This is a genomic window from Pseudomonas sp. 5P_3.1_Bac2 (genome assembly GCF_025465995.1).
Lineage (GTDB): Bacteria > Pseudomonadota > Gammaproteobacteria > Pseudomonadales > Pseudomonadaceae > Aquipseudomonas.
The window spans coordinates 115,143-171,618 of record NZ_JANLNY010000004.1; the positions used below are offsets into that span (position 1 = coordinate 115,143).

Below are 56,476 nucleotides of genomic sequence, written 5' to 3' on the forward strand. Positions count from 1 at the left end.
CGGCTGCTCCGGGATCGTCGCCTCAGTAGGCTACTCCGAGCCGTTTTATAGTTTCCGCAACGAAACCTTTGTGCACAACTCCCGTGAGTTGAAGATCCACAACAAGATTCACGTGCTCTCCTTGTGCCACGATCTCACTGGCAACAGCTTGCTGGTGAGCTTCTATGTGGAGCCCGGCTTGGTCGACAGTGTCTGGGCCGAGCTGAATTCCCGCGCCCGCCTGCTGTTTATGGCCAGCCACCCGCAACGCTTCGCCGATGCGGTGGTGGTGGAGATCGTCGGCCACAGTGATGAGGCCGGCAACTCGCCGTTTTGGGATGCGGTCGGGCGGCACTTCTTTGCCATGACCTACACCGAAGCGGAGCGTTTGAGCGGGCTGAAGAGCCGTACCTTTCTCGCTGAGTTGATGCCCCATTACCCGATCTATGTGCCCTTGCTGCCGGATGAGGCGCAAGAGGTGATGGGCCAGGTGCATCCACGGGCGCAAGTCAGTTTCGACATCCTCACCCGCGAAGGCTTTGAGACTGATCACTACATCGACATCTTTGATGGCGGGCCGACCCTGCATGCGCGCACGTCGGGCATACGCTCGATTGCCCATAGCCAGCAGGTGGCGGTGAGCGTGGTCAGCGCGGCCAGCGCAGTGGTTAAAGGCACGCGGCAGTACGTGGTGAGCAATGGCGGTCTGCAGGATTTTCGCGCCATTGTCTTGACCCTGGACTGGCTGCCGGGGCAGCCCGTGGCGCTAAGCCAGGCGGCAGCGCAGCTGTTGGGTGTGGTTGACGGTGCCAGCGTGCGCCTGATTGCGGTTTAAGGAGTAGGGCATGATCGTTCGTCCTGTACGCAGCAGCGACCTGCCAGCGTTGTTTGAGTTAGCCCGCAGTGGCACCGGGCTAACCAGCTTGCCGGCCAATGAAGAGCATCTGGCCTGGCGCGTTGGTTGGTCGGAAAAAGCCTTTCGCGGCGAAGCCTCGCGCGCCGATGCCGACTATTTATTTGCCTTGGAAGACGATGCCGGCACGGTCTTGGGGATCTCGGCGGTGGCGGCCGGGGTGGGCCTGCGTGCGCCTTGGTACAACTACCGGGTTGGCCTGACCGTATGCGCCTCGCAGGAGCTGGAGATCCACCGGCAAATCCCCACGCTGTTTTTGGCCAACGACATGACCGGCAACTCCGAGCTGTGTTCGTTGTTCCTCCATCCCGAACATCGCCATGGCATCAAGGGCCGCTTGCTGTCCAAGGCGCGCCTGCTGTTTATCGCCGAATTCGCCGAGCATTTTGCTCCGCAGGTGATGGCGGAGATGCGCGGCATCTGCGATGAGGCCGGGCGTTCGCCGTTTTGGGAAAGCTTGGGCCGGCACTTCTTTAAGATGGAATTCAGCCAGGCCGACTACCTCACCGGAGTGGGCAACAAGGCCTTTGTCGCCGAGCTGATGCCGAAGTTTCCGCTGTACACCTGCTTCCTCTCGGAGGAAGCGCGGGCAGTGATTGGCCGTGTCCACCCGGATACCGAGCCGGCGCTGGCCATGCTTGAGGCTGAGGGATTCAGCTACAAGGGCTATGTCGATATTTTCGACGCGGGTCCGGTGATCGAAGCACCCACCGAGAAGATCCGGGCCATCGCGCAAAGCCAGGTGCTGGTGCTGGCGGTGGGGACGCCGGGGGACGATGCCGAGGATTATCTGATTCACAACCGCCAACGCGAAAGTTGCCGGATTACCGCCGCACCCGCGCGGGTCGCTGCGGGTTCCTTGGTGGTGGCCGCGCAAACTGCGCGCCGCTTGGGCCTGACTGCCGGCGATCAAGTGCGGGCAGTGGCACTGGCTGCGCCGAGCTAAGGCGTAGTCGAGGTGGCCAGGGAGCGTCAGCTGCTGAGCAGCGCCTGCGAGGTGAACTTCGACGGCTTGGTCGGCCCTACCCACAACTATGGTGGGCTGTCGGCCGGCAATGTGGCTTCGCAGTGCAACAGTCAGCTGTGCTCCAATCCCCGTCAGGCCGCGCAACAAGGCCTGGCCAAGATGAAGTTGCTGATGGATTTGGGCCTGCCCCAAGGCGTCATCGCCCCGCAGGAACGCCCGGATCTCGCCAGCTTGCGCCGCTTGGGTTTCAGCGGCAGTGACGCTCAGGTGATTGCTCAGGCCGCAGAGCAGGCCATGCCCTTATTGGTGGCGTGCAGCTCGGCGTCGAGCATGTGGACGGCCAATGCCGCCACCGTCAGCCCCAGCGCCGATACCTTGGATGGTCGCGTGCATTTCACCGCGGCCAACCTCAACTGCAAATTCCACCGCAGCATCGAGCATCCCACCACCAGCCGGCTGCTGGCGGCGATGTTTGCCGATCCGACCTATTTTGCCCATCACCCGGCGTTGCCGGCCGAGGCGCAGTTTGGTGATGAGGGCGCGGCCAATCATTCGCGCTTTTGTCGCGACTATGGCGCGCCCGGGGTCGAGCTGTTTGTGTATGGGCGCAGCGCCCTCGACGCACGCTACAGCGCGCCGCAGCGCTATCCGGCGCGGCAAACGTTGGAGGCTTCGCAAGCCGTGGCGCGTTTGCATGGTCTGAGTGACGACGCGCTGGTGTTTGCCCAGCAGTCGCCGCTGGTGATCGATCAGGGCGTGTTCCACAACGATGTAATTGCCGTGGGCAATGGCGAATTGCTGCTCTATCACCAAGATGCCTTTGTCCATAGCAGCAAGGTGCTGGATGAGCTGCGTGACAAGCTGGCTGCCCGCGGCGGGGAGTTGCAGGCCATCTGCGTGCCGCGCGAGGCGATCAGCGTGGCCGATGCGGTGCGCTCGTATCTGTTCAATAGCCAGCTGCTCAGCCTGCCGGATGGCGATGGGTTGCTGCTGGTGCCACAGGAGTGCCAGGAGCAGGAAAAGGTCTGGCGCTATGTGCAGCACTTGGCCGACGCAGGCGGTCCAATTAATCGCGTACAGGCGGTAGATCTTAAGCAAAGTATGCAAAACGGTGGTGGTCCGGCTTGTCTGCGTTTGCGCGTGGCGCTTAAATCCGACGAGCTGGCAGCGGTCAATCCGGGGGTGTTGCTGACCCCGCTGTTGTATCAGCAGCTCAGCGCCTGGGTGGCTAAGCACTACCGTGATCGTTTGTGTGAAGAGGATTTAGCCGACCCGCAATTGTTAATCGAGTGCCGGACGGCCTTGGATGAACTGACGCAGATCCTTAAACTGGGCGCGGTTTATCCTTTTCAACTTGCTGAGTAGGGTGGATGGCGTTGGCTTGCTCCGCCCTTAAGGCTTAAAGCGTGCGCAACATTCACCCCGGCAGCCCCACTGTGGAGTATTTATGAGCGACGCCCTGCAACTCATTCTGGAAGACACCGACGGCACCCAACTGGAAACTTCCTGCACGCGTTTTGCGGTGCTCTGGCAAGGCCAGGAAATCTGGTTCCAACAAGTGGGTAACAACCAGCTGATGATCGGCGTTGACGTGGAAGAGGGCGCTAGCGAATACGCCAACTTGCTGCTGCGTCCACTGGCGACCAACCTGGTCAGCCTGGAGCTGGAAATGGAAGCCGCCGATCTGGCTGACGAAGACGGCCATGTCCACGGCCCGGATTGCCAACACGATTGAGGTAGCGCCATGCTCGCCCTCGGTAAATTGCTGGACCTGACCCTCGCCGACCATGAGCCGGCAGCGAAGATTCAACTGACCGCCGAGGGTGCGCGCTTGCGCTGGCTAGCCGCTGGCGTGCTGGAAATCAGCCCGCCAGCCGGCTGTGACAGCGGCCTGGATCTGCTCCTTTCCGCCGGCTTGCACGGCAACGAAACCGCCCCCATCGAATTACTCGACCGCTTGCTGCAAGCCATTGCTCGTGGCCATCTAAAGCCTCAGGCGCGGGTGCTGTTTGTGTTCGGCAACCCCGAGGCTATGCGCCGCGGCGAGCGTTTTATCGAGCAAGACCTGAACGCCTTGTTCAGTGGCGAACATGAACGCCATAGCGGCCCTGAGGCGTTACGTGCCGGCGATCTTGAACAACTGGCGCGGACCTTCTTCAAGCAGGCGCAGCGCCGGCGCTTGCATTACGATCTGCATACGACCATTCGCCCCTCGTTGATCGAGCCTTTTGCCCTGTATCCGCTGCCTGAGGGCCAAGCCGGCAGTCGCGCTGAGTTGGCGCAATTGCGCGCGGCCGGGATTAGCGCCGTGCTGCTGTACAACAAGAGCTCGGCCACCTTTAGCGCTTACACCGCGCAGCAACTGCAGGCCCAAGCCTTTACCCTAAAACTCGGTACGGCGCGGCCCTTTGGCCAAAATCAGCATATCGACCTCAGTGCCTTGGAGCAGCAAATTGCCGCGCTGATCGCCGGTAGTCCCACCCACGCCAATGAACTCGGTGATCTGCAACTGTTCAGCCTATCCCGGGAAGTGATTAAGCACAGTGAAGGCTTTCGTCTGCACTTACCGACCGGAGTGGCCAATTTCACCGAGCTGGGCCACGGCTCTTTGCTGGCGGAGGACCTCAGCGACACGCGCTGGCTGGTGAGTGAGCCGCACAGCCGTATCCTCTTCGCCAACCCACGGGTGCCGGTCGGCGCGCGAGCGGGTTTGGTCATTGTTCCGGCGCATAACCTGCAACTGGTCTGAGGCTTGAGGTCGATCTACTGTAATTGCCAGCTGTTGCTTGTTTTCGCGCAGACGCCCCCTTAGAGTCAGGCTAATTGCCTCAGTGTGCTCTCAAGGACTGTCTGTTATGCCTGTTATCGATCTGCGCAGTGACACTGTCACCCAACCGACTCCGGCTATGCGCCAAGCCATGCAGGCTGCGCCGCTGGGCGACGATGTATATGGCGAAGACCCCAGCGTTAATCAGTTGCAAGAGTACTTGGCCGCTGAACTGGGCTTTGCCAGCGCGCTGTTTGTGCCCACCGGCACCATGAGCAACTTGCTCGGGCTGATGGCCCACTGTGAACGTGGCGATGAGTACATCGTCGGTCAGCAAGCGCACACCTATAAATATGAAGGCGGCGGCGCCGCCGTGCTGGGCTCGATTCAGCCGCAGCCGATTGACGGCGAAGCCGATGGCTCGCTGGATTTAGCCAAGGTCGCGGCGGCGATCAAGCAGGATGACTTCCACTTCGCCCGCACCCGCTTGCTGGCGCTGGAAAACACCATGCAAGGCAAGGTGCTGCCCCTGAGTTATTTACAGGCGGCGCGGGCGTTCACCCGTGAGCGTGGGTTGGGGCTGCATCTGGATGGCGCACGCTTATATAACGCGGCGGTTAAGTTGGCGGTGCCGGCGCGGGAGATCACCCAGCACTTTGACTCGGTGTCGGTGTGTCTGTCCAAGGGCTTGGGGGCGCCCATCGGCTCGGTGCTGTGCGGCAGCGCTGAGCTGATCGACAAGGCCCGACGCCTGCGCAAGATGGTGGGTGGCGGTATGCGCCAGGCCGGTGGCTTGGCGGCGGCAGGCCTGTATGCGCTCAAACATCAGGTCGAGCGCTTGGCCGAGGACCATGCCAATGCCGAGCGCTTGGCCGCCGGCTTAACTGAGCTGGGCTACAGCGTCGAGCCTGTGCAAACCAATATGGTCTATGTGCAGATTGGTGACCAAGCGCAGGCCTTGAAAGCTTTTGCCGCTGCCCGCGGCATCGTTCTTTCGGCTGCGCCGCGACTGCGCATGGTGACGCATTTGGACGTTAGTTCGGCTGAGATTGATCAGGTAGTGGCGGCTTTTGCCGAATTTCGGCAGAATTGATGGCATCTGCGCGGCCCTATAGTCGCGCTCTATCAATAAAGGCACTAGCCCCTAAGCGTAGGGCCGATATAATGCGGCCCTTTGCCGGCTTTATCGTGGCCGCTGGTTTTTGGAAGATTCCTATGAAAAGCGCAGAAATCCGTGAAGCCTTCCTCAGCTTCTTTGAACAGAAGGGGCACACCCGAGTTGCCTCTAGCTCGCTGATTCCGGGCAACGACCCGACCCTGTTGTTCACCAACGCGGGGATGAACCAGTTCAAGGACTGTTTCCTCGGTCTGGAAAAACGCGCCTACACCCGCGCGGCCACGAGTCAGAAATGCGTGCGCGCCGGCGGCAAGCACAACGACCTGGAAAACGTCGGTTACACCGCCCGTCACCACACCTTCTTCGAAATGCTGGGTAACTTCAGCTTCGGTGACTACTTCAAGCGTGATGCCATTCACTTCGCCTGGGAGTTCTTAACCGGCGACAACTGGCTGAAACTGCCGAAGGAAAAGCTCTGGGTTACGGTCTACGCCACCGACGATGAAGCCTACGACATCTGGAACAAAGAAATCGGCGTGCCGGCCGAGCGCATGATCCGTATTGGCGACAATAAAGGTGCGCCATACGCCTCGGATAACTTCTGGACCATGGGCGACACCGGTCCGTGCGGCCCGTGCACCGAGATTTTCTTCGACCACGGCGAACACATCTGGGGTGGCCCACCCGGCTCGCCAGAAGAAGACGGCGACCGCTACATCGAAATCTGGAACAACGTGTTTATGCAATTCAACCGCACCGCTGATGGTGTCCTGCATCCGCTGCCGGCGCCTAGCGTCGACACCGGTATGGGCCTGGAGCGCATCAGCGCCGTGCTGCAACACGTTAACTCCAACTACGAGATTGACCTGTTCCAAAACCTGCTCAGCGCAGCGGCCAAGGCTATTGGTTGTGCCAACGAGGGCCAGGCTTCGCTGAAAGTGGTGGCTGACCATATCCGTTCGTGCAGCTTCCTGATTGCCGATGGCGTGACGCCGTCCAATGAAGGTCGCGGCTATGTGCTGCGCCGCATCATCCGGCGCGCTTGCCGTCACGGGAACAAACTGGGCGCTAAGGGCAGCTTCTTCTATCAAATCGTCGCGGCATTGGTTGCCGAGATGGGCGAGGCGTTCTCTGAACTGGTGCAACAGCAAGCGCACATCGAGCGCGTGCTGAAAACCGAAGAAGAGCAGTTCGCCAAGACCCTGGAGCAGGGCTTGAAGATCCTTGAGCAGGATCTGAGCGAACTCAAAGGCACGGTGATTCCCGGTGAAGTCATCTTCAAGCTGTACGACACCTACGGCTTCCCGATGGACCTCACCGGCGACATCGCCCGTGAGCGTGAGCTGACGCTCGACGAAGAAGGCTTCGAGCGCGAGATGCAGGCTCAGCGTGAGCGTGCTCGTTCGGCCAGTGCCTTCGGCATGGATTACAACGCGTTGGTTAAAGTCGACAGCGACACCCATTTCCTCGGCTACAGCGGCACCAGTGGCAGCGGCAAAATCATTGCCCTGTTCAAGGATGGCGCTGCGGTAGACAGCCTCAAAGAAGGCGAGGAGGGCGTGGTGGTCCTCGACCAGACTCCGTTCTATGCCGAGTCCGGTGGTCAAGCCGGTGACTGCGGCTACCTCGAGGGCGCCGGCGTGCGCTTCGATGTACGCGACACCACTAAAGCCGGCGGCGCCTTCCTGCACCACGGTGTAGCGGTTAAAGGTGGCCTGAGCGTGGGCACTTCGCTGAAAGCAGAAGTCGATGCCACTGTGCGTCAGGCTACGGCGTTGAACCACTCGGCCACGCACTTGCTGCATGCGGCGCTGCGCCAAGTGTTGGGTGAGCACGTCACGCAGAAGGGCTCCTTGGTCAATAGTCAGCGCCTGCGCTTTGACTTCAGCCACTTCGAAGCCATTACGCCTGCGCAGATCAAAACCCTGGAAGACCTCGTTAACCGCGAAGTGCGGGCTAACAGTGAAGTCGAAACCCTGGAAACCGATATCGAAACCGCCAAGGCCAAAGGCGCCATGGCGTTGTTTGGTGAGAAGTACGGCGACCAGGTTCGCGTGCTGAGCATGGGTGGCGATTTCTCCGTAGAGCTTTGCGGTGGTACGCACGTTAAGCGCACCGGTGATATCGGCCTGTTCAAGATTGTCAGCGAAGGCGGTGTCGCCGCTGGCGTGCGCCGTATTGAAGCCGTCACCGGCAGCGCGGCTTTGGCTTACCTCAATGGTGCCGAAGAGCAGCTCAAAGAAGCCGCTAACCTGGTTAAGGGCAGCCGCGACAACGTGCTGGATAAACTCAGCGCGTTGCTGGAACGCAACCGTCAGTTGGAAAAAGAGCTGGAGCAGCTCAAGGCCAAAGCCGCCAGCGCGGCTGGTGATGATCTGGCCAGTTCTGCCGTGGCAGTTAAAGGCAGCAAGGTTCTCAGTGCCCGTCTCGATGGTTTGGATGGCAAAGCTTTACTGGCACTGGTCGATCAGCTGAAAAACAAACTGGGCAGCGCAGTGATTTTGCTCGGCGGCGTACAGGACGACAAAGTCGTGCTGGTGGCCGGTGTCACCCAAGACCTGACCAGCAAACTGAAAGCCGGCGAGCTGATGAAGCAAGCCGCTGCGGCAGTCGGTGGTAAAGGTGGCGGCCGTCCGGACATGGCCCAAGGCGGCGGCACTGATGCTGCAGCCCTGGACAGCGCGTTGGCACTGGCCCTGAGTTTTGCCGAGCAGGGCCTGTAAGCGCCTGCGGCAAGGTCGACCTAAACCCGCTTTACGCCCACGGGTTTTGGTCGGCAGTTGAGTTGTATGTTTAATGGGCGCCCTTCAAGGGCTGAGGCGGCTTTGAAATGGCTTTGATCGTACAGAAATTTGGCGGCACCTCCGTCGGCACTGTTGAGCGCATTCAGCAAGTGGCGCAGAAGGTGAAGAAGTTCCGCGAAAACGGCGATGACATTGTGGTTGTGGTTTCCGCCATGAGCGGTGAAACCAATCGCCTGATCGATCTGGCCAAACAGGTCAGTGATGGTCAGCCGGTACCCCGAGAGCTCGACGTAATGGTCTCCACCGGCGAGCAGGTCACCATTGCCCTGCTGGCCATGGCGCTGGAAAAGATTGGTGTGCCGGCGGTGTCGTACACCGGCAGCCAAGTGCGCATTCTTACTGACAGCGCGTTCAACAAGGCGCGCATCCTGCACATCGACGATCAAAACCTGCGTGCCGAGCTCAAGGCTGGCCGGGTAGTGGTGGTCGCTGGTTTCCAAGGCGTGGATGAGCAGGGCAACATTACCACCCTCGGCCGTGGTGGCTCCGACACCACTGGCGTGGCCTTGGCGGCCGCGCTGAAAGCTGACGAGTGCCAGATCTATACCGATGTCGACGGTGTTTACACCACTGACCCGCGTGTCGTGCCCCAGGCCCAGCGTCTGGAGAAAATCACCTTTGAAGAAATGCTGGAAATGGCCAGCCTGGGCTCCAAGGTGCTGCAGATTCGCTCGGTAGAATTCGCCGGCAAGTACAACGTTCCGCTGCGCGTACTGCACAGCTTTAAGGAGGGGCCGGGCACCCTCATCACCTTAGACGAAGAGGAATCCATGGAACAGCCGATCATCTCTGGCATCGCTTTCAATCGCGACGAAGCCAAGCTGACCATCCGTGGCGTACCGGATCTGCCGGGCGTAGCATTTAAGATTCTCGGCCCGATCAGCGCGGCCAACATTGAAGTCGACATGATCGTGCAGAACGTAGCGCACGATAACACTACCGACTTCACCTTCACGGTGCACCGCAATGACTACAATGCGGCCCTGCAAGTGCTGGAAAACACCTCGCGCGAACTGGGTGCCCGTGAAGTCAGCGGCAACACGCAAATCGCCAAGGTCTCGATTGTCGGTGTCGGCATGCGCTCCCACGCGGGCGTGGCCAGCCGCATGTTCGAAGCCCTGGCTAAAGAAAACATCAATATCCAGATGATTTCGACCTCTGAAATCAAAGTATCAGTGGTCATTGAAGAGAAATATCTGGAGTTGGCGGTGCGTGCGCTGCACACTGCGTTCGAGTTGGACGCACCGGCCCGGCCGGCCGAATAAGGGAATATTCAAAAGGCGCGCATCTACGCGCCTTTTGTCTTTTTGCTTGGCCCGAATAGGAACTTTTACTCTGTTCGGACTGGTCAAAACTTGAACGCAGCCTCTGTTTGCTATGCTCGGAGTCGACGTTTTTTATTTTTTTGCAGACTGCTGTACTGAACTGAAATCCGTAAGGAGAAAGGAATGCTGATTCTGACTCGTAGGGTCGGAGAGACCCTGATGGTCGGTGACGAAGTCACTGTGACCGTGCTGGGCGTTAAAGGTAATCAGGTGCGAATTGGCGTGAATGCGCCTAAAGAAGTAGCTGTGCACCGTGAAGAAATCTACCAGCGCATCCAGAAAGAGAAGGTCGACGAACCAAGCCACTAATTTAATTGAAAATTTTGCTTTGCAAACGGGGAAAACATGGTTAACATGCGCCCCGTGTTGCGGAGAGGTGGCCGAGTGGCCGAAGGCGCTCCCCTGCTAAGGGAGTACACCTCAAAAGGGTGTCGGGGGTTCGAATCCCCCCTTCTCCGCCATTATTCAGCGTTGCAGAGCGCTGAAGCTAAGGCGAAAAGCTTCAAGCTAAAGTTTCTGTGATGCACCAAGTTAGTGGACTCATAGCTCAGCTGGATAGAGTACTCGGCTACGAACCGAGCGGTCGGAGGTTCGAATCCTCCTGAGTCCGCCATACACATGGCTTGCAGTGATGCAAGCCATTTTGTTTCAACCAGCGGTGATCTGGTCTAAAAGCGCCTACGGACTCATAGCTCAGCTGGATAGAGTACTCGGCTACGAACCGAGCGGTCGGAGGTTCGAATCCTCCTGAGTCCGCCATATTCATGGCAACGCAGCAATGCGCACCATGCAGCTGTAACCAGCGGTGATCTGGTCTAAAAGCGCCACACGGACTCATAGCTCAGCTGGATAGAGTACTCGGCTACGAACCGAGCGGTCGGAGGTTCGAATCCTCCTGAGTCCGCCATACCAAGCTTGCTTAGGTGCAAGCTAAGAGAAGGGCCTACAGCGATGTAGGCCCTTTTTTTATTGGCGCGATTTAGTTTTCCCTTTGCCCTTCACGCAGCCGGCTTCATCGAAGCTGACACTGCGACTGTGGCCTTTCTGGCCTTGATAGTTGTACTGCGTTTCGCCATTGCGTGAGCTGACGCGATCGGGGCGCCCGAGGCTGCTTTCTACTTCAGCGCGATTCATGCCTTGGCGTACCTGATTTTTGATAATGGCCACGCGCTTTTCGCTGCTGCTGAGTAGATCGCCGCAGTCATCGTGCTGACCACCGACTACAGTGATAGCAGTGTTCTGTTTATCTGCAGCTTTTTTCTTGTTCGGGCGTGGTGCAGCCATAGGGGTCGCCTTGCCGCTGCCGGGTGTGGGGTTATGCACCTGTTGGCGTTGCAGGTTGCTCGTGGTCGGGCAGCCCTGCTGGGCGTAAGTGATGTGACCGCGCTCATCTTCGCAGCGAAAAACTTCGGTTGCTGCACTGGGTAATGCTGTAAAGGGGAGGGCGCAGAAAGTCGCCCAGCACAATGCCCGCATGATTCGTCCTCCGTGACGACGTGCGGCAAGGCTAGCTGAGGATTTTGTCGACGCCAGGCGTGTCTCAGTCGGAAAACAGCGCGTCGCAGCTACAGCGATACAAGTTTGCTCAAGTTTGTTGTGCAAGCGCTTGTTCTAAGATTGTTTTTGTCACATGCAAAGCGCTTAGGCAATGGTATCATTTACACCGTCAGCCCCGCCGGGGCTTGTGGAAAACCACCATGGACTTACCCAGTAGTTACTCAAAATATCGATTGTGCAATCACGTATTGACTGATTGACCCCCATTGGCGTGCCCGCTGCTGGGGGTGGAGCTCGCCATGACTGAAATAGAAGTAAAAAAATCGCAGGATAGCCTGCAAGACCGCCTGGCCCAGGTGGTCGAACTGCTGCACCGGCATAAGCTGGTCGAAGATCTCACCCATCGCCAAGAAGGCGCGCAGCAAGAGCGCGTGGAAAACTTGGTGCATCGGCAAAACCTCGCTGAGTTACAACGCAAGCTCGATGAGCTGCACTCCGCTGACGTTGCCCACATCCTTGAAGCCTTGCCGCTGGATGACCGCCTGACAGTCTGGCAGCTGGTCAAGGTGGAGCGCGATGGCGACATCCTTCTTGAAGTGTCGGATGCGGTGCGGGAAACCTTGCTGGCGGACATGGAGGATCACGAGATCCTCGCCGCCGCCAAGGAGATGGACGCCGATGAACTGGCGGACTTAGCCCACGAGCTGCCGCGCGATGTCGTCCATGAGCTGATGGAATCCCTCGATGCGCAGCAGCGCGAGCGTGTGCGTTCGGCTCTGTCCTATGAGGAAGAACAAGTCGGCGCCTTGATGGACTTCGAGATGGTCACCATCCGCGAAGACGTCAGCTTGGAAGTGGTGTTGCGCTATCTGCGCCGTCTCAAGGAGTTGCCGGGACACACCGACAAACTCTTCGTGGTCGACTATGACGGCGTGCTCAAAGGTGTGCTGCCGGTTAAGCGTTTGCTGGTCAACGACCCGGATAAGTTAGTCAGTGAGGTGATGGCCACCGATCCGGTGAGTTTCCATCCGGATGAAGACGCCTACGACGCCGCTCAGGCATTTGAGCGCTATGACCTGATCTCCACGCCTGTAGTGGATAAGAACGGCAAGCTGATCGGCCGTCTGACCATCGATGAAATGGTCGACTTGATCCGCGAGGAAAGTGAGAGCGAAGTGCTCAACATGGCAGGTCTGCGCGAGGAGGAAGATATTTTCGCCTCGGTGTGGAAATCCCTGCGCAACCGTTGGGCGTGGCTGGCGATTAACCTGATTACCGCCTTTATGGCCTCGCGAGTTATTGGCCTGTTTGAAGGCTCGATTGAAAAACTGGTGGCACTGGCGGCGTTGATGCCGATTGTGGCCGGCATCGGTGGCAACTCGGGCAACCAAACCATCACCATGATTGTGCGCGCCATGGCGCTGGATCAGGTGAGTACCGGTAATACGTCCAGGCTGATCCGCAAAGAGCTGGGCGTGGCCTTGGTTAACGGTTTGGTCTGGGGTGGGGTCATTGGTGTTGTGGCCTTCATGCTTTACGGCAGTTGGTCCTTGGGGGTGGTGATGACGGCCGCGATGACCCTGAACCTATTGTTGGCCGCGTTGATGGGCGTGCTGATCCCGATGACGCTGGCGCGCTTAGGGCGTGACCCGGCCATGGGCGCCAGTGTGATGATTACGGCGGTGACCGACAGCGGCGGTTTCTTTATCTTCTTGGGCTTGGCCAGTCTGTTCTTGCTCTAGGCCAGTCGCTGGGTTGCCTGTGCAGCCCAGCGCACAACAAATCGCAGCCAATAAAAAACCGCCCGAGGGCGGTTTTTTATTTTTAGGCTAATTGCTTAGCCTTCGTTAGAAGCGCTATTAGCCAGTTCGGTGTCGTGAGCGATCAACGAAACCAGTGCATTTTGCTGGCGCCGAGAGAGCTGGCGGAAGCGTTGCAGCAGCTCGCGTTCATGCAGCGACAGTTCTGGGCTATCGACGTTAACGTCGAGTTCAGAACTTAAGTTGCTTTCTTGCAGCATGCTTTGCTCAAGGCGAGCGATGATTTCCGAGTTCATGCTGCGGTGGTGGTTGCGGGCTACATCCGCGATGCGTTCGCGCATGCCATCTGGCAGGCGAACTACGAATTTGTCAGCGGTACGACTGGAGTAGAGTGCTTGTTTCATAGCGCGTGCATTAAACCGGTTAGTTGATAGAACAATTTCTGGCAATTGGCTCTTGCGGTGTAAATCCTCTGACCGCCCCGGGTGTTATCCGTTCAGCTTGCTGGCAGTTGGAATATTCAATATAGGTGTAATTTTATGGCCGGTAATTTGGCGTCAATTGCATGTCAGGCATTTTGCGCGGGATGCAGGCCCATTGCCAGCTCCAATTATCAGAATTGAGCTGTCTTCTGCATAAGTGGTCAGGTTTTATTGGGAAAACGGTCAGGTTTTTCCTTTTCTAATAACCTGGACGATGCACTGTAACCCAAGTGTCACGGGCCTTTAACGGCACTGACACAGCTCAAGCTTAGCTTGGTCTACACCAACAGGCGGTCATCTGCCGCTCTGTACGTGTAGAGGAGTGGCAGAGCATGAGTGCAGTGATCCGGGTTGAGCGTCTCAACAAAACCTTCAATAAAAAGCAGGCCTTATTTGACCTAGACCTGACGGTCGCTACTGGTGAAATGGTGGCGCTGATCGGTGCCTCCGGCTCAGGTAAATCCACACTGCTGCGTCACATGGCAGGGTTGGCCTGCTGCGATCAGAGTGCTGGCGGCAGCATCGAGGTACTGGGACAGTCGGTGCAGATAGATGGCCGACTCAATAGCAATATCCGCCGCTTGCGCGCCGATATTGGTTACATCTTCCAGCAGTTCAATCTGGTTGGTCGGTTGAGCGTGCTGCACAACGTGCTGCTCGGTTATCTGGGGCGCACGCCACGCTGGCGTGGCAGCCTCGGTTGGTTCAGTGCCGCCGAACAGGCTGAGGCTCTGCAAGCTTTGGCGCGGGTGGGATTAGCCGACCTAGCGCAGCAACGCGCCTCAACGCTTTCTGGTGGGCAGCAGCAACGCGTGGCGATCGCCCGCGCGCTGTGTCAGCAGGCCAAAGTCATTTTGGCCGATGAGCCTATCGCCTCCCTTGACCCCGAGTCGGCGCGCAAGGTGATGCAGATTTTGGCGGATATCAACCGCGAAGACGGCACCACGGTGTTGGTCACCTTGCATCAAGTCGATTACGCCATGCGCTACTGCCAGCGCGCGGTAGCGCTCAAGGCTGGGCGGGTGCATTTCGACGGCGCCGCCAGTGCGCTGCATAACGACTTCCTCAACGATCTCTATGGTGCCGAGTTAAGCAACCCGGCGCCCGCCGAGACGCCGTGCGCTGAACGCGCGGCGCAAGCAGCCTAAGGCCGGCTTAAGCCCGAGCCTGAGCGCCAATAACTGCCAAATCTTAATGACTCACCTGTCATCGGAGTGTTTTCTATGTTGAAACGTATGGGGCGTGTATTAGCGGCAACTAGCCTGTTAGCCAGTGCACTGCTGGGCAGTGCGGTGGCAGCCGAACAGGAGCTGAATTTCGGCATTATCTCCACTGAGTCGTCACAGAACCTCAAGACCCTCTGGAATCCCTTCTTGGCGGATATGAGCCAGAAAACTGGGATCAAGATCAATGCCTTCTTCGCCCCTGATTACGCCGGGCTGATACAAGGCATGCGCTTTAACAAAGTCGATTTAGCCTGGTTCGGCAATAAGGCCGCTATGGAGGCGGTGGACCGCGCTGGCGGTGAGATCTTTGCGCAGACGGTCGCAGCCAATGGCGCCCTGGGTTACTACAGTCTGTTGGTGGCGCACAAAGACAGCCCCATCAACAGTGTGGAGGACATGCTAAAAAACGCCTCCAGCCTGACCTTCGCCAACGGCGATCCCAACTCCACATCGGGTTACCTGGTACCGGGCTACTACGTGTTCGCGCAGAACAAAGTAGACGCTAACAAAATCTTCAAACGTGCGCTCAATGGCAGCCATGAGGTCAACGCGCTGTCGGTGGCCAATAAGCAAGTGGATGTCGGTACTTTCAATAGTGAAGGTATGGAACGCCTGGAACTCACTGCGCCGGATAAAGCCGCGCAGCTCAAAGTGATTTGGACTTCTCCGCTGATTCCGGCTGATCCCCTCGTTTGGCGCACCAACCTCGACCAAGCCAGTAAAACCAAGGTGCATGACTTCATCTTGGGCTATGGCACTACCCCTGCTGAATTGAAAGTTCTCGCCAACCTGCAATGGGGCCAATTCAAAGCCTCGAACAACGATCAATTGCTGCCGATTCGCCAGTTGGAGTTGTTTAAAAAACGCAGCGATGTGGCCAACAGCACAAGCCTTAACGCGGCCGATAAACAAGCCCAGCTGCAGCAACTGGATGCCGAGTTAGCCCAGTTAGAAAAACGCATGGCGGAACAGCCAGCGCCGACTGCAACTGCAGGTTAATCCCCTAGACGCGGCCTTGCCCGTTGCTAAGGCCGCGTCGCTAAGCGTTGAGATGAGAGCTGTTATGAGCACTGTAACCACCACAACTTTGCCGCAAGTATCGGCTAAGCGTAGTTGGCGTCACCTGCTGGGTTGGGGCCTGGTGTTGGCTGTTTTAGCGGCTTCTTGGCAAGGCGCCGAGATGAATCCGCTGGCCCTGATTCGCGACTCCGGCAACATGGCGACTTTCGCCGCCGACTTCTTTCCGCCGGATTTCAGTGATTGGCAGCTGTATCTCAAAGAGATGCTGATCACTGTGCAAATTGCCCTGTGGGGCACGGTGTTGGCCATTGTCTGCGCGATTCCACTGGGCATTCTGTGTTCGGAAAACATTGTCCCTTGGTGGGTTTATCAGCCGGTGCGGCGGGTGATGGATGCCTGCCGTTCGATCAACGAAATGGTCTTCGCCATGTTGTTTGTGGTGGCCGTGGGGCTGGGGCCATTTGCCGGGGTGCTGGCGCTGTTTATTGGCACCACCGGGGTGCTGGCCAAGCTGTTTGCCGAAGCAGTGGAGGCGATTGACCCAGGTCCCGTCGAAGGCGTGCGCGCCACCGGCGCCAGTGCCTTACAGGAGGTGATCTATGGGGTCATCCCGCAAGTGCTACCGCTGTGGATTTCCTATTCGCTGTATCGCTTTGAGTCCAACGTACGTTCCGCCACGGTGGTCGGCATGGTCGGTGCCGGTGGCGTCGGCGTGATCTTGTGGGAAGCCATTCGCGGCTTTCAGTTCGGCCAAACCTGCGCCTTGCTACTGATCATTATCGCCGTGGTCAGCGTGCTCGACATCCTTTCCCAGCGCCTGCGTAAGCAGTTTATCTGAGTCCTATGCCGGCCCAGGAGGGCTTGCCTCGCTATGCACTTGTCTAGACAAATCGAGCCGCGTTACCGCCAGTTAGCAGAGCAATTACGCGGGCAATTATTGAGCTTGCGCCCCGGGGATTATTTGCCCGCAGAGGTGCAGCTAGCTGCGCGCTATGCGGTTAACCGCCATACCTTGCGCCGCGCGGTGGATGAGTTGGTGCAGGAGGGGCGCTTGTTGCGTCAGCAGGGCAAGGGCACTCAGGTGTTAGCCAGCCCGATGATTTATCCGCTTAAGGCGGATAGCACTTACAGCGCGTCACTCTCGGCGCAGGGGCATCAGGTACAGGCGCAGCTGTGCCAGCGCGCTTTGCGTCAGGCCACTGCGCAAGAGTCTCGGCACTTAGAGCTGGGCCCCCATGAACAGGTGCTGGTGTTGATCACCTTGCGTTCGATTGAGGACCAGCCCGTCAGCCAGATCAAGCATGTGTTTGCGGCGACCTGGGCGCCCCTGCTGGCGGACTACCAAGGCGGTTCGCTGCGTCATTACCTCAATCAGCGTGAGCTGCAGTTAAGCCGCTGTTTCAGTTTGATCGGTGCGCGCTTGCCCAGTCGTGACGAGGCGGCGTGTCTGCTGATGCCTCGCCATGCACCGCTTTTGAGCGTGCAAACCCTATCCCGTGATGCACAAGGTCGGCCCGTGGAGTTGTCACTGTCGATCAGTCGTGCGGACCGTTTTCAGTATCAGTTAGCCCTTTGATGGAGGCAGTTGAATGAGCAGCAACTTGTTGCATAGCGATGGGCACATAGCCGAGCGCCAGCGCTGGATGGCGGTACTCGCCAGGGCCGCTGGGCAGCTGCAAGAGCATGCAGAGGCGTTGCGGGATACCGAATACCAACTGCTGCGTCCAGCTGAGGTGGGTATGAGCATGGTGCGGGGCCGCTTAGGTGGCAGCGGTAGCTTGTTCAACCTCGGCGAGATGAGCGTGACCCGTTGTGTCGTGCGTCTGGCCGATGGTCGTACCGGTTATAGCTACGTGGCTGGGCGCGACAAGCTGCATGCCGAGCTGGCGGCCTTGGCCGATGCGCACTTGCAGGGCGCCGATCAGCAGCAATGGATGACGCGTCTGATCGTACCTCTGCAAACGGTGCAACAGGCTAAACAAGCCGCCCTAGAGGCCGCGACGGCGACGACGCAGGTGGAGTTCTTCACCTTAGTGCGAGGGGAAAGTTAATGAATGCGGTGAATAGTTCGCAGTGGCTACAGCCGGCATTCAATGATCCGGTGTTGGATGCCCAGGCCAGTTTTCGCAGCGCCCTCAAAGCCTTGGCTGAACCCGGCAGCGTGCAACCGCTGGCCCGCGCCTTAGCCTTGGATAAGCTGGCGCCTGCCACCTATGCCCTGTGTTTGGCCTTTTTAGATGGCGACACGCCGCTGTGGTTGGCGCCGCATTTCGACTCGCCGGTGGTGCGCGCCAACCTGTCGTTTCACTGTGGTTGCCCGATCGTCAGCCAGCGTGAAGACGCGCTGTTCGCTTTGCTCGATGAATCCGAGCTGGCCGACTTGTCGCGCTTCGAGCATGGCAGTGAACGCTACCCCGATCAGTCCTGCACGTTGCTCATTCAGCTGCCTAGCCTGGTCGGCGGACCGTCGCTGAGCTGGCGCGGCCCTGGTATCCAGGAGCTGCGCCAAGTGGATTTGCCGGTGGCCGATAGTTTTTGGCAGCAGCGCACTGCCCGCAGTGCTTTCCCCCGGGGTTTGGATGCCTTTTTTGCCGCCCAGCAGCAGGTGCTTGGCCTACCGCGCAGCACGCAGGTGCTCAACATCAGCCAGGAGCATGCCTAATGTACGTAGCCGTTAAAGGTGGCGAGCGCGCCATCGATAATGCCCATGCCTTGCAGGCGCAGCAGCGCCGTGGCGATCCCAACATTGCTGAACTTGCAGTCGAGCAAATTCGCAGTCAGTTACCCTTGGCTGTGGCGCGGGTGATGACCGAGGGCTCGCTGTACGATCCGCAACTGGCTGCGCTGGCGATTAAACAGGCAGCCGGGGATTTGCTTGAGGCGATCTTCCTCCTGCGCGCCTATCGCACCACCTTGCCGCGTTTTGCCGCGAGCTGTGGTTTGGACACCACGCAGATGCAGCTCAGTCGGCGGATCTCGGCGACCTTCAAGGATTTACCCGGCGGCCAACTATTGGGCCCCACCTTTGATTACAGCCACCGCCTGCTCGACTTCACGTTGCTGGCCGAAGGTGATTACCCAGGCCCATCAGTCGACCCGGAAGCGCGCATCGCCAACTGCCCACGGGTGTTGGACTTACTCGCTGCAGAGGGCTTGCTTGGCCCTGAGTTGGACAACGCTGAGCCGGTGCCTGATATCACCCGCGAGCCGTTGGACTTTCCCGCTAGCCGTGCGCAGCGCCTGCAAGCGCTGGCCCGTGGTGATGAAGGTTTTCTCTTAGCCCTGGGCTATTCGACGCAACGTGGCTATGGCCGTAACCACCCGTTTGCCGGGGAAATTCGTATCGGTCAGGTGGAGGTTTGGCTGCAGCCAGCAGAGCTGGACTTCGCTGTGCCGCTGGGGGATATCGAAGTCAGCGAGTGTGAAATGGTCAACCAGTTTGTGGGGGGGCATGGCATCGACGCGCAGTTCACCCGTGGCTATGGCTTGGCCTTTGGCAGTGCCGAGCGCAAGGCCATGGCCATGGCGTTGGTCGATCGCTCCTTACGCGCCGACGAGTACGGTGAAGAGCGGGTTGGCCCGGCGCAACAAGAAGAATTTGTCTTGATGCACTGCGACAACGTCGAGGCTGCGGGCTTCGTCTCGCACCTCAAGCTGCCGCATTACGTCGACTTCCAATCCGAGCTGGAACTGCTACGCAAGCTGCGTCAGCCCGCTAGTGGGCACACCGAACAGCAGGGCCACGCCAAGCAGGCTGTGACTGGGGAGCAACCCGCATGAATCAGGTGATGTCCAATCAACCAGCCGCCGAGTCCGGCTACAACTTTGCTTACTTGGATGAGCAGAGCAAACGCATGATCCGCCGTGGCTTGCTCAAGGCCGTGGCGATCCCCGGTTATCAGGTGCCTTTTGCTGGGCGGGAAATGCCGCTGCCCTATGGCTGGGGCACTGGCGGCATGCAACTGACCGCGGCGATTTTGGGCGCGCAGGATGTGCTCAAGGTGATCGACCAGGGCGCGGACGACACCACCAATGCGGTGTCGATCCGGCGCTTTTTTGCCCGCACTGCCGGCGTGCAAACCACGACCCATACTGATGCCGCCACGCTGATTCAAACCCGTCATCGCATTCCGGAAACGCCGCTTCAGGCTGGACAGATTATCGTCTACCAAGTGCCAATCCCGGAGCCGCTGCGCTTTATCGAACCTTCGGAAACCGAGACGCGCACCATGCATGCCCTGGAGGATTACGGGGTGATGCAGGTCAAGCTGTATGAGGACATCGCCACCTTCGGCCATATCGCCACCAGCTACGCCTACCCGGTGTTGGTCGATGAACGTTATGTGATGGACCCTTCGCCGATCCCGAAATACGACAACCCCAAGCTGCATATGAGCCCGGCCCTGATGCTGTTTGGCGCCGGCCGCGAGAAGCGCTTGTATGCCGTGCCGCCTTATACCCGGGTGGCCAGTCTGGATTTCGAAGACCATCCCTTCAGCGTCCAGCATTGGCAGCAGTGCTGCGCCTTCTGTGGCAGTGAAGAGTCCTATCTGGATGAGCTGATCGTCGATGACGCCGGCAGCAAACGCTATGTCTGCTCCGATACCGATTACTGCATGCAGCGTCAGGACGCCGCGCAGCCACAAAAGGAGGCTGCGCTATGAGTGCTGCCGAACAGTTGCACCGCCTAAGCGACAGCAATACGCCGTTGCTGCGGGTGGAAGATTTGACCCGTTTGTATGGCCCGCAAAAGGGCTGTCAGGGCGTGTCGTTTGAGCTGTATCCCGGCGAGGTGTTGGGCATTGTCGGTGAGTCTGGCTCGGGTAAGTCGACCTTGCTCAGCCTGCTTAGCGGGCGTTGTCAGCCGGATCGTGGCGCCGTCAATTACCGTGACCACAACGGCCAATGGCTCGACCTCTATCAGGCCAGTGAAGCGCAGCGCCGTAGCCTGCTGCGCACCCAGTGGGGCTTTGTTGAGCAGAGCCCACGAGACGGCCTGCGCATGGGCGTTTCGGCCGGCGCCAATATTGGTGAGCGCTTGATGGCCCAAGGCGTGCGCCATTACGGCCAGTTGCGCGCCGCGGGGCTTGACTGGCTGGAGCAAGTAGAAATCGACCCGGCGCGGATCGACGATCTGCCTAAGACCTTTTCCGGCGGTATGCAGCAGCGCTTGCAGATCGCCCGCAATTTAGTCTCCCAGCCGCGCCTGGTGTTTATGGATGAGCCCACTGGCGGCCTCGATGTCTCGGTGCAGGCGCGCTTGCTCGATTTGCTACGGGGCTTGGTGCGCGAGCTGGATTTGGCCGTGGTGCTGGTTACCCATGATCTGGCAGTGGCGCGGTTGCTGGCGGATCGCTTGCTGGTGATGCGCCGCAGCGAAGTGGTAGAGGCGGGGCTCACCGATCAGATTCTCGATGATCCGCAGCATCCCTATTCGCAACTACTGGTGTCCTCGGTGCTGCAACCTTAAATCCAACGCCTGTGCAGCGGCTTAGGTGTTGGCTGGCGCTGCACGGGCTCAGAGGTGTTTATGAGCAAGCTGATTGAAGTGACGAATTTGAGCAAAAGCTTCACCTTGCACCAGCAACATGGGGTGGTGCTGGATGTGCTGAGTGAGGTGAGCTTCAGCGTCAACAGCGCTGAGTGTTTGGTCCTGCATGGGCAATCTGGCGCGGGTAAGTCGACCTTGCTGCGCACCCTTTACGGTAACTATCTGGCGGCGACTGGCAGCATCCAGGTGTGGCATGCCGGGGAGTGGCTCGAGTTAGTCGGCGCCACGCCTCGTCAGGTGTTGGAGGTACGGCGGCAAACCTTGGGTTATGTCAGCCAGTTTTTGCGCGTCATCCCCCGTGTCTCGACCCTGGATGTGGTGATGGAACCGGCGCTGGCGCGGGGCTGGAGTAAAGCGCAGGCGCAAAGCCGGGCGCAAAGCCTGCTCAGTCGCCTGAATATTCCGCAAGCGTTGTGGCAACTGGCGCCCGGCACCTTCTCTGGTGGTGAGCAGCAGCGGGTCAATATCGCCCGGGGCTTTATGGTCACTTGGCCGCTGTTGTTGCTCGATGAACCGACCGCTTCGCTGGATGATGCTAATCGCCAAGTGGTGCTGGAGTTGATCAGCGAAGCCAAAGCCGCTGGCAGTGCGCTGATCGGGATTTTCCATGATCGCGCTGCCCGTGAAGCGGTGGCTGATCGCTATCTGGATATGACGGCTACAAGGTCCCAAGCGCTGGGGCAGGAGTATGTTTATGCCGGTTGAACAGATCCTCACTAACGCTCAAGTGGTTACCGCCCAGCAGAGTTTTATCGGCACCGTGCTGCTGCGCGATGGCCTGATTGCTGCGGTGGAGCCGGGCGTTAGCCGCTTGCCGCAGGCGCAGAATCTAAACGGGGATTACCTGCTGCCGGGCTTGGTCGAGTTGCACACCGATAACCTAGAAAAACACATGACGCCCCGGCCAGGAGTGGATTGGCCGTCAGCCTCGGCGGTATTGACCCATGATGCGCAGATTGTGGCGGCGGGCATCACCACGGTGTTTGATGCGCTGTCCATTGGTGACGTCAACCCTAAGGGCAAGCGCATGCAGCAGTTACCGGCGATGCTGGAGGCGATTGCCGAGGCCAGCCGCTCCGGCCATGTTCGCGCGGATCACCGTCTGCATCTGCGCTGCGAGGTCTGTCATCCGGATACCCTCAGCGTGTTCCGCGATTTGCTCGAGCACCCGCTGGTGCAACTGGTGTCAGTGATGGATCACTCGCCAGGGCAGCGGCAGTTCGCCAAAGAGGAAAAGTACCGTGAGTACTACATGGGCAAGTACCACTTAAGCGAAGCGGAAATGCTCGAGTTTATCGCCGAGCAAAAGGCCAACTCAATTGAGTTCAGCGACCGCTACCGCCGTAGCATTGTTGACGAGTGCCATCTGCGCGGCTTGTCGCTGGCCAGCCATGACGATGCCACCTTGGCCCATGCGCAAGAGTCCGCGGGCTTGGGCATGTCGATTGCTGAGTTCCCCACCACCTATGAGGCGGCGCAAGCCAGTCATCAACTGGGTTTGAAAGTGTTGATGGGGGCGCCGAATATCGTGCGTGGTGGCTCGCACTCGGGCAATATTGCTGCCGCTGAACTCGCCCAGTTGGGCCTGCTCGATATCCTCTCCAGTGACTATTACCCGGCCAGTTTGCTGCAGGCCGCGTTACTCTTGGTGGAGCAGGACAACGACTACGATCTGCCGCGCGCTATCGCTACGGTGAGCCTGTTACCGGCGCAAGCGGCCGGTCTCACTGATCGTGGTGAGATCCGCGTGGGGCTGCGTGCCGATCTGGTTCACGCTCAGGTGCATGGTGCGCAACCGGTGATTCAACAAGTCTGGCAACAAGCGAAAAGGGTGTTCTGATGAGCGGCCGTTTGATCTATCTGATGGGCCCTTCGGGCTCCGGCAAGGACAGCCTGTTGCAAGCCGCACAGGCGCGTTTAGCTGCCCATGGTGGCAGAGTTATACGCCGGGTGATTACGCGCTCGGCGGAGGCGGTGGGCGAGGATGCCATCGCCATCAGCCCTGCTGAGTTTGCCGAGCATGAGGCGGCGGGGGCCTTCGCCTTGAGTTGGCAGGCCAATGGTTTGGCCTATGGCATACCCATTCAGCTCGATGAATGGCTGGCGGCAGGGCAGCACGTGCTGGTCAATGGCTCCCGTGCTTATTTGTCTCAGGCCCGTCAGCGTTACCCGGACTTACTGCCGGTGCTGCTCAGTGTCGATAACCCCGTGCTGCGTGAGCGTTTGCTCAAGCGCGGGCGCGAAAGCGAGGAGCAAATCGAACAGCGCCTGGCACGCAATGGGTTGTTTGATCAGGCCGCGGCAGAGGCCGATGGCGTGCATGTGCTGGACAACTCGGCGGATTTACAACGCACGGCAGACAACCTGCTGGCGCTGATCTGTGCCAGCGCCGTATGCGCCTGACCCTGCTGGGCAGTGGCGATGCGCGGCAGGTACCGGTGTACAACTGCCACTGCCCAGCTTGTGTCCGTGCCCGTAGCGAACCCCGCTATCGGCGCGGACCGTGCTCGGCCTTGATCGAGTGTGGCGAGCAGCGTTGGTTGATCGACGCCGGCCTAACCGATCTGACCGAACGCTTTGCTCCCCACAGCCTAAGCGGCATCCTGCAAACCCATTACCACGCTGACCACGCCCAGGGCTTATTGCACCTGCGCTGGGGGCATGGTTTACAGATTCCGGTGCATGGCCCGGATGATCCGCAGGGGTTCGCCGATCTGTATAAGCACCCCGGCATTCTGGATTTTTCCCAGCCCTTTAGCGCTTTTGAGCAGCGGCAGTTGGGCGCTCTGCAAGTTACCGCGTTGCCGCTTAATCACTCCAAACTGACCTACGGCTATCTGCTGCAAGCATGGGATAAGCAGGGGCTGACAAAGCGTTTAGCCTATTTGACCGATACGGTCGGTGTGCCCGCAGACAGCTCGGCGTTATTGCGCCAAGCACCCTTGGATCTGTTGGTGCTGGATTGCTCCATGCCGCCACAGGCGGTGGCGCCGCGTAACCACAATGATCTGACGCGGGCACTGGAAGTGATCGCTCAGCTAAAGCCAGCCCATAGCGTGCTGACCCATATCGGCCATAGTCTGGATGCTTGGTTAATCGAGCATCCGGCGGCCTTACCCGCAGACGTCAGCCTGGCCTACGACGGCATGACCCTAGATCTGAGTTAGAGGCGCCTGTTAGATAAGGTAGGCAGGCCGGCATTTAGGGTGCAATCGCCGCACAGGCGCTTGCACCGTGGGGCCGACGCGGTGTTTGGCGGTGAGGGCGCGGGTCTACGGCTTGGTCTGTGCGAGATGGTGTTTGGTGCTTGGTGCAATACGCTGCTGCGCAGCTATTGCACCTTACGGGCTAGGCGTGACGGTTTTGCCGGCCGTGGTGGAGGGGAGAAGCGTCCGCCACCCTACGAGCGACAAGTTGCTGGTTAATCCAACGGCAACTCGGTGGTGCGCTTGACCTCGCTCATGGCGATATGGGAGTGGGCTTCTTGTACATGGGGGCGTTGCAGCAGGTGGTCGCGCAGGAAGCGCTCGTAGCTGGCGATGTCTTTGGCCACCACCTTGAGCTTGTAGTCCGAGGCACCGGCCATGGTGTAACACTCCAGCACTTCGGGGTAGTCGACCACGGCTTTCTCAAACTCCTCCAAATTGCTGCGGCCATGGGCTGAGAGTTTGATATCGACAAACACCGTGATGCTAAAACCCAGCTGCTTATGGCTAAGCAGGGCGACTTTGCGCTCGATATAGCCTTCTTCGTGCAGGCGGTTGATCCGTCGCCAGCAGGGCGATTGCGACAGCTCGACCTTCTCGGCAATCTCGGCGGCGGACAGGTCGGCATTGTGCTGCAGCAGGCGCAAAATGCGACGGTCGGTGTGGTTCAGGGGTTCTTGCATAGTTATTCCTGCATTCTTGTATTTATCGAAAGATTTATGCACAGGCATAAGCTTTTAGTCAGATTTTAGACAGGAAATATCCTCGCACCTCGTCCATATTTTATTCAGGTTGGCCTCAGGGTTGCCGTGCTGGCAGCCGCTGTAAAACCGCTATGCCCCGTTGGGTGATCCCCGGCGGGCATTAATGAGACAGCGCTTATCCGCGTGGTCTTGCTGAATAAAATAATAAGAGGAGCGCCGCTATGTCTCTGGCCGAGATCCGCCTGGATGACAAGTACCGCCTTGCTACCGGTCATCTTTATCTCACCGGCACCCAGGCGCTGACCCGCCTGCCGATGCTGCAAAAACAGCGTGATACGGCCCAAGGCCTGAACACCGCCTGTTTTATTTCTGGTTACCGTGGCTCGCCTTTGGGCAATCTGGATAAGAGCTTGTGGGACGCCAAAGACTATCTCAAAGACCATCACATTCACTTCCAGCCCGGCGTCAACGAAGAGCTGGCCGCCACCGCCGTATGGGGTAGCCAGCAGACCGGTCTGTTTCCCGGGGCGCGCTACGACGGCGTGTTTGCCATGTGGTACGGCAAGGGGCCGGGGGTGGATCGCTGTGGTGATGTGTTCAAACACGGCAACAACGCCGGTGTCGCCCCCCATGGCGGGGTGCTGTTGTTGGCGGGGGACGATCACGGCTGTAAGTCATCGAGTATTGCCAGCCAGAGCGAGCACAACTTCATTGCCGCCTCGATCCCGGTGCTAAACCCGTCCAATGTCCAGGAAGTGCTCGACTACGGCATTATCGGCTGGGAGCTGTCGCGCTACAGCGGTTGTTGGGTGGCGCTGAAAACCATTGCCGAGAACGTCGACTCCTCGGCCGTGGTCGAGGTTGACCCGCTACGGGTCAAGCTGCAAGTGCCCAGCGATTTTCAGCTGCCGGAAGATGGCGTGCATATCCGCTGGCCGGACCCACCCCTGGCTCAAGAGGCGCGCCTTAACACCTACAAAATCTATGCGGCGCGGGCCTTCGCTCAGGCCAATCAACTAAACAAAGTGATGCTTGATTCAGCCAATCCGCGCTTGGGCATCATCACCACCGGCAAGTCCTATCTGGATGTGCGTCAGGCCCTGAATGATCTGGGCTTGGACGACGAACTGTGCGCGCAGATTGGCTTGCGTGTGCTGAAAATCGGCATGAGCTGGCCGCTGGAGCCGATCAGCGTGCACCAGTTTGCAGAGGGTTTGGACGAGATTCTGGTGGTCGAAGAAAAGCGCAGCATCATTGAAGATCAGCTTACCGGTCAGTTGTATAACTGGCCGGTGGGTAAGCGTCCGGTGGTGGTGGGCGAGTTCGACGAGCAGGGCCAGACGTTGCTACCGAACCTAAGCGAACTGACTCCAGCGATGATCGCCCGGGTCATCGCTAAGCGTCTGGAGCCGATCTACACCAGTGCAGTGATCAAGCAACGTCTGGAGTTTATCGCCGCCAAAGAGGCCGCCCTCGCTGCGCCGAAGCACAGCACTGTACGCACACCACACTTTTGCTCGGGCTGCCCGCACAACAGTTCCACCCAGCTGCCTGAAGGCAGCCGCGCCCAAGGCGGCATTGGTTGCCACTACATGACCCAGTGGATGGATCGCAACACCGATACTTTCACCCAGATGGGCGGCGAGGGCGCCACTTGGATCGGTCAGGCGCCCTTTACCGATACGCCGCATATCTTCCAAAACTTAGGTGACGGCACTTACTTCCATTCCGGCCAGCTGGCCTTGCGCGCCGCCGTGGCTGCCGGGATCAATATCACCTACAAGATTCTCTATAACGACGCGGTGGCCATGACCGGTGGTCAGCCCATCGATGGTGAGCTGCGCGTCGATCAACTGAGCCAGCAGGTATTTGCCGAGGGAGTTAAGCGCATTGCCCTGGTCAGCGATGAGCCCGATAAGTACCCGAGCCGCGCCGGTTTTGCGCCGATTGTGAGTTTTCACCATCGCCGTGAGTTAGATGCGGTGCAGCGTGAGCTGCGCGAGTTTAAGGGCGTCTCGGTGCTGATTTATGACCAAACCTGCGCCACGGAAAAACGCCGGCGGCGCAAACGCGGCAAGTTAGCTGATCCGCAAAAACGCGCCTTTATCAATCCCGCGGTGTGCGAGGGTTGTGGCGATTGCAGCGTGAAATCCAACTGCCTGTCGGTACAGCCCTTGGAAACAGAGCTGGGGCGTAAACGGCAGATCGATCAGAACGCCTGCAATAAAGACTTCGCCTGCGTTGAGGGCTTTTGCCCGAGTTTTGTCACCGTGCATGGCGGCCATTTGCGCGAGAGTGCGGCGCTGGGCTTGGGCGCGTTGTTTATCGCCGTGCCGCAGCCCCAGCAACCGAAGCTGGCGCGTCCCTGGAATATTCTTCTGCCCGGTGTCGGCGGCAGCGGCGTGACCACCGTCGGCGCGCTGTTGGGTATGGCGGCGCACTTGGAGGGCAAGGGCTGCAGCGTGCTCGATCAAGCCGGCCTGGCGCAGAAATTTGGCCCGGTGGTGACCCATATCCGCATCGCCGCTAAGCAGGACGATATCTACGCCGTGCGCATTCCGGCCGGTGAAGCTGATCTCCTGTTGGGCTGCGATTTGGTGGTGTCGGCCAGTGAGGATGCGCTAGCCAAACTCAACGATAAAATCGCCCATGCGGTGGTTAATAGTCATGAGTCGGCCACCGCGGAGTTCACCCGCAATCCCGATGCCCAAGTGCCCGGCAGTGCCATGCGCGAGGCGCTGATTGAGGCGGTAGGGGCGAACAAAATCCACTTTGTCGATGCCACCGATCTGGCCACCAAGCTGCTAGGCGACAGCATTGCCAGCAACCTGTTTATGCTCGGCTTTGCTTACCAAAAAGGCTTGGTGCCCGTGTCGGCGCAAGCCATCGACAAGGCCATTGAGCTCAATGGTGTGGCCGTGGAATTTAACCAGCAGGCGTTTCTCTGGGGCCGTCGTACCGCCTACGACAGTGCCGCGGTGGAGCGTTTGGTTCGCCCGCAGCAGGCGCAAGCGAGTAGCAGCCAAAGCTTGCAGCAGTTGCTTAATGACCGCACCGAGCGTTTGCAGGCTTATCAAAACCCGGCCTATGCCGCGCGTTATCGGCGCATGCTGGCGCGGGTGGTGCAGGCCGACCGTAGCGATGATCAGGCCCTGAGCAAGGCGGTCGCCCGTTATTACTACAAGGTGCTGGCCTACAAGGATGAGTACGAAGTGGCGCGGCTCTACAGCGATGGTAGTTTTACACGCCAGCTTGAAGCGCAGTTTGCCGGCAACTATCGCTTGCAGTTTCATCTGGCGCCGAGCTGGCTGAGCAAGCCTGATCCGCGCACCGGGCAGCCGCGTAAACGCCAATTCGGCCCGTGGATGCTCAAGGCGTTCGCGGTGTTAGCACGCTTTAAATTCTTGCGTGGCACTTGGCTGGACCCATTCGGCCACAGCGCTGAGCGTCAGCAAGAACGCCAACTGATTGCCGAGTACGAGGGCTGGTTGGAGCTGGTGTTGGCGCGGATCAATGGCCGTAACTACGCCGCTGCTTTGGCCATTGCGCAGTTGCCGGAGCAGATTCGCGGCTATGGCCATGTCAAACAGCGCAGCCTCGAGCAGGCGCGTCAGCAAGCTGAGCAGTTATTGGCGCGGCTTCAGGTGACGGAGATCGCCGCAGTACGGGTCTACGATCCAGCCGCCTAAGTCGGGTGATAGCGGTGGCGTCAGCCAAGCTGGCGCCACCGGCTATTTAGTCGAGGGGCAAGGTCAGGCTATGGCCATGCAGGGTAAAACCGAGTTTCGCGTAAAAAGCATGGGCCTGGCTGCGGCTGACCTTGCTCGACAGCGCGACCTTGTAACAGCGCCAATGCCGCGCTCGCTCAATGGCCTTGGCCATCAAGGCTTGGCCAATCCCCAAACCTCGGGCCTGAGCGTCTACCACCACATCCTCCAATACGGCAGAACGGGCGAAGTTATGCGCCAGGTGTTCGATCAGATGCAGGCTGCAGGTGCCAAGTAACTGGCCATCGCGCTCGGCCACCAGCACCTCAATGTTGCTGGGCAGTTGGCTGAGGCGCAGGGCCATTATTTGCGCATCGGCCCGGGCCTCATCAGGGCCAAGCTGCTGCAGTAACGCACACAGGGCTGGTGCATCGGTGCTACTGACTGCGCGCAGTTGCACGGTGGCGAACGGGGAGTCGGGCAAACGCTCTGCTAAAGGGTTCATGGTGCTCTCCTAGGTGGGGCCTGGGGCAGTATATTTAGCCGCTGTGGCCGCAACATGACAAATTCGCATCATCTGGTAAGATGCGGCCCGCTGTTGGCTGCATCGCGCAGCCCGGGTTCCCATAGTTCAATGGATAGAATAAGCCCCTCCTAAGGGCTAGATACTGGTTCGAATCCAGTTGGGAACGCCATCTAGCACGTCGATATGCAAGTACCGGCACCTCCTTATTTCATCCTTAAGCCTATGTTCTATTCACCAGCTGCCTGCTGGAGGGCTTTACGGCGCTTGAGATAAGGTAGATCAATGCGGCATGCACTTTTTTGCACCTGATACGGGGGTATTAGGTGCTTTGATGGTGCGCAAAATGACCAGTAACAGCGGGCTTTTCCGCCTGTTTTTATACATTTGCACCAAAAAGTTTCAGTAAGGCGACATTTTGCACTGTTGCAGGGTGTTTCTGGCTGTTAAAGTGCGCCGCAATTTATAGACGATAAGCCCAGCTTAAATGGGCAATTTTGAGGTACCTCATGAGCGAATCTGTCGAACACTTCCTGGCCCGCCTAAAACAACGAGATCCTGACCAGCCGGAATTCCACCAGGCTGTGGAAGAGGTCCTGCGTACCCTGTGGCCGTTCTTGGAAGCCAACCCTCACTACCTCGAAGCAGGTATTGTTGAGCGTATGGTTGAGCCTGAGCGCGTGGTGACCTTCCGCGTATCTTGGGTGGACGACGCCGGTCGCGTGCAGGTTAACCGTGGTTTCCGGATCCAGATGTCGAGCGCCATTGGCCCATACAAAGGTGGTCTGCGTTTCCACCCTTCGGTCAACCTCAGTGTTCTGAAATTCCTCGCTTTTGAGCAAGTCTTCAAAAACTCCCTGACTTCCCTGCCCATGGGCGGCGGTAAAGGCGGTTCGGACTTCGATCCAAAAGGTAAGAGCGACAACGAAGTGATGCGCTTCTGCCAGGCGTTCATGAGCGAGCTGTACCGCCATATCGGTGCCGACCTCGACGTGCCGGCGGGTGACATTGGCGTGGGTGGCCGCGAAATTGGCTACATGTTCGGCCAATACAAGCGTCTGGCGAACCAGTTCACTTCCGTGCTGACCGGTAAAGGCCTGAGCTACGGCGGCAGCCTGATTCGTCCAGAAGCGACCGGTTACGGCTGCGTGTATTTCGCGCAAGAAATGCTCAAACGCGTCAACAAAGGCTTTGAAGGCAAGCGCGTCACCATCTCCGGCTCCGGCAACGTGGCGCAGTACGCTGCGCAGAAAGTCATGGAGCTGGGTGGCCTGGTGGTGTCGGTATCCGACTCCGAAGGCACTCTGTACCTGCCAGCTGGCATGACCGACGAACAATGGCACTACCTGATGGACCTGAAAAACGTCCGTCGCGGTCGTCTGACTGAAATGGCCAAGAAATTCCAACTGGAGTTCTTTGGCGGTCAGCGCCCATGGCATCTGCCTTGCGACATCGCGCTGCCGTGCGCGACCCAGAACGAACTGGATGCTGAAGATGCCCGCGCGCTGCTGGCCAACGGCTGCTTCTGCGTAGCCGAAGGCGCCAACATGCCGTCCACGCTGGAAGCGGTTGATCTGTTTATCGAAGCCGGTATCTGCTACGCCCCAGGCAAAGCGTCCAACGCCGGCGGCGTGGCCACCAGCGGCCTGGAAATGAGCCAGAACGCCATGCGCCTGAACTGGAGCGCCGGTGAAGTGGACGAGCGCCTGCACAGCATCATGCAAAACATCCACAACGCCTGCGTGCGTTACGGTGAAGAAGCTGACGGCAGCATCAACTACGTGAAAGGCGCCAACATCGCCGGTTTCGTAAAAGTTGCTGACGCTATGCTGGCTCAAGGCGTGGTTTAAAACGCCGCCTTAGTCGTGGTCTAAATAGGCGACGATTGCCGATAAAAATGCCCTCTGTGTAAACAGAGGGCATTTTTTATGGGCGCTACTTTTGCCTGAGAGTTAAGGCTAAAGAGGCCATGCGTGCTGTGTTAGCCTGCTGTGCCGGGGCACTTTTATCCCGGCGTACCGTGCTGAAGCAGGAGCCTTAAATGAGCCAGGATGCAATCAATTTCCGCGACAAGTTAAGTCTGTTGAGTGAGCAGTGGTCACCGCGCGTGGTGGCTGAGATGAACGACTATCAGTTCAAGCTGGTGAAGATTCAGGGCCAGTTCGTTTGGCATTCCCATGCCGATACCGATGAAGTGTTTATCGTCCTGAATGGCCAAATGAGCATTGAGATGCGCGATAAAACGGTGCTGCTGACGGCGGGTGAAATGTATGTGGTGGGCAAGGGCATTGAACATCGCCCTAGCGCCGCGCAGGAGTGCAGTGTGCTCTTGGTGGAGCCGCGTGGCGTGGTTAATACCGGCGATGCCGGTGGGGCGTACACGGCCGCGAACGATATTTGGATTTAACCCCAGACGCTCAGGCTGCGTTTAAGCATTGAAGACAGCCTGAGCGCTGGCTGAAGCGGGGGCGTGCCTGATTAATCAAGTGCGGCTCTTCTCCACACCCCGGATGAGTCGCCTGTAGCGCAGGCGGGCGCTTGTTACGTGGCTAAGGCTTATAAAATGTGAGTGATTACCTGACTGTTAGTCAGTTTTATCAGGGGATCGCCCTTGCTAGGTTGCAGTGACGCAAATAGCCGAGGTGATCTATGAAAACTCAAGCGATGCTGATGTCCTTAACCTTGTTGGCAGCCAGTGCTGCAGCCAGCGCAGCCGACTATATAAAACCCTCCGATGTGAAGCCCTATGGCGAAGCCCCAGCGATTCAAGAGAAGTTGGTCAGCTCTTCGGCCACAGAAAAAACCTACGCCTTGATCCTGCGCACTGGCGACGACGTCTACACCGCGCTGAATGATTTTGCTGTGCGCCACAAAGTGGTGGCCGGGCGTTTTACCGCCATCGGTGCGGTGAGGGATGTGAAGGTCGGTTGGCTGGATCGCAAGCGTAAGGAGTACAAGATCATCGCCGCCGACCAGCAGGTGGAGATCCTTGCCCTGACTGGGGATGTCGGCGTGGTGAATGGCACTCCAGCCGTGCATGCCCATGTGGTGCTTAGTCGTGATGACGGCAGCGTATGGGGCGGGCATTTGATGCATGCGGTGACCTCACCCACCGTTGAAGTGATCTTCACCACTTACAGCACGCCCTTGCCGAAGATGTTTGATGACGAATCCGGCATGACGCTATTTAACTTTCAGAACCGCTGAGCCGTTATCGGTTTAAGCAGCCCAGGTCGCTGTTTCATAAGCAGTAGGGCGTGGGCTGCTGTTGCGATGCGTTGGCATCGGACAGACGGGTGTGTTCAATAAACTTTTCAATCAAGGGCGAATGCTGCTGTTTGCGCCAGACGAAATAAATATCGCTGGCGGACAGTTCCTCCACCACTTGCGCCTGCACCTGCTGAATAGCCAGGCCGCTGGCCTTAAAGATGCTTTCCGGGATGCAGGCAAAGCCTAAGCCCGCGGCGACGCAGGCGAGGATGCTGGGGTAGGACTCAATCTCCAGGGTGATGCGCGGCTGGATACGCTGATCGATCCATTGATCGACCTGATGGCGGTAGTAACAACTCTTGCCGAACACATACAGCTCCAGCTCAGCCAGTTTGCTTGAGTCGGCGTGCACTCCTGGCGGGGTGATCAGCAGCAGCTGTTCATGGAAGGCCGGACTGCTCGCCAGCAGCGGATGTTCGATAGGGCCGTCGGTGACGATCAGGTCCAGCTCGCCCTCCATCAACAAACGCTCCAGCACAAACGAATGCTCAGGACGAATATGCAGCTCGACGCTCGGGTAGGCGCTTCGGTAGCTGACGATATGCTGTGGTAAGTGGCTGGCTAGGGCCACGTCCAGCGCCCCGATGCGCAAGACGCCTTGGGGCTGGCTGTCGTCGCGAAATAGCCCTTCAGTCTGCTGCGCCAAGCTCAGCAACTGTTTGGCGTGCTGGTAAAACAGGCGCCCTTGAGGGGTGATCAGCAGGCGGTTTTTCTCGCGGTTAAACAGCGTGGTGGCTAAGCCTTCCTCCAGCTCTTTAAGGCGTGTGGTGATGTTCGACGGCACGCAGTGCAGCTGTTCAGCCGCAGCGGCAACCGTACCCTGTTCGACCACGGCGCAGAAAAACTTGAGCTGGGAGAGTTTCATATAGGTTCACTTTTTGAGAGTCTTTAGCTAATAAACAATCACTTTTTATTAGCAAGTGGCAAGCCTAACCTTGGCTCCGTGTTCACCAAGGCCTGCAGAAATTCCTCCGCAGCCTTAGCTCGAAAGGAGAGGGTTATGACTTATCACGTATTGGTGCAGTTCGACGTCCCCAGCGACAAACGCGAAGAGTTCGCCAAAGCCGCGCTGTTCGATGCCAACGGTTCGCTGCAAAACGAGCCCGGCACTTTGCGCTTCGAGGTGATCCGCGACGAGCACAACCGCAATCGCTTCTACCTCGATGAAGTGTACGAAGACGCCGCCGCGTTTGAGCAGCACTGCCGCAACGAAACCATCGTCGAGTTCTACAAGATGATCGACAGCTTCGCCAACGGTCCGCTATTCCTGTTCAAAGGTAATCGCGTCGCCGGTTAAACCCCGATGGGCACCTGCGGGTGCCCGTCAAATGATTAAGGAGCATGAATATGCGCATCTTGCACAGCATGCTGCGGGTCACCGATTTACCCGCATCTATCCGTTTTTACACTGAAGTCCTGGGCATGCGTTTGCTGCGGCAAAAAGACTATCCCGAGGGACGCTTCACCCTAGCCTTTGTCGGTTATCAGGATGAGAAGTTGGAGGCGGCCTTGGAGCTGACCTTTAACTGGGAAACCCATTCCTATACCCAAGGCACCGGTTACGGCCATCTGGCCATTGAAGTGGCTGACGCCGCGCAAACCTGCGCCCATGCCCGCAGCCTAGGTCACCCGGTGATTCGTGAGGCTGGGGTGATGAAGCACGGGCATACCGTGATCGCCTTTTTGCAGGACCCGGATGGCTACAAAATTGAGTTGATCCAGAAGGGAACCCAGGCCGATTAAGCGACTCTGTCCTAAGGTAGCCATTGTTCGTGTGTCGGGGTGAGTGCAGCACTGCACCGCCTGCCCGCCGCTTCAGCCATCCGCATTAATACCCTAGCAGGGCGCTAAAGAGTCTTTAGCGGCTGCAGGGTATTTTTGTCGTTGCCGCAGATCCGACTAGTTGGCGTGCTAAGGACGGCACGCACCCCCGCGCACATCTTCTGCCTCACATACAGGACCTGAAGTTCGCCATGAGCACTGCCAAGGATGGAGCACCAAGCAGCGGGGACGCTGCCAGCCAGCGCACTGACTTACCCGGCACGCCACTGCCATTCATCATGCATTTTGTGCGGCTGTACCGTGGTTGGTACGGCGCCATTTTGCTGCTGCAAATTATCGGAGTGGCTTGCAGTGTCTGGGTGCCCTGGAGTTTGGGCGCCATCACTCGTTTGGTCAGTGAAGGGCTGAAGTCTGATTCGGCGCAGCAACTGCTGGTGCCGCTGAGCTGGTTTGCGGCGTTGATTGTGTGCGAAGTGCTGTTTAACCGTGGCGCCTCCGGTTGCCATATCCGCGTCTTGCCCAAGCAACGGCGCCGCGTGACGCAGGCGCTATACGCCTATTTGCAGCAACACTCGCAGCGTTTTATCAGCAACCAGTTTGCCGGCGCCTTAGCGCATAAGGTTACGGAGGTTTCTATCGGGGTCAGCCAGGCTCTGGCCATCCTGCTGTTTGATTTGCTGTCTGTGCTGCTGGTGTTGATTTTCTCGGTGATTTTACTGCTTAGCGTGTCTTTGCCGTTGGGGCTATTTACCTTGCTCTGGTCGCTGAGTTTTATCCTGCTCTGTTATTTCCTTGCCCGCCGCAGCCAGCCGCTGGCGCAGCAGTATTCGGCGGCGCGCAGCACCAGTAACGGCAAGGTGGTGGATGCGGTGAGCAACCTCGCCAGCATTCGCTTGTTCGCCCGCCAGCCATTTGAGCAGGCCTACCTGACTCGCTATTTGGATACTGAGTTCGCGGCGGCTAATCGTTCCTTCAAGTACATGGAGAGGGTGCGCTGGTTTCAGTCGCTGTGCGGCATCCTGTTCAAGCTCGGCATGCTGCTGATGGCCTTGTATCTGTGGCAAACCCAGGTGATCGATATTGCCGCCTTCGTCATGGCCACCAGCTTGTCGCTATTGATCATTGGTGATGTCGGCAACCTGTCGCGGCGCTTGCTGGAGTTTTTCGAGGCCGTTGGCAGCATCAGCAACGGCTTGAGTACTTTGATTCATCCCCATGAGGTGGTCGATCAGCCGCAAGCCAGCACTCTGAAAGTCCGTCACGGGCAGATCGAGTTTCGCCAGGTTGGCTTTAGTTACACGCCCGGCAAGCCGATTTTTCGCGACCTCAATATCATCATTCCGCCAGGGCAAAAAGTCGGTCTGGTGGGGGCGTCGGGCTCCGGCAAAACCAGCCTGCTCAACTTGCTGCTGCGCTTGTATGACGTGGAACAAGGCCAAGTGCTGCTCGATGGTGTGGACATCCGCACCGTCACCCAAGCCTCGCTGCACCAGCAGATTGGCTTGATCCCGCAGGAGCCTGGGCTGTTTCACCGCAGCATCCGCGAGAACATCCACTATGGCCGCCTGGATGCCTCGCAAGATGAACTGAGCATGGCAATTTACCGCGCGGGCGCCAGCAGCTTTATCGAGCAAATGCCCCAGGGCTATGAGTCGTTGGTGGGCGAGCGCGGGGTCAAGCTCTCCGGCGGCCAACGGCAACGTATCGCCATCGCCCGGGTGCTGCTGAAGAACGCGCCGATTCTGGTGATGGATGAAGCCACCTCCAGTCTGGATTCGCTGACCGAGCGTTATATTCAGGAAAAGCTCGATGAAATCATGGGCGACAAAACCGTGCTGGTGGTGGCGCACCGGCTGTCCACCGTGGCTCACCTGGATCGCATCCTCGTCTTTGATAACGGCAAGGTGATTGAGGATGGCAGCCACGCAGAATTACTGGCCAAGCGCGGCCAGTACTACCGTTTGTGGAGTCGCCAGGAGACCGCTGAGATGCTGAGCTAGGTGGCCGTTTGCCGGCTTGAGTGATGCCTGGGACTACTGTGGGGTGCCCTGTGGGCGAATAACTGGCATTCTTCGTCCCCCAGGTTTGGCTGTCCAATTTCGCGGCAGTCGGCCTCAGACTTTCCAGCAGCAAGGTAAGGCGTTTATGGCATCGGCGAACAAGCAACACAAACGGGCTCAGCGGGCCAAAACCAAGGCCAAGCAGAACCGCAGCCAACGCCAGGCGGCGCCTTTGGAGCTGGACCCGGATGATCAGCGCATTGATCTGGAATCGGTCGATCTCACTGATATGTTTATCGCCATGCGCGAGGCCGGCAAACAAAGCCAACAAGCACTGTGCGCGGCCTTCTTAAATTTCCCGCTGCTGGAAATCGTGCTTGAGCAAGAGGGCGAGGAGGGCGCGACCGACTTTATCCTCGCCGCCCTGATCGAGTATCACCAGTGGGCCGCTAACTCTGAGGATGAAGCTGCCGCTCTGGCCTGGATTGAGAGTGCGCAGTTCCAAGCCGATTATGTCGCCGCCTCGCAAGCGCTAAGCCCAAGCGCGCCATAAGCGCTATCCACCTGGAGTAACAATGCTCAAGCTGAACCAAGAGCAACAAGGACGTGTGGCCATGGTGGCCGCGATGTTGATTTCCGGCACCATTGGCTTGTTTGTGGTCAGCTCCGGACAAAGCCCGTTTAACGTGGTGTTTCTGCGCTGCGTGATTGGTGGCGCCGGCATGCTGCTGGTGTGCTGGCTTAAAGGCTACTTACGCGACTTAAGCTTCAGCCGCCGGCAACTGCTGTTTATTCTGCTCGGCGCCGTGTGCTTGGTATTCAACTGGGTATTTTTGTTTAGCGCCTATCGCCTGACGTCCATCGGCATCGCCACCATCATTTATCACCTGCAGCCGTTCTTCTTGCTGTTCAGCGGCGTGTTGTTTTTGGGCGACAAACTCAAACGCTCCAATGTGCTGTGGTTAGTGCTGGCCTTTGCCGGCTTGCTGCTGATTGTGCGGCCCAATCACAGTGGTTTCGACCAGCAGTTTTTATGGGGCTGTTTAAGCGCCATCGCGGCGGCGTTGCTGTATGCCGCGACCACGCTGTTGACCAAACAGATTGCCAACGAAGTGCGTCCCGAGGTGATTGTCAGCGGTCACTTGCTGGTGGGCGCCGGGCTGTTTGTGTTCCTCGCCGACTTCAGCAGTTTGCCGGCCACTGCTGGCAGTTGGACGGCCATGCTGATGCTCGGGCTGTTCCACACCACCTTGATGCTGATGCTGCTCTACACCGCGTTTAAAAAAGCCAGCACCGCCAGTTTGGCGATCTTCGGTTTTCTCTATCCCTTGGTGGCGCTGATCGTCGATTACTTCGCCTTTGGTCATGTCATTAATCTGTGGCAAGCGCTGGGCGGTGTGCTGATCGTGGCGGCGGGCTTGGCTTACAACGCCGGATTAAGCTTGAGCTTTTTGGATAAAAAAGCGCTTTAAGGCGGCGCGATCTAGTGCCGCGCTATAGGGCGAATGCTTATAGCGTTGCAGCGCTTGCAAAAACTAACCTAAAGGCCAATTGCACGCTGCCGCCCTGGTTGAGTGCTGGCTAATTGCTGTTAAAACGCCCTGATTCTAAGCAAAAATACTAAAAGTTCAGGTTCGTACAGATTATCGGTGGCCCATCGGCGCACTTTGGCTAAAATGTCACAAATTCGATCCCAGCCAGTTGTTCGTATGGGACGCGACCAGCCAAGTTGGTCATAGCGTGCAGAGACCTGCGCCGAGCGTGGGCCAAGGGCCCCCCGTAGCGTTACCTTTACCTTTTGATATGTGACCGATCCTGTGAAATTAATCATTGTCGCTATTTACCTGCTGTCCATAGCGTATGTGCACCTGCGTGGTCGCGTACGGCATAAGCTAAGCCGCCAGCTGAGTGACCATTCCAGCTTTCTGGCACCGATCAACTGCTTCCTCTACCTGTTCTCCAAGAAGCCCAATCGGCCATTTCTTGACCCCACTGAGTTTCCTGAGCTGCAACAGCTGCAGGATAACTGGCAGGAAATCCGCGCCGAAGGCCAAGCCTTGTTAGCCGCTGGCGCGATTAAAAAGTCCGACCAGTACAACGACGTCGGCTTTAACTCCTTCTTCAAAACCGGCTGGAAGCGCTTCTACCTGAAGTGGTATGGCGACAGCCACCCTTCGGCCATGAAGCTGTGCCCGCGCACCACTGAACTGGTGCAAAGCATCGGTTCGATCAAAGCGGCGATGTTTGCCGAGCTGCCGCCAGGCTCGAAACTGGTCCGTCACCGCGATCCTTACGCCGGCTCCTACCGCTATCACTTGGGCCTGGAAACACCGAACAGCCCAGACTGCTATATCGATGTGGACGGCGAGCGCTACCACTGGAAAGACGGCGAGGGTGTGGTGTTCGACGAGACCTATATCCACTACGCCGAAAACGCCACCGAGCAGAACCGCATCATCCTGTTCTGCGACGTCGAGCGCCCCATGCAATATGCCTGGGCCGGCGCTTTTAACCGCTGGTTTAGCCGCACCGTCATGGCCGCCGCTGGCGCCCCCAACGACGACGGCGACAAAACAGGCGGTATCAACCGCTTCTTCAGCAAGGTCTACAAAATCCGCCTGCGCGGCAAAGAGCTGAAAAAGCGTAACCGCAAACTCTATTACCTCGAGAAGTGGGGCATCTTTGCGGCGCTGTTGTTGCTGTTTATCTTGATTTGAGGGGGCTGTTCAGTCGGCTCGCTTAGTCTCAGTCGCTTAGGTGCTGATGAGGCCTAATACAAAAAGCCCCGATAGCTTGGCTGTCGGGGTTTTTTCTTGGGTATGCGATGTGGGCGGCTCGGGCCCACGCTTTAGGTCGCTTCAAAATAAGGGTGGTCGGCAAAACGGTGGATGGGAAGAGCGTCATCCACCCTACGGGTTATGTGCGGTCTTCGGGGGCGGAGTGGTTAACCGCGCCCACTTGCCTTGCCTGAGTATCTAGAGCTACTTCCCAGTCGTTGGCGTCAAGAAAGCCCAGCACATCCAGTTCAGCCGTCTCTGGGGTTTTGCTAAAGAACAATGATGTGCCATAGGCCGGTGTGTCGCTCTCATAGCCCAGCGCTTCTTCAAAGGCAGAAATACAGCTGCTATGGGTTACCAGAATCAGGTTTTTACCCGGCTGCTTATGGCGCAGCACGTCATGCAGCATGTTTTCCCGGCATTTCAATAACCAGTCGCCGTCTATCCCCACGTCGTTAAACACGATGCTTTCGGTCTGGGCCGTGCGTGTCAGTGGGCTGTTGTAGACGTTGCTGTTATCGAGGCCTAACTGGCTATAGCTGTCTGCCAGAACATCTCCGGTGGCGACCGACCTTGAGGTGACGCCGGTATTACCTTGCAAGCAGGGATGGTCTTCCTTGTCACAGCGCTCAAGATGCCTTAGCAGGACGATCACATTGCCATCTTCCCACTCGTTCAACAGCTTGGGTAAGTCGTTGCGGCTTTCCTCGGAGAGGTCTGTTATCTCAGCGGGGTCAAAAACCATTGCACCGGCGGCAATGCTGAGAGAAGCGGCAGCGGCGCCAATTAAGGTGCGTTTGCGCTGACTGGCGTTAAACGTGCGCAGCCATTGACGGGTGCGACCCAGCAATGGGGGCTTAAACATAATGTCTCCTAGTTATTCGGCGCAGGTAGGGGCCGATAGTGGGGGGTATGGCACCTTAGTATCGGGGAAAGTTGCACGACAGATGGCAGATATAGGTCTCTGGATATGTCAGGGCGGTTAATTCGCGGCGGTGCCTCTAGCTGATGTGCAGGCGCTGAGCAGACAGTCAAACCCGTGAGTAGGTGGACAACGCGAAGCTTGTCCAGCCCATATAAGAGCCCACGCGAATTAACATGAGGATTGGTTCATGCGCTTGGGGCAGTTCTGCAGGGGGGATGCAGAGCGGTGGATGAGAAAAGCGTCATCCACCCTACGGGGTGTGTTTTTGCGCACTAGGCAATTTGATATAGGCGGATACGAAAAAGCCCCGAGGCCAATGGCCGTCGGGGCTTTTTGCTGTGATTTGGAGCGGGTGATGGGAATCGAACCCACGGCTCTAGCTTGGGAAGCTAGGGTATTACCATTATACGACACCCGCAGCGGGTGCCTTTATACCGGAACTTGGGGCCGAAATGAAGTGTGGGATGCGCTTATCTGCTGCTCGGGGACGATTATTTTGTGTTGTGGGCGGCTAAAAACTTTCGCTGGCTCAAGGATTTAGCGTGATGGGCAAGGTTTGGACAGCGCGAGGGGCCGGGCGGCGACAGATCTGCATGGAGGGTGGGCGCCGCTGCGCAGAGGCTTGGTGAGGCATTGTTTGGGTGGCGGTTGAGTGGGATCGTCTCGGTTGGTTTCACCCTGGCAAGCTACGCCCGGCGCTTTAAAGCAATGGCGATCGCATCGCGATGCCCTTTCCGAGTGGTAAGCCATACACGCAGCTCTAAATGTTGGCGACTTCGGTCTGGGTAATGTGCGAAACCTCTGTGAACACCGGCACGACGAGCTCAGGCCAGAGCGGGCCACATTGCAGGGCAACGGGCTTAGGGCGCACTTGAGTTGGCGCGGGTAATGAGCATTGCCAGGTGTTTTTCAGCGCTATGTCGCCAAGCGCTGGCACTTTTTGCAGATAACCAATGTGCCCCGCGATTGCCAGGTCATGCGCGGCGGGCCAGTCAGTTGCAAAACACTGGTGTCTTAGCAGCTCGCGATTTCTTCGGCCGTTAAGGCCCGGTACTGACCCGGCGCCAAACTTGGATCGAGGTGGATGCCGCCCATGCTCAGGCGATGCAGGCCGATTACTTTGTTTTGGAAGTGACCGAACATGCGTTTGACTTGGTGGTAGCGGCCCTCATGCAGCGTTAGCAAAGCGCTGTGGCTGTCGAGGATGGCGAGTTCTGCGGGCAGGGTGGTGAGGTCTTCGTAGGCGAAGTACAGACCTTGGGCGAAGACTGCGGCGTAGTGCGGCTCAATCGGCTGTTCGGTATGCACGCGGTAGACCTTACCCAAGCGGCTGCGCGGCTCGGTGAGGCGGCGGGACCAGAGGCCGTCGTTGGTGATGATCAGCAGGCCGCTGGTGTTGAGGTCCAGGCGCCCGGCCAGGTGCAGTTCGGTTTTGTCTGGCTCATCCAGCAAATCGAGCACGGTACGATGCTCTTCATGCTGGGTGGCGCTGACCACGCCGACGGGCTTGTGCAGCATAAAGTAGCGTGCGGCTTTGCCGGCTTGGAGCAGTTGGTTGTCCAGTTCGATGCGGCTGAATTGGTTGACTTCAAACTGCGCAGCATTGACCACCTGGCCGTCTACCTTCACGCGGCCACTGGTCAAGGCCAGGCGTCCGGCTTGGCGATTAAGCGCGGGCAAGTTACTTAAAAATCGATCAAGACGCATGCTTAGTCGGGGCTGTCGGTAGCGGTTAAGGCTTGGGCGCAGGCTGGGCACAGGCAGCTTTGCTCAGCGGGGGCGCGGGGTAAATCGCTCAACACGGCTGGATCGATCATCAGGCTAAAACACCAGCAAGCACTGACCGGCGTGCTGCTGTCGGCTTGGGCGCATTGGTTGCGTTGGCCGCAGCGCGGGCAACGGGTGGCTGACTCAGGCATGGGCTGCTTACGCCGGCTCCGCGTACAGGCAATTACGCCCGCGTTGTTTCGCGCGGTACAGGGCGTGGTCGGCGCGGGTGATCAGTTGATCAATCGATTCGCCGGGTTGCAGTTGGGCCAAGCCAATGCTGGTGCTGATATGCAAGGTAACTCCCTGATAGGGGATGGCGCAGTGGTCGATCAGGCTGCGGATCTTCTCGCCGACTTCTTGGGCTTGCGCAGCGTCGGTGTTTTTCAGCAGCAGGATAAACTCTTCACCGCCCCAGCGGCACAGAATATCGCTCTGCCGCACATGGCTCAGCAGCTTGCTGGCCATGCAGCGCAGCACTTCATCGCCGGCCATGTGGCCATGGCTGTCGTTAAGGTTTTTGAACTTGTCCAAGTCCATCAGTAAGGCGCACAGCGGGCTGTGCTCGCGCTGGGATTCTTGCACAGCCTGCTGGGCCAGCATGTCGAAGCCGCGACGGTTGAGCAGGCCGGTCAGTTGGTCGGTGGTGGCCAACGCTTTGAGCCGGCGCTGATAACGCCCGAGCGCCATATTGACCAAGCTCAGAATGATCACGCTGACCACCAAGCAGATCAGCAGGTTGAGGTAGAGGGATTTGCGGATGCCGGCGACTTCGCGCTCATCTTCTTTATCGACAAACAGATACCAGTTCAGCTCCGGGATAAAGCGCACGTTGAGCAGGTGATCCTGGCCTTGGTACTCATAGCTGTAGGTGCCACTGGGTGCTTTCAGTTTGTCGGCGGTAAAACTCTCCAGCCCTGGCAGTTCGCTGAGCAGTTGGCCGCTGCGGCTAGCCATGGGGCCACCCTGGGCGCCCGTTAGTACCAGGCGGCCATTGCTGTCGGTGAAGAACACGCGGCGTTGGTAGCGCTGCTGATAGGTCTCGATCAGCTTGGCGATGGTATCCACCTGCAGGCCTACGCCGGTGGCGCCGATAAAGTTGCCTTGGTAGTCCAGCACTTTGTAGTTGATAAACACGGCAAGGCGGTCTTGGTTGGCCAGGTCGACGTCGATGTTGATGGCGTAGGGCTGATCCGAGCGCTTGAGGTCGTAATACCAAATATCGCGAAAGGCTTCAGGGCTGACTTGTTTAAGCACGCCCTTGGCTTGGTAATAGGTGCGGCTTTTATCGGCAACCAAAAAGCTGGTGAGGGTGCCGTAGCGGGTCTGCACTTCATGCAAGTAACGGGTGATCGACGGGCTTGGCGCCTCACCGGACAGCAGCCAATCGCGGATGTAGATGTCTTGGGCCATCATCGAGGCGATCAGCACCGGGCGCACCAAGTCCGTTTGGATTTCTGAGTAGATGGTGTCGGAGGTTAAAGGCAGCTCGGTATCGACGATGCCGCTGCGGATCGAGTCAAACGCCGAGTAGTAGCTGGCCAGGGAGGTGGCAAGAAAGCCCAAAGTCAGCAACAGCAATAACAGCAGGGTTAGGGGGCGGTGGCTGATATGGGCGGGCGCAGAGGGCATGCCTGACTCGCTTGTGGCTACCGCTAGACCGCATCAGTGCGCCTTGCGGGGCTGGGCGGGCGGTGCAGCTGTTAATAGCACGATTAAGGAGCTGTAAAGGGCGCAAAGTCTAACAAACTTGGCGGTGATGTCGCCGTGATGGCGCTAACAAGTTGACCACTTGGGGAGAATTCCACGTTCTGCTTGATCCAAGTCAACAGGAGCAGGGCCGGTGGTACAGGCAATGCAGGGAGAGGGCGGCCTTGAAACAATTTGTGCGCATTGGCCCGGCAGACGATTGCGCGAATTAATTTGTACGGTTGTCTTACTTTGTGGGCGCGTCCCAGGTGTCGATAGCAGTCTGCACCCAACCTGCGGTCTAAGGAGGCCGCCATGCACATCCAACTTCTGGCTTTAGTGTTGTTGCTGTTTTCTGTGACCGGCTGTGCTGCCTCGGGCGGTGTTTACAGTCCCCGCGGCTATGAGCGCAATTATTATCCCCCGGCAGGCTATTTGCCGCCGCGCTATCCGGCTTATGGCGTGGCGCCAGGCCATCCCGTGCCGGTGTATCAGGCGCCGCGGCAACCCCTGTATCGGCCTGCGCCACCCCCACCGCCGCCGCGGTATGTACCGCCTGGATATTACCGCCCGCGCCCCGGCCAGGGCTGGCAGGGTCCGGGGCATGGTTATGCACCGCCGCCGCGCAGGGAGCCACGGCGGGTTGATAGTCGTGATTACGGCGGCCAGCGCGGTTGGGACAGTCGGCGCTGGTAGCGTTGAACGGGGGAATAAAAAACCGCAGCTGGCTGCGGTTTTTTTTTGCGGCTAGTCGATAAACAACTGCTGCACCACGGAGAAGTCCTGCTTGCCCAAGCCTTGTTTGGTGAGCAAACGGTACAGGTGCAGGGCTAGGGCGCCCATGGGCGTACTGTTGCCACTGGCCAGGGCGGTTTCTTGGGCCAGGCTTAGATCCTTGCTCATCAGCTCGGCCATAAAACCGCCGGTGTAACCCCGTGAGGCCGGTGCCTGCGGCATCACCCCGGGCCAGGGATTGTATTTCTCCAAGGTCCAGTTGCCGCCGGAGCTCTGGCGCATGATTTCGGCCAGAACTGCCGGCTGCAAGCCGTTGGCCACGCCCATGGCCATGGCTTCGGCAGTGGCGATCATCTGCACGGCCAGCACTTGGTTGTTACAAACCTTGGCCACTTGTCCGGAACCTTCTGCTCCGGCGTGGAAGATATTGCTGCCCATCACGCTGAAGTAGGGGCGCGCGCGTTCGAGGCAGACTGGGTCACCACCGACCATAAAGGTCAGGGTGCCCGCCGCCGCGCCGGCCGTGCCACCGGAAACCGGCGCATCGAGCATTTCGATACCGCGCGCGCGCGCGGCTTGATGCACCCGGCGGGCTGAGTCCGGGGCGATGGTCGAGCATTCCAAAACCAGAGTGCCGGCGAGCAAGTTGGCCAGCAAGCCATTCTCACCCAGATACAGCCCTTCAACATGGCGGCTGGCGGGCAACATGCTGATCACCACTTCCGCGCCGTCAGCAGCCTCTAGGGCACTTTGCGCTGCGTAGGCACCCTCGGCGACCAAGGCTTGCAGGGCTTCTTCTTGCAGGTCATAGGCGCTGACTTTAAATGCCGCTTTGAGCAGGTTGCGGGCCATGGGCAGGCCCATGTTGCCGAGGCCGATAAAGGCGATATGACTCATTGTCGTGCTCCCTCTGGATGATACTGGCAGAGCGGCTTAGAGATCGGCCAGTGGATGGGGACCGTCCCACACGGGGCGAAAGTGCGCGTCGATCACCTCCGGGGCGATGTTTTTTACATCCGGCCAATGCCAGCGCGGGTTTTGGTCTTTATCGATCAGGCGCGCGCGCACGCCTTCAGGGAACTCCGGATGCCGGCAGCAATTGAGGCTCATGGCGTACTCCATGCGAAACACCTCGGCCAACGACAGATACTTGGCCCGGTTGATTTGCTCCCAGACTAAGTGCCCGGTCAGCGGGCAACCGGCGGCCAGGGTTTTGCCGGCGCGGGCCAGCAGCGGGTCGGCGTCGTCCTGTAACGCGCTAATGGCCTGCCAGCTTTGCAGCAGATCAGGCAGATCGAGCAGCCCATCGATGCGCGCGCGGCGTGGCAGCCACTGGGCTTCGGGGAGCTGGCCGAGGGCGGCGTGCTCCAGCGCCTTGAGCAGGCTGTGCAGTTGCTGTGGGCAATGCTCTTGCCAGTTGAGCTGACACAGGCCGTTGATGAGATCGTCCTGCTGGCTGTCGAGCAGCACACGGTCGGCGAGGTTGAGATCCAGCGCGTCGCGGGCGTTGATGGTGCCGGCGGTAAGCCCCAGGAACAGTCCCAACTTGCCCGGCAGACGCGACAAAAACCAGCTGCCGCCGACATCCGGGAACAGACCGATATTGATTTCCGGCATGCCCAGGCGGCTGCTCGGCGTGACGATGCGTAGCGAGGCGCCTTGCATCAGGCCCATGCCGCCGCCCAGCACATGGCCGTGGGCCCAGCAGATCAGCGGTTTGGGGAAGGTGTGCAGGAGGTAATCAAGGCGGTATTCGTCGGCAAAAAAACGCCGGGCCAACTCTGGCACGCTACCGGGTTCGGCTAAGCACTGCTCAACCAACTGCACCACATCACCGCCGGCACAAAAGGCTTTGGGGCCGTTACCGCGCAGCAGCACGCAGGCGATGCTTGGATCTTCGGCCCAGCGTTTGAGTTGGGCGGTGAGGGCGTCAACCATGGGCAGCGACAGGGCGTTTAAGCTCTTCTGCGCATCCAGAGTAGCGACACCAATCTGCCGGCCATGCTGGGCCGGCAATTGTTGAAACTGTACGTTCATCAGTGCGCTCCTGGGACTATTTGTTCAGCCACTGCGGCGGACGTTTTTCCAAGAAGGCGTTGACCCCTTCGCGGGTGTCGACGGCATCGAACAGATCGACAAAGCGCTCGCGCTCTTCGCTTAACCACGTGCTTGGGCTGCGCTCGCGGGCCCCCTGGATCAGCGGTTTGATGGCGCGTACCGCTACCGGGCTTTGCCCGGCGACTTTAGCCGCCAGCAGCAGAGCATGGTTGCGGGCCTCGCCTGTGGCCACTACTTGCTCGACCAAGCCAATGCGCAGCGCGGTGTCGGCGTCGACCCGCTCACCGCAGAGAATCATGCGCTTGGCCCAGCCTTCCCCGACCAGCCAGCTCAGGTGCTGGGTGCCGCCGGCGCAGGGCAGCAGGCCCACGCTGGCTTCGGGCAGGGCCATTTGCGCTTGTTGCTCGGCGATGCGGATATCACACACCAGCGCGCACTCCAGACCACCGCCCATGGCGTAGCCGTTGATCGCGGCAATCGACACGCCGCGGAAGTCGCGCAGCGCCTCGAAGGCTTCGCCGAAACGGCGGGCCATTTCGCGGGCGCGGGCTTTGTCGCCGTCGGCAAACAGCTTGAGGTCGGCGCCGGCGCTGAAGAACTTGCTGCCTTGGCCGGTGATGACCAGGGCATAGATGTCATCGTCACGGTTGAGGTGTTCCATCAACTGCTTAAGGCCGATCAGCGAGTCGCGGTCCCAGGTGTTGGCCGGTGGGTTGTTGATGGTGATCAGTGCGGTGTGGTCGTGTTTTTCCACGGTGAGTTTGTGGGTCAGGTCAAACACCCCGGTTTTGTAAGGTTCTACGGCGTTACTCATGATGACTCCTTTACTGATACGGCGCGGCAGCGTCGGCGCCACCGTGGCCTCGCGTTGTTACAGCAAGCGTTCGAGCATGCCGCCTTGCTCCAGCAGGCGGCGGGCAATGATCACCCGCATAATTTCGTTGGTGCCTTCCAATATCTGGTGCACGCGGCTGTCGCGCACCCAGCGCTCCAAGGGGTAGTCGTTGAGGTAACCATAACCACCATGCAGTTGCAGCGCGTCATTGCACAGATTGAAGCAATGGTCGGTGGCAAAGCGCTTGGCCATGGCGCAATAGAGGCTGGCTTCGCTGTGCTGATGGTCGAGATGATGCGCCGCCAAGCGCACCATCTGCCGGCTGGCAGTGAGGTCAGTGAGCATGTCGGCCAGTTTGAATTGCAGGGCTTGGAAGTGGCTTAAGGTTTTACCGAATTGTTTGCGCTCCTCGACATAGCGCAGCGATTGCTCCAGCGCGGCTTGCGCGGCGCCCAACGAGCAACTGGCGATATTGATCCGCCCGCCATCGAGGCCTTTCATGGCATAGACAAAACCCTGACCTTCCGGGCCGATACGTTGGCTGGCGTGGATGCGCACGCCTTCAAAGGTGATGGTCCGGGTGGGCTGGGCGCGCCAGCCCATCTTCAGCTCATTGCGGCCGTACTTCACGCCCTCGGCATTGGCTGGCACCACAAAGCAGGAGATGCCCTTGGCGCCTTCTTCGCCGGTGCGCGCCATCACGATCAGCACATCGGTGCTGCCGGCGCCGGAGATAAAACATTTGCTGCCGTCGATGATGTAGTGCTCGCCGTCGCGTTTAGCCCGCGTGCGCAGGTGCGCGGCGTCGGAGCCCGCGTCGGGCTCGGTGAGGCAGTAAGAGGCCAGCAGTTCGCCGCTGACCAAACGCGGCAGCCACTGTTCTTTAAGAGCGGCATCGGCAAAGGAGGCGAGCATCCACGAGGCCATATTGTGGATGGTGAAAAATGCCGTGGTGGCGATGCAGCCGGCCGAGAGTTGCTCGAAAATCAGCGACGCGCTTAAGCGCGACAATCCCAAACCGCCGTCTTCTTCGGGGATATACAGGGCCAGATAACCTTGCTCGGCGCCGCGCTTGATCACGTCCACCGGGAAGTGATGATCGCGGTCCCAATCCGCCGCGTGGGGCGTCAGTTCGCGGCTGGCAAAGGCGCGGGCGCTGTCGACCAGCAGGCGTTGTTCTTCACTGAGTTGAAAATCCATAAATCCCCATGGCGCTTGCGCGCGAATTATTATTTGAGGGTGATGGTGAGGTTGCTGGTGACCACGGCATCGTCATCAAACCAGCGACTGGTGACGGTTTTGGTCTCGGTAAAAAAGCGTACGCCTTGCTTGCCGTAGGCGTGCAGGTCGCCGTAAAACGAGCCCTTCCAACCGGTAAAAGAAAAGAATGGCAGAGGCACTGGCACTGGCACGTTGATGCCGACCTGGCCCACTTCCACGGCATGTTGATAATGCCGCGCCGCGCCGCCAGAGCGGGTAAAGATCGAGGTGCCGTTGCCGTAGGGGCTTGCGTTGACCAAGGCGATGGCATCTTCCAGGCTGTCGACTTCCACGCACAGCAGCACCGGGCCGAAGATTTCCTCGCGGTACAGCGCCATGCTGGGCGTCACTCCGCGGAACAGGGTGGGCCCGACCCAGTTGCCGTCTGGATAACCGTCCACCGTGCACTGCGAGCCATCCAGCAAGCATTCAGCCCCTTCGGCCTTACCTTGGGCAATCAGGCGCAGCACCCGCTGCTTAGCCTGACGGCTGATCAGCGGGCCGAAGGCGGCTTGGCCGTCGTTCCAGTAACCGGGTTTAAGCGCGGCCATTTGTGTTTGCAGCTCCGCGATCCAGTGTTTGGATTCGCCGACAAACACCGCCACGCTGATCGCCATGCAGCGTTGGCCGGCGGCGCCGCAGCTGGCGCCGACCAGGTTGCTGAGCACTTGCTGTGGATGCGCATCGGGCATCACCACCAAGTGGTTCTTCGCCCCGGCAAAGGCTTGCACCCGCTTCATATGGGCAGTGCCGGTGCGGTACACGTGCTGCCCCACCGGCACCGAGCCGACAAAGGAGATCGCCCGGGTGTCAGGGTGGGTCAGCAGGCTGTCGACCACCTCGCGGCCACCGTGCAGCACTTGCAGCACGCCCTTGGGCGCGCCGGCCTCGATAAACAGTTGCGCCAGACGGTTCGGCGTCAGCGGGTCCTGCTCGGAGGGTTTGAGGATAAAGCTGTTGCCGGCGGCGATGGCTAGCGGAAACATCCACAGCGGAATCATCGCCGGGAAGTTAAACGGGGTAATGCCCACGCACACGCCCAAAGGATGAATCCAGCTGGCGGTGTCGATATCGCGGGCGACGTTCTCCATGGTTTCGCCCATCATCAGGCTGGCGATATTGCCGGCTTGCTCCACCACTTCGATGCCGCGCCACACATCGCCCTTGGCGTCGGCCAGGGTCTTGCCGGTTTCTTGGGCAAGCAGCTCGGCCAGTTCGTCGTGGTGTTCTTTGAGCAGGTGTTGGTAGCGCAGCATCAGCCGCGCCCGGTCGGAGACAGGGACTTCGCGCCAGGTGAGAAATGCCGCCTTGGCACTGGCCACGGCAGCTTCGATTTCTTCCGCCGTGGCATTCGGCGCCAGGGCCAATACCTGTTGCGTGGCAGGGTCAGTGACTTCAATCAATGTGCGGCTATGGCTGTCGCGCCAGACACCGTCAATCAGTTGCGGGATTGCCTTGCTCACGCCGTCCTCCCAGTGAATCTCTAAGGATTCAATTGTTGTTTTGTCGGTTGTTATAGCCGCGCTACTGACCTTTGTGGATTGACGATCTTGGTTGCGAAATGGACTATCTTGGTATTGTCTTGCCCGTGGATGGCGCTATGCCGAGCTATGTCGATACCTCCAACTGGCCGCTGCCGGCTAACGGCGTGCGCTTTATTACGCCACCGCGTTTGCGTCGCCAATTGGCCCGCAGCTCTCTGGCGGCGGGCTGCTATCCGCTGGCGCTGGGGTTTTATCCGCAGGCGTTGGGGCATCAGATGCGGCGCGCGCTGCCGGACGATTATTTGCTGATTTACTGTCGTACCGGACAGGGTTGGGTGCAAACCCAAGATGGACGATTAGCAGTCGCGGGTGGCGATCTGCTGATGCTGCCCAAAGCTCAGGCCCATGCCTACGGCGCTGATCCGCATAAGCCCTGGAGCATCTACTGGGTGCACTTTGATGGGGGGCTGGCGGCAGAGTTTATCCAGCCGTTGGGCCGTGGCCCGCTGCTGCGCATTGGCGTGCAGCCGCGCTTGCTGGCCGAGTTTGATGCCTTGCTCAACCTGCGCAAGCAAGGCCTGAATCTGGCCCATTTTGTTCACGCCGCCCATCAGTTACAGGTGCTGCTGACTTCACTGGCGGTGCTGCCGGCGCGCACCACCTTGAAGTCCGGGCGGGTGCTTGATGTGGACGCGGTGCAAGCGGTGATGCGCGCCCATCTGCATGACAGCCTGAATCTCGATGAGCTGGCCGCGCAGTTTAAATTATCGCGTTTTCACTTCGCCAAAACCTACCGCGCCCTGACGGGCCAGGCGCCGATTCAGGACTTTATCCAACTGAAAATGGCCCATGCCTGCCGCTTGCTCGATGAGGGCAGCGCGAGCATTCGCCAGGTCGCTGAGCAGCTGGGCTACGAGGACATGTATTACTTTTCCCGGCTGTTTCGCAAAGTGGTGGGCATGGCGCCCAGCCACTACCGTGCCCTGCACCAAGGCTGATGGCTGCCCAAGCCCTTGGGTTGACTTGCGCCATGGCCGCGACTAGCGTGCGCCTTTGATTTTTAAGCAGGGTGTAGTGATGGGCGGCGCAGATAAGGTCAAACTCGAGGCAGGCTGGAAACAGGCGTTGCACGAGGAATTCGATAAAGCCTATATGCGTGAGCTGGGTGGTTTTCTGCGGGCGGAGAAGGCGGCCGGCAAGGTCATCTATCCGCCTGGGCCGCTGATCTTCAATGCCCTTAACTCGACGCCGCTGGCCCAGGTCAAGGTGGTGGTCATCGGTCAGGACCCGTATCACGGACCCAACCAAGCCCACGGTCTGTGTTTCTCGGTGCAGCCGGGGGTGAAGACGCCGCCGTCGCTGGTGAATATCTATAAAGAGTTGAAACGCGACCTGAATATCGACATCCCCAGCCACGGCTACCTGCAAAGCTGGGCCGAGCAGGGCGTGTTGCTGCTTAACACCTCACTGACGGTGGAGCAGGCCATGGCTGGCTCCCATGCCGGCAAAGGCTGGCAGCACTTCACCGACAAGGTGATTGAGGTGGTCAGCCGGGAGCAGCCGCGTCTGGTGTTTTTGCTGTGGGGCGCCCATGCCCAGAGCAAGGAAAAACTCATCGATACCAGCAAGCATCTGGTGCTTAAGTCGGTGCATCCATCGCCGCTGTCGGCCCACCGCGGCTTTATCGGCAACGGTCATTTCAGTCGCACCAATAAGTTTCTTGAACAGCACGGTTTAAGCTCGATCGACTGGCGTTTGCCGGCGCAGGTCGAGTGATCCGTCAGGCGTTGTCGGGCCAGCGCTTGAGCCAATAACGAAACACCGGCCGGGCCAGAAACATCAGCAGAAACAGGCGCAGCACCTGCAAGGCGGTAACCATGGCCACCGACAGGTGCAGTGCTTCGGCGGTCAGGCTCAGCTCGGTGATGCCGCCGGGCATCATCCCCAGCATCAGCGATTGCGCCGACACGCCGCTGCTCCAGCCCAGAGCTAAGCCGAGCAGCACCGCGCAGCCCATAGCCAGCAGGGCAAACAGCAGGACGCGCAGAAGAAAGCCGGGCGCTTTGCGGAAAAACGCGCGGTCAAAATGACAACCCAGCCCGCAGCCGATCAGCCACTGCCCGAGGTGGCCGACACTCGCCGGCAGGCCCTGGTGCAGATCAAAACTGACACTGGCTACAACACACAGGGTCAGCGGTCCGAGCATCCACGGATTGGGCTGGCGCAGCCGCCGCCAAAGCCGCGCCATCAAATATCCGCCCACCAGCAGGCCAATTAGCCAAGGCCAGTTGACCAGTACCGGCGCCCTTGGCGCCACAGTGGGCAGGCTTAAGGTGAACAGGGCGGGAATCAGCAACACCACCAGCAACATGCGCAGGCTATGGGCGGCTGCGACCTGGGCGGAGTTGGCGCCTAATGGCGCGGCTAAGGTCACCATATCGCTGGCGCCGCCGGGCATGCTGGCGAAGAACGCGGTGGCGCGATCCAGCCCGCTGCGGCGCAAAATCGCAATGCCGATCAGGCTTAAGGCGAGGGTGGCAAAGGCGCCGATAATCACCAAAACAAGATGGCTGTACACCTGGCTTAGCACCTCGCTGGTGAAGTGCAAGCCAATCCCGCTGGCGACTATTAACTGACCGCTCTGCCGCCCGCCGGGCATTTCTGTACTGAGAGCCCCGGCGCAGCGCAGCGCGATCACGCCAAGCATTGAGCCAATCATCCACGGCAGCGGCCAGCCAACCTGGCTGGCTAGATAGCCGCCGAGGACGCCGGCCAAGGGCGTGGCCCACCAGTTGCGCCAATGGTTAGTGCTGTGGGCCTGGCTCAGCATGGGCGCTGCTTCCTGCAGTAAACGGGCAATGACCAGCGGGGTTGAACTGGCTGCTTCGGCGGCATACACACTCCCTGTACGGCGCTGCGTCGTCCCTTACGCAGCTTGGTTTAATCGCGCCAGTGCTTATTGCACCAGATCAAACTCCTGCGCCAACTCCTGATACTGACGCACCTGTTTTTTCACATAGGCATCCAGTTCGGCGCCGGTCATGGCGAAAGGGTACATCTGCCGCTCAGTGCGCAACTGGGCATAGTCCTTGGATGCCAATAACTGATCGAAAGTTTTTTGCCACCAGGCGTAGGCCTCGGGGCTGACTTTGGGGCCCAGATAAAAGCCCCGAATCACCGGCCACACCACGTCATAGCCTTGCTCTTTGGCGGTGGGGATGGAGGCGACCCATTGTCCGGGTAAACGCTCTGCGGCCATTACCGCCAGCACTCGCATGTCGCCGGTGGCGATATGCGGCAGGGAGTCGGCAATATCCGTGCTGGCCACCTGAATACTGCCGCTGAGCAGGGCGGTGGCCAGCTCGCCGCCGCCTTCCATGGCCACGTACCGCAACTGCTTGGGATCGATGCCGGCAGCGCGGGCGAGTAGGGCGCTTTGCATCCAGTCCTGGCCGCCGATGGTCCCGGCCGAGCCAATCAGCACCGCGCTGGGATTGGCCCTAATCGCCGCGAGCAGCTCATTGAGGTTGCGATAGGGCGAGTCGCTGCGCACGGCGATGGCGCCATAACTGCTGCCAATGGCGGCCAGCCAGTGCACCGCGTCTTCATCGAAACGACCGAATTTACCCAAGGCCAAATTCAGCAATGAACCGCTGGAAAACGCGGTGATGGTTTCACCATCCGCCGGCCGCTGTGCCACCACCGAGTTGTAGGCCACCGCCCCGACCCCGCCGGGCATATAGCGAATATGCAGCGGCGCCTTGAGCAGTTGGGTCTGGGCTAAGGCGCTTTGCGCCAGTTTGCAGGTTAGATCGAATGAGCCGCCAGGGGCCGCAGGGGCAATGCACTGCGGGTTGTGCGGCTCAAAGGCCCAAACAGCAGAAGTCAGAGTCAGGCAGCTAGTGGCCAGACACAGACGAACAAGGGCTAGGGACATGGACGGACCTCAAACGCAGAACTTCACCAAATCGGCAGGCTATAGCCGACAATAATCCGATTTTCGTCGGCATTGCGGGCAAATTGCGAGCGGAAAGTTGCGTTGCGCAGGCGAATGTTGACGTTTTTCAGCGGGCCGCTTTGTACGACGTAACGGATTTCCGAGTTGCGCTCCCATTCACTGCCGCGTTTATCGCTGCCGGCAATGCGCGCATCTTCACCACTTAGGTAGCGGCTCATAAAGCTCAAACCGGGGATGCCCAGTGCGCTGAAGTCATAGTCGTAACGCGCCTGCCAGGAACGTTCGCCGGCGTTGGCGAAGTCGTTGATCTGCACGAAGTTGATCAAAAATGGATCGCTGCCGTCGAGGTAGGTAAAGCCGGTGTCGCCGCCCATGTCCTGATAGCCGAGGCCGAATTTATGTCCGCCCAAGCTGTAGCTGAACATGGCTTGCAGCGCTTGGTTATCCACCTCGCCGGCCTTGGCGCTGCCGCTGTCTTTGCTCAGGGATAAGCGCAGGTCGCTGGAAAACTTGCCCGGGCCTAGCTCATGGTTAGTGGTTAAACCGAAGTAGTGTTGACGGTAGATGTCCTGTACGTCGGCGTAGTAGTAACTGCCGTTGATGCCCTTAGTGAATTCGTACTCGGCGCCGGCGATGTTCATATGATCCGCGGTGATGCCACCGGCGTAGCGTTTGTTTTTGCTGTTGAGGGCTATTTTTTCCGCGTTGGTCGAGGCGCGGTCGACCGCCCGGTTAAAGCGTGCGCCGGTTAGCTTCAGACCACTCCATTCCGAGGAGGTGAGCATGCCGCCTTCGAGAATTTGTGGCAGCAAGTGACTGGTACTGGCCTTGATCACCGGCAGCTCGGGGATATGTGAGCCATAGCGCAACTCGGTGGCCGAGACTTTGAATTTAGCGGTCAGCCCCAAGCGCGCGAACTGATCCGGCGTGCCGCCGTCGTCCTGCACGGGCAGCAGGTCGGTGCCGGTGCGGCCGCCGCCAGAGTCGAGTTTGATGCCGAGCATGCCCATGGCATCCACACCCATGCCGACGGTGCCTTCGGTAAAGCCTGAGTGCATATCCAGCAGGAAGCCCTGACCCCATTCCTCGCGTTTGTTCTGGCCTTCGCCATCGCGGAAGTCACGGTTGAAGTAGATATTGGTGGTGCTCAAGGTGGCGTTGCTGTCCTCGATAAAATCGGCGTAGGCGACGCTGCTAAGACTGCTGATGGCCATGCCCAGCAATTGGACAGGCAAGTGAGTGCGAACTGAGGTCAGGCGCATCCTGTGGTTCTCCCTTTTATTCTTGTCGCGGCTGCGCACCACTGCACCAGCCGTTCTAATGTGGGTGGTAAAACCACCGGCCGCGATCCTAGGAAGGCAAGCTTTCACTAACCTTTCAAAGTTGATTGTTGTTTGTAGGGCGATAACTCGTGGTGATCGTTGGCCAATTCACATTAGGCGCCGCACCTGTAAACTCTCGCGCCACGGGGAGTTGCTGGAGTAGCAAGGCCAGCTTGATACAGGAGGTACAAGTGCGAATTTTGCTGGTGGAAGACCATCTGCAGTTGGCGGCCAGTGTCGCTCAGGCGTTAAAGGGCGCCGGCTGGACAGTGGACGTGTTGCATGACGGTATTGCCGCGGACTTAGCCCTGAGCAGTGAGGATTATGTGTTGGCCATCCTCGATGTGGGCTTACCGCGTTTGGACGGTTTTCAGGTGCTCGGCCGCCTGCGTGAACGCGGCAATAATTTGCCCGTGTTGATGCTGACTGCGCGTAGTGAGGTCAAGGATCGGGTATACGGACTCAACCTCGGCGCCGATGATTATCTGGCCAAACCCTTTGAGTTGTCCGAGCTGGAAGCGCGGGTTAAAGCCCTGCTGCGGCGTACCGTGCTTGGCGGTGAACGCCAGCAAAGCTGCGGTAACTTACGCTATGACCTGGAGACACGGCGCTTTAGCCTGGATGAGCAACTGCTGACGTTGACCTCCCGCGAGCATGCCGTGCTGGAGGTCATGATCGCCCGTCCGGGCCGGGTGCTGAGCAAGGAGCAACTGGCCGCCCAAGTGTTTGGCCTGGATGAAGAGGCGAGCAGCGACGCGATTGAAATCTACGTGCACCGCCTGCGCAAAAAACTCGAAGGCGGTGCGGTGCGCATCGTTACATTTCGCGGTTTAGGTTATTTGCTGGAGGCCGCGGGTGAGTGATGCCGGCAGTTTGCGCGGGCGCTTAATTCGGCGCTTGGCCCTGCTGTTGGCTGTGGTGTTTTTGATCAGCAGCCTGAGTGCTTATTGGGGCTCGCATCAGGCGGTGGACCGCGCTTACGACCGCACCTTGTTGGCCTCGGCGCGGGCGGTGGTCGCCGGCCTGTACACCGAAGACGGTCAACTGCGCGCTAACGTGCCCTATA

General features: G+C 59.0%; 54 protein-coding genes and 6 tRNA genes (2 of these 60 only partly in view). 42 read left to right on the forward strand and 18 right to left on the reverse strand.

Annotated features, from left to right (window positions below; genetic code table 11):
* The 13 genes from aruF to NTD81_RS01865 form a co-directional block, all read left to right on the forward strand.
* Positions 1-814, forward strand: the 3' portion of a protein-coding gene (gene aruF, locus NTD81_RS01805) for an arginine/ornithine succinyltransferase subunit alpha (protein ID WP_262178808.1). 215 nt of this gene lie to the left of the window's left edge; the window shows 814 of its 1,029 coding nt (coding positions 216-1,029); its start codon lies off the left edge, out of view; it ends in the stop codon at positions 812-814.
* Between the two features lie 10 nt (positions 815-824).
* Complete coding sequence (astA, locus tag NTD81_RS01810; protein WP_262178809.1) at positions 825-1,838, forward strand: arginine N-succinyltransferase; 1,014 nt, start codon at positions 825-827, stop codon at positions 1,836-1,838.
* Between the two features lie 33 nt (positions 1,839-1,871).
* A complete protein-coding gene (astB, locus tag NTD81_RS01815) occupies positions 1,872-3,224 on the forward strand; it encodes an N-succinylarginine dihydrolase (protein WP_262179801.1) in 1,353 nt (450 codons plus the stop codon).
* 82 nt (positions 3,225-3,306) lie between these two features.
* Positions 3,307-3,594, forward strand: coding sequence for a topoisomerase II (locus NTD81_RS01820; protein WP_262178810.1), 288 nt, complete (start codon positions 3,307-3,309; stop codon positions 3,592-3,594).
* Between the two features lie 9 nt (positions 3,595-3,603).
* Positions 3,604-4,608, forward strand: coding sequence for a succinylglutamate desuccinylase (astE, locus tag NTD81_RS01825; RefSeq protein ID WP_262178811.1), 1,005 nt, complete (start codon positions 3,604-3,606; stop codon positions 4,606-4,608).
* A 106-nt stretch (positions 4,609-4,714) separates the two neighbouring features.
* Positions 4,715-5,719, forward strand: coding sequence for a low-specificity L-threonine aldolase (ltaE, locus tag NTD81_RS01830; protein ID WP_262178812.1), 1,005 nt, complete (start codon positions 4,715-4,717; stop codon positions 5,717-5,719).
* 122 nt (positions 5,720-5,841) lie between these two features.
* Positions 5,842-8,466 (forward strand): alanine--tRNA ligase, encoded by a 2,625-nt coding sequence (gene alaS, locus NTD81_RS01835; RefSeq protein ID WP_262178813.1) that lies wholly within the window; start codon positions 5,842-5,844, stop codon positions 8,464-8,466.
* 107 nt (positions 8,467-8,573) lie between these two features.
* The gene (locus tag NTD81_RS01840; protein WP_262178814.1) at positions 8,574-9,812 is read left to right on the forward strand and encodes an aspartate kinase; all 1,239 of its coding nucleotides are present in this window, start codon (positions 8,574-8,576) and stop codon (positions 9,810-9,812) included.
* 183 nt (positions 9,813-9,995) lie between these two features.
* The gene (gene csrA / locus NTD81_RS01845; protein WP_262178816.1) at positions 9,996-10,181 is read left to right on the forward strand and encodes a carbon storage regulator CsrA; all 186 of its coding nucleotides are present in this window, start codon (positions 9,996-9,998) and stop codon (positions 10,179-10,181) included.
* A gap of 61 nt (positions 10,182-10,242) precedes the next feature.
* Positions 10,243-10,333: transfer RNA gene (locus tag NTD81_RS01850), tRNA-Ser, on the forward strand.
* 75 nt (positions 10,334-10,408) lie between these two features.
* A tRNA-Arg gene (locus NTD81_RS01855) sits at positions 10,409-10,485 on the forward strand.
* Between the two features lie 69 nt (positions 10,486-10,554).
* A tRNA-Arg gene (locus NTD81_RS01860) sits at positions 10,555-10,631 on the forward strand.
* Between the two features lie 71 nt (positions 10,632-10,702).
* A tRNA-Arg gene (locus tag NTD81_RS01865) sits at positions 10,703-10,779 on the forward strand.
* A 59-nt stretch (positions 10,780-10,838) separates the two neighbouring features.
* Here NTD81_RS01865 and NTD81_RS01870 read toward each other — a convergent pair.
* Positions 10,839-11,474: an outer membrane protein assembly factor BamE gene (locus NTD81_RS01870; protein WP_262178818.1), complete on the reverse strand. Its 636-nt coding sequence runs from the start codon at positions 11,472-11,474 to the stop codon at positions 10,839-10,841.
* 194 nt (positions 11,475-11,668) lie between these two features.
* Here NTD81_RS01870 and mgtE point away from each other — a divergent pair, with 194 nt between their 5' ends.
* Positions 11,669-13,111 (forward strand): magnesium transporter, encoded by a 1,443-nt coding sequence (gene mgtE / locus NTD81_RS01875; RefSeq protein WP_262178820.1) that lies wholly within the window; start codon positions 11,669-11,671, stop codon positions 13,109-13,111.
* 95 nt (positions 13,112-13,206) lie between these two features.
* On the opposite strand, the gene NTD81_RS01880 is transcribed toward mgtE, so the two are convergent.
* Complete coding sequence (locus tag NTD81_RS01880; RefSeq protein WP_262178822.1) at positions 13,207-13,533, reverse strand: Arc family DNA-binding protein; 327 nt, start codon at positions 13,531-13,533, stop codon at positions 13,207-13,209.
* Positions 13,534-13,943: 410 nt separating this feature from the next.
* Between NTD81_RS01880 and phnC the strand changes: the two genes are divergently transcribed.
* The 13 genes from phnC to phnP all read left to right on the forward strand — a co-directional run bounded on the left by phnC (position 13,944) and on the right by phnP (position 24,575).
* Positions 13,944-14,759, forward strand: coding sequence for a phosphonate ABC transporter ATP-binding protein (gene phnC / locus NTD81_RS01885; protein WP_262178824.1), 816 nt, complete (start codon positions 13,944-13,946; stop codon positions 14,757-14,759).
* Between the two features lie 75 nt (positions 14,760-14,834).
* Complete coding sequence (phnD, locus tag NTD81_RS01890; RefSeq protein WP_262178827.1) at positions 14,835-15,836, forward strand: phosphonate ABC transporter substrate-binding protein; 1,002 nt, start codon at positions 14,835-14,837, stop codon at positions 15,834-15,836.
* Positions 15,837-15,900: 64 nt separating this feature from the next.
* A complete protein-coding gene (phnE, locus tag NTD81_RS01895; RefSeq protein WP_262178829.1) occupies positions 15,901-16,695 on the forward strand; it encodes a phosphonate ABC transporter, permease protein PhnE in 795 nt (264 codons plus the stop codon).
* Between the two features lie 33 nt (positions 16,696-16,728).
* Positions 16,729-17,433: a phosphonate metabolism transcriptional regulator PhnF gene (gene phnF, locus NTD81_RS01900; protein ID WP_262178831.1), complete on the forward strand. Its 705-nt coding sequence runs from the start codon at positions 16,729-16,731 to the stop codon at positions 17,431-17,433.
* Positions 17,434-17,446: 13 nt separating this feature from the next.
* Entirely contained in the window at positions 17,447-17,908 is a 462-nt protein-coding gene (gene phnG, locus NTD81_RS01905; protein ID WP_262178833.1) for a phosphonate C-P lyase system protein PhnG, read from the forward strand.
* On the forward strand, positions 17,908-18,519 hold the full coding sequence (phnH, locus tag NTD81_RS01910) for a phosphonate C-P lyase system protein PhnH (RefSeq protein WP_262178835.1): 612 nt from the start codon (positions 17,908-17,910) through the stop codon (positions 18,517-18,519). The genes phnG and phnH overlap by 1 nt, the downstream gene beginning before the upstream one ends.
* Positions 18,519-19,637, forward strand: coding sequence for a carbon-phosphorus lyase complex subunit PhnI (locus NTD81_RS01915; RefSeq protein WP_262178837.1), 1,119 nt, complete (start codon positions 18,519-18,521; stop codon positions 19,635-19,637). The genes phnH and NTD81_RS01915 overlap by 1 nt, the downstream gene beginning before the upstream one ends.
* Before the next feature lie 8 nt (positions 19,638-19,645).
* Entirely contained in the window at positions 19,646-20,521 is an 876-nt protein-coding gene (locus NTD81_RS01920) for an alpha-D-ribose 1-methylphosphonate 5-phosphate C-P-lyase PhnJ (RefSeq protein WP_262178839.1), read from the forward strand.
* Positions 20,518-21,327 carry a phosphonate C-P lyase system protein PhnK gene (gene phnK, locus NTD81_RS01925; RefSeq protein ID WP_262178841.1) on the forward strand — a complete coding sequence of 270 codons (810 nt, stop codon included), beginning with the start codon at positions 20,518-20,520 and terminating at the stop codon, positions 21,325-21,327. The genes NTD81_RS01920 and phnK overlap by 4 nt, the downstream gene beginning before the upstream one ends.
* A 60-nt stretch (positions 21,328-21,387) precedes the next feature.
* Positions 21,388-22,113: a phosphonate C-P lyase system protein PhnL gene (gene phnL / locus NTD81_RS01930; RefSeq protein ID WP_262178842.1), complete on the forward strand. Its 726-nt coding sequence runs from the start codon at positions 21,388-21,390 to the stop codon at positions 22,111-22,113.
* Complete coding sequence (locus tag NTD81_RS01935) at positions 22,103-23,248, forward strand: alpha-D-ribose 1-methylphosphonate 5-triphosphate diphosphatase (protein ID WP_262178844.1); 1,146 nt, start codon at positions 22,103-22,105, stop codon at positions 23,246-23,248. The genes phnL and NTD81_RS01935 overlap by 11 nt, the downstream gene beginning before the upstream one ends.
* Entirely contained in the window at positions 23,248-23,811 is a 564-nt protein-coding gene (gene phnN / locus NTD81_RS01940) for a phosphonate metabolism protein/1,5-bisphosphokinase (PRPP-forming) PhnN (protein ID WP_262178846.1), read from the forward strand. Before NTD81_RS01935 ends, phnN begins: the two co-directional genes overlap by 1 nt.
* Complete coding sequence (gene phnP / locus NTD81_RS01945; protein ID WP_262178848.1) at positions 23,802-24,575, forward strand: phosphonate metabolism protein PhnP; 774 nt, start codon at positions 23,802-23,804, stop codon at positions 24,573-24,575. Before phnN ends, phnP begins: the two co-directional genes overlap by 10 nt.
* A gap of 254 nt (positions 24,576-24,829) precedes the next feature.
* On the opposite strand, the gene NTD81_RS01950 is transcribed toward phnP, so the two are convergent.
* Complete coding sequence (locus tag NTD81_RS01950; RefSeq protein WP_262178850.1) at positions 24,830-25,297, reverse strand: Lrp/AsnC family transcriptional regulator; 468 nt, start codon at positions 25,295-25,297, stop codon at positions 24,830-24,832.
* Positions 25,298-25,539: 242 nt separating this feature from the next.
* On the opposite strand from NTD81_RS01950, the gene NTD81_RS01955 reads away from it, so the two are divergent.
* Entirely contained in the window at positions 25,540-29,007 is a 3,468-nt protein-coding gene (locus NTD81_RS01955) for an indolepyruvate ferredoxin oxidoreductase family protein (RefSeq protein WP_262178853.1), read from the forward strand.
* Between the two features lie 46 nt (positions 29,008-29,053).
* On the opposite strand, the gene NTD81_RS01960 is transcribed toward NTD81_RS01955, so the two are convergent.
* Positions 29,054-29,530, reverse strand: coding sequence for a GNAT family N-acetyltransferase (locus NTD81_RS01960; RefSeq protein WP_262178855.1), 477 nt, complete (start codon positions 29,528-29,530; stop codon positions 29,054-29,056).
* Between the two features lie 115 nt (positions 29,531-29,645).
* On the opposite strand from NTD81_RS01960, the gene NTD81_RS01965 reads away from it, so the two are divergent.
* The 4 genes from NTD81_RS01965 to NTD81_RS01980 all read left to right on the forward strand — a co-directional run bounded on the left by NTD81_RS01965 (position 29,646) and on the right by NTD81_RS01980 (position 32,755).
* Positions 29,646-29,720: transfer RNA gene (locus NTD81_RS01965), tRNA-Arg, on the forward strand.
* Between the two features lie 337 nt (positions 29,721-30,057).
* Entirely contained in the window at positions 30,058-31,398 is a 1,341-nt protein-coding gene (gene gdhA / locus NTD81_RS01970) for an NADP-specific glutamate dehydrogenase (protein WP_262178857.1), read from the forward strand.
* Positions 31,399-31,589: 191 nt separating this feature from the next.
* Positions 31,590-31,955, forward strand: coding sequence for a cupin domain-containing protein (locus tag NTD81_RS01975; RefSeq protein WP_262178860.1), 366 nt, complete (start codon positions 31,590-31,592; stop codon positions 31,953-31,955).
* A gap of 242 nt (positions 31,956-32,197) precedes the next feature.
* Positions 32,198-32,755: a PPC domain-containing DNA-binding protein gene (locus NTD81_RS01980; RefSeq protein WP_262178862.1), complete on the forward strand. Its 558-nt coding sequence runs from the start codon at positions 32,198-32,200 to the stop codon at positions 32,753-32,755.
* Between the two features lie 34 nt (positions 32,756-32,789).
* Here the strand turns inward: NTD81_RS01980 and NTD81_RS01985 are convergent, their stop codons facing one another.
* Positions 32,790-33,683, reverse strand: coding sequence for a LysR family transcriptional regulator (locus NTD81_RS01985; RefSeq protein ID WP_262178864.1), 894 nt, complete (start codon positions 33,681-33,683; stop codon positions 32,790-32,792).
* Between the two features lie 135 nt (positions 33,684-33,818).
* On the opposite strand from NTD81_RS01985, the gene NTD81_RS01990 reads away from it, so the two are divergent.
* From NTD81_RS01990 to lpxO, 6 genes are all read left to right on the forward strand, one after another.
* On the forward strand, positions 33,819-34,115 hold the full coding sequence (locus tag NTD81_RS01990; RefSeq protein WP_262178866.1) for a putative quinol monooxygenase: 297 nt from the start codon (positions 33,819-33,821) through the stop codon (positions 34,113-34,115).
* Positions 34,116-34,165: 50 nt separating this feature from the next.
* Positions 34,166-34,561 carry a lactoylglutathione lyase gene (gene gloA / locus NTD81_RS01995; protein WP_262179803.1) on the forward strand — a complete coding sequence of 132 codons (396 nt, stop codon included), beginning with the start codon at positions 34,166-34,168 and terminating at the stop codon, positions 34,559-34,561.
* Between the two features lie 230 nt (positions 34,562-34,791).
* A complete protein-coding gene (locus NTD81_RS02000; RefSeq protein WP_262178868.1) occupies positions 34,792-36,600 on the forward strand; it encodes an ABC transporter ATP-binding protein in 1,809 nt (602 codons plus the stop codon).
* Between the two features lie 145 nt (positions 36,601-36,745).
* Positions 36,746-37,153, forward strand: a complete 408-nt coding sequence (locus tag NTD81_RS02005) for a hypothetical protein (protein ID WP_262178870.1) — start codon at positions 36,746-36,748, stop codon at positions 37,151-37,153.
* 22 nt (positions 37,154-37,175) lie between these two features.
* Complete coding sequence (locus NTD81_RS02010) at positions 37,176-38,072, forward strand: DMT family transporter (protein ID WP_262178872.1); 897 nt, start codon at positions 37,176-37,178, stop codon at positions 38,070-38,072.
* A gap of 345 nt (positions 38,073-38,417) precedes the next feature.
* Positions 38,418-39,317 carry a lipid A hydroxylase LpxO gene (lpxO, locus tag NTD81_RS02015; protein ID WP_262178874.1) on the forward strand — a complete coding sequence of 300 codons (900 nt, stop codon included), beginning with the start codon at positions 38,418-38,420 and terminating at the stop codon, positions 39,315-39,317.
* A 199-nt stretch (positions 39,318-39,516) separates the two neighbouring features.
* Here lpxO and NTD81_RS02020 read toward each other — a convergent pair whose 3' ends face one another.
* The 10 genes from NTD81_RS02020 to NTD81_RS02065 form a co-directional block, all read right to left on the reverse strand.
* A complete protein-coding gene (locus tag NTD81_RS02020; protein ID WP_262178876.1) occupies positions 39,517-40,242 on the reverse strand; it encodes a histidine phosphatase family protein in 726 nt (241 codons plus the stop codon).
* Positions 40,243-40,646: 404 nt separating this feature from the next.
* A tRNA-Gly gene (locus NTD81_RS02025) sits at positions 40,647-40,720 on the reverse strand.
* Positions 40,721-41,316: 596 nt separating this feature from the next.
* Positions 41,317-42,009 carry a pseudouridine synthase gene (locus tag NTD81_RS02030; protein WP_262178878.1) on the reverse strand — a complete coding sequence of 231 codons (693 nt, stop codon included), beginning with the start codon at positions 42,007-42,009 and terminating at the stop codon, positions 41,317-41,319.
* Between the two features lie 2 nt (positions 42,010-42,011).
* Complete coding sequence (locus tag NTD81_RS02035) at positions 42,012-42,221, reverse strand: cysteine-rich CWC family protein (protein WP_262178880.1); 210 nt, start codon at positions 42,219-42,221, stop codon at positions 42,012-42,014.
* Between the two features lie 7 nt (positions 42,222-42,228).
* Positions 42,229-43,701, reverse strand: a complete 1,473-nt coding sequence (locus tag NTD81_RS02040; RefSeq protein ID WP_262178882.1) for a sensor domain-containing diguanylate cyclase — start codon at positions 43,699-43,701, stop codon at positions 42,229-42,231.
* 804 nt (positions 43,702-44,505) lie between these two features.
* Positions 44,506-45,390, reverse strand: a complete 885-nt coding sequence (mmsB, locus tag NTD81_RS02045; protein ID WP_262178884.1) for a 3-hydroxyisobutyrate dehydrogenase — start codon at positions 45,388-45,390, stop codon at positions 44,506-44,508.
* Positions 45,391-45,426: 36 nt separating this feature from the next.
* Positions 45,427-46,530 carry an enoyl-CoA hydratase/isomerase family protein gene (locus NTD81_RS02050; RefSeq protein WP_262178886.1) on the reverse strand — a complete coding sequence of 368 codons (1,104 nt, stop codon included), beginning with the start codon at positions 46,528-46,530 and terminating at the stop codon, positions 45,427-45,429.
* 16 nt (positions 46,531-46,546) lie between these two features.
* Entirely contained in the window at positions 46,547-47,365 is an 819-nt protein-coding gene (locus tag NTD81_RS02055) for an enoyl-CoA hydratase (protein WP_262178889.1), read from the reverse strand.
* A 57-nt stretch (positions 47,366-47,422) separates the two neighbouring features.
* A complete protein-coding gene (locus NTD81_RS02060; protein ID WP_262178891.1) occupies positions 47,423-48,586 on the reverse strand; it encodes an isobutyryl-CoA dehydrogenase in 1,164 nt (387 codons plus the stop codon).
* 29 nt (positions 48,587-48,615) lie between these two features.
* Positions 48,616-50,109 carry a CoA-acylating methylmalonate-semialdehyde dehydrogenase gene (locus NTD81_RS02065; RefSeq protein ID WP_262178892.1) on the reverse strand — a complete coding sequence of 498 codons (1,494 nt, stop codon included), beginning with the start codon at positions 50,107-50,109 and terminating at the stop codon, positions 48,616-48,618.
* 137 nt (positions 50,110-50,246) lie between these two features.
* Between NTD81_RS02065 and NTD81_RS02070 the strand changes: the two genes are divergently transcribed.
* The gene (locus tag NTD81_RS02070) at positions 50,247-51,128 is read left to right on the forward strand and encodes an AraC family transcriptional regulator (RefSeq protein ID WP_262179804.1); all 882 of its coding nucleotides are present in this window, start codon (positions 50,247-50,249) and stop codon (positions 51,126-51,128) included.
* Between the two features lie 79 nt (positions 51,129-51,207).
* Positions 51,208-51,906 (forward strand): uracil-DNA glycosylase, encoded by a 699-nt coding sequence (gene ung / locus NTD81_RS02075; RefSeq protein ID WP_262178894.1) that lies wholly within the window; start codon positions 51,208-51,210, stop codon positions 51,904-51,906.
* A gap of 4 nt (positions 51,907-51,910) precedes the next feature.
* On the opposite strand, the gene NTD81_RS02080 is transcribed toward ung, so the two are convergent.
* From NTD81_RS02080 to NTD81_RS02090, 3 genes are all read right to left on the reverse strand, one after another.
* Entirely contained in the window at positions 51,911-52,960 is a 1,050-nt protein-coding gene (locus tag NTD81_RS02080) for an AbrB family transcriptional regulator (RefSeq protein ID WP_262178896.1), read from the reverse strand.
* A 126-nt stretch (positions 52,961-53,086) separates the two neighbouring features.
* Complete coding sequence (locus tag NTD81_RS02085) at positions 53,087-54,067, reverse strand: tripartite tricarboxylate transporter substrate binding protein (protein ID WP_262178898.1); 981 nt, start codon at positions 54,065-54,067, stop codon at positions 53,087-53,089.
* Positions 54,068-54,090: 23 nt separating this feature from the next.
* Positions 54,091-55,350: an OprD family porin gene (locus NTD81_RS02090; protein WP_262178900.1), complete on the reverse strand. Its 1,260-nt coding sequence runs from the start codon at positions 55,348-55,350 to the stop codon at positions 54,091-54,093.
* Between the two features lie 251 nt (positions 55,351-55,601).
* Here NTD81_RS02090 and NTD81_RS02095 point away from each other — a divergent pair, with 251 nt between their 5' ends.
* Together NTD81_RS02095 and NTD81_RS02100 are read left to right on the forward strand one after the other, a co-directional pair.
* Positions 55,602-56,273 (forward strand): response regulator, encoded by a 672-nt coding sequence (locus tag NTD81_RS02095; protein ID WP_262178901.1) that lies wholly within the window; start codon positions 55,602-55,604, stop codon positions 56,271-56,273.
* Positions 56,266-56,476 carry the 5' portion of a sensor histidine kinase gene (locus tag NTD81_RS02100; protein ID WP_262178902.1) on the forward strand. 1,178 nt of this gene lie beyond the right edge of the window, so 211 of the gene's 1,389 nt are visible here — the first part of the coding sequence; its start codon is at positions 56,266-56,268; the stop codon falls past the right edge of the window. The genes NTD81_RS02095 and NTD81_RS02100 overlap by 8 nt, the downstream gene beginning before the upstream one ends.

Coding starts and splice junctions, on each gene's coding strand:
- NTD81_RS01840 (WP_262178814.1), top strand. CDS start 8,574: ATGGCTTTGATCGTACAGAAATTTGGCGGCACCTCCGTCGGCACTGTT.
- NTD81_RS01990 (WP_262178866.1), top strand. CDS start 33,819: ATGACTTATCACGTATTGGTGCAGTTCGACGTCCCCAGCGACAAACGC.
- phnN (WP_262178846.1), top strand. CDS start 23,248: ATGAGCGGCCGTTTGATCTATCTGATGGGCCCTTCGGGCTCCGGCAAG.
- NTD81_RS02040 (WP_262178882.1), bottom strand. CDS start 43,701: ATGCCCTCTGCGCCCGCCCATATCAGCCACCGCCCCCTAACCCTGCTG.
- NTD81_RS02010 (WP_262178872.1), top strand. CDS start 37,176: ATGCTCAAGCTGAACCAAGAGCAACAAGGACGTGTGGCCATGGTGGCC.
- gloA (WP_262179803.1), top strand. CDS start 34,166: ATGCGCATCTTGCACAGCATGCTGCGGGTCACCGATTTACCCGCATCT.
- NTD81_RS01820 (WP_262178810.1), top strand. CDS start 3,307: ATGAGCGACGCCCTGCAACTCATTCTGGAAGACACCGACGGCACCCAA.
- mmsB (WP_262178884.1), bottom strand. CDS start 45,390: ATGAGTCATATCGCCTTTATCGGCCTCGGCAACATGGGCCTGCCCATG.
- phnH (WP_262178835.1), top strand. CDS start 17,908: ATGAATGCGGTGAATAGTTCGCAGTGGCTACAGCCGGCATTCAATGAT.
- phnL (WP_262178842.1), top strand. CDS start 21,388: ATGAGCAAGCTGATTGAAGTGACGAATTTGAGCAAAAGCTTCACCTTG.
- NTD81_RS01935 (WP_262178844.1), top strand. CDS start 22,103: ATGCCGGTTGAACAGATCCTCACTAACGCTCAAGTGGTTACCGCCCAG.
- phnF (WP_262178831.1), top strand. CDS start 16,729: ATGCACTTGTCTAGACAAATCGAGCCGCGTTACCGCCAGTTAGCAGAG.
- phnK (WP_262178841.1), top strand. CDS start 20,518: ATGAGTGCTGCCGAACAGTTGCACCGCCTAAGCGACAGCAATACGCCG.
- NTD81_RS02005 (WP_262178870.1), top strand. CDS start 36,746: ATGGCATCGGCGAACAAGCAACACAAACGGGCTCAGCGGGCCAAAACC.
- phnP (WP_262178848.1), top strand. CDS start 23,802: ATGCGCCTGACCCTGCTGGGCAGTGGCGATGCGCGGCAGGTACCGGTG.
- phnE (WP_262178829.1), top strand. CDS start 15,901: ATGAGCACTGTAACCACCACAACTTTGCCGCAAGTATCGGCTAAGCGT.
- NTD81_RS02060 (WP_262178891.1), bottom strand. CDS start 48,586: ATGGATTTTCAACTCAGTGAAGAACAACGCCTGCTGGTCGACAGCGCC.
- NTD81_RS02070 (WP_262179804.1), top strand. CDS start 50,247: ATGCCGAGCTATGTCGATACCTCCAACTGGCCGCTGCCGGCTAACGGC.
- NTD81_RS01950 (WP_262178850.1), bottom strand. CDS start 25,297: ATGCAAGAACCCCTGAACCACACCGACCGTCGCATTTTGCGCCTGCTG.
- mgtE (WP_262178820.1), top strand. CDS start 11,669: ATGACTGAAATAGAAGTAAAAAAATCGCAGGATAGCCTGCAAGACCGC.
- NTD81_RS02055 (WP_262178889.1), bottom strand. CDS start 47,365: ATGAGTAACGCCGTAGAACCTTACAAAACCGGGGTGTTTGACCTGACC.
- phnD (WP_262178827.1), top strand. CDS start 14,835: ATGTTGAAACGTATGGGGCGTGTATTAGCGGCAACTAGCCTGTTAGCC.
- NTD81_RS01915 (WP_262178837.1), top strand. CDS start 18,519: ATGTACGTAGCCGTTAAAGGTGGCGAGCGCGCCATCGATAATGCCCAT.
- NTD81_RS01920 (WP_262178839.1), top strand. CDS start 19,646: ATGTCCAATCAACCAGCCGCCGAGTCCGGCTACAACTTTGCTTACTTG.
- NTD81_RS02050 (WP_262178886.1), bottom strand. CDS start 46,530: ATGAACGTACAGTTTCAACAATTGCCGGCCCAGCATGGCCGGCAGATT.
- NTD81_RS02080 (WP_262178896.1), bottom strand. CDS start 52,960: ATGCTGAGCCAGGCCCACAGCACTAACCATTGGCGCAACTGGTGGGCC.
- ung (WP_262178894.1), top strand. CDS start 51,208: ATGGGCGGCGCAGATAAGGTCAAACTCGAGGCAGGCTGGAAACAGGCG.
- phnC (WP_262178824.1), top strand. CDS start 13,944: ATGAGTGCAGTGATCCGGGTTGAGCGTCTCAACAAAACCTTCAATAAA.
- NTD81_RS01960 (WP_262178855.1), bottom strand. CDS start 29,530: ATGAACCCTTTAGCAGAGCGTTTGCCCGACTCCCCGTTCGCCACCGTG.
- astE (WP_262178811.1), top strand. CDS start 3,604: ATGCTCGCCCTCGGTAAATTGCTGGACCTGACCCTCGCCGACCATGAG.
- NTD81_RS02000 (WP_262178868.1), top strand. CDS start 34,792: ATGAGCACTGCCAAGGATGGAGCACCAAGCAGCGGGGACGCTGCCAGC.
- alaS (WP_262178813.1), top strand. CDS start 5,842: ATGAAAAGCGCAGAAATCCGTGAAGCCTTCCTCAGCTTCTTTGAACAG.
- csrA (WP_262178816.1), top strand. CDS start 9,996: ATGCTGATTCTGACTCGTAGGGTCGGAGAGACCCTGATGGTCGGTGAC.
- astA (WP_262178809.1), top strand. CDS start 825: ATGATCGTTCGTCCTGTACGCAGCAGCGACCTGCCAGCGTTGTTTGAG.
- phnG (WP_262178833.1), top strand. CDS start 17,447: ATGAGCAGCAACTTGTTGCATAGCGATGGGCACATAGCCGAGCGCCAG.
- ltaE (WP_262178812.1), top strand. CDS start 4,715: ATGCCTGTTATCGATCTGCGCAGTGACACTGTCACCCAACCGACTCCG.
- NTD81_RS02030 (WP_262178878.1), bottom strand. CDS start 42,009: ATGCGTCTTGATCGATTTTTAAGTAACTTGCCCGCGCTTAATCGCCAA.
- NTD81_RS01980 (WP_262178862.1), top strand. CDS start 32,198: ATGAAAACTCAAGCGATGCTGATGTCCTTAACCTTGTTGGCAGCCAGT.
- NTD81_RS01880 (WP_262178822.1), bottom strand. CDS start 13,533: ATGAAACAAGCACTCTACTCCAGTCGTACCGCTGACAAATTCGTAGTT.
- NTD81_RS02085 (WP_262178898.1), bottom strand. CDS start 54,067: ATGTCCCTAGCCCTTGTTCGTCTGTGTCTGGCCACTAGCTGCCTGACT.
- NTD81_RS01955 (WP_262178853.1), top strand. CDS start 25,540: ATGTCTCTGGCCGAGATCCGCCTGGATGACAAGTACCGCCTTGCTACC.
- NTD81_RS01975 (WP_262178860.1), top strand. CDS start 31,590: ATGAGCCAGGATGCAATCAATTTCCGCGACAAGTTAAGTCTGTTGAGT.
- NTD81_RS02020 (WP_262178876.1), bottom strand. CDS start 40,242: ATGTTTAAGCCCCCATTGCTGGGTCGCACCCGTCAATGGCTGCGCACG.
- NTD81_RS01985 (WP_262178864.1), bottom strand. CDS start 33,683: ATGAAACTCTCCCAGCTCAAGTTTTTCTGCGCCGTGGTCGAACAGGGT.
- NTD81_RS02090 (WP_262178900.1), bottom strand. CDS start 55,350: ATGCGCCTGACCTCAGTTCGCACTCACTTGCCTGTCCAATTGCTGGGC.
- NTD81_RS02035 (WP_262178880.1), bottom strand. CDS start 42,221: ATGCCTGAGTCAGCCACCCGTTGCCCGCGCTGCGGCCAACGCAACCAA.
- gdhA (WP_262178857.1), top strand. CDS start 30,058: ATGAGCGAATCTGTCGAACACTTCCTGGCCCGCCTAAAACAACGAGAT.